Annotated in this window: 47 protein-coding genes, 1 pseudogene and 1 riboswitch (2 of these 49 running past the window's edge); of the genes and pseudogenes, 22 read left to right on the plus strand and 26 right to left on the minus strand. The window is 63.3% G+C overall.

From position 1 onward, the window contains the following. Positions 1-163, minus strand: the start of a protein-coding gene (locus tag E6P07_RS09820) for a hypothetical protein (RefSeq protein WP_153975443.1). Its footprint begins 449 nt before the window's first position; 163 of the gene's 612 nt are visible here — the first part of the coding sequence; its start codon is at positions 161-163; its stop codon lies beyond the left edge, outside the window. A gap of 203 nt (positions 164-366) precedes the next feature. Continuing rightward, positions 367-474, plus strand: a riboswitch (TPP riboswitch). A 179-nt stretch (positions 475-653) separates the two neighbouring features. Between E6P07_RS09820 and thiC the strand changes: the two genes are divergently transcribed. The 3 genes from thiC to dtd are packed head-to-tail and all read left to right on the plus strand — an operon-like array spanning position 654 to position 3,966. Beyond that, the gene (gene thiC, locus E6P07_RS09825; protein WP_153975444.1) at positions 654-2,546 is read left to right on the plus strand and encodes a phosphomethylpyrimidine synthase ThiC; all 1,893 of its coding nucleotides are present in this window, start codon (positions 654-656) and stop codon (positions 2,544-2,546) included. 23 nt (positions 2,547-2,569) lie between these two features. After that, positions 2,570-3,532, plus strand: coding sequence for a prolyl aminopeptidase (gene pip / locus E6P07_RS09830; protein WP_211363099.1), 963 nt, complete (start codon positions 2,570-2,572; stop codon positions 3,530-3,532). Next, complete coding sequence (gene dtd, locus E6P07_RS09835) at positions 3,529-3,966, plus strand: D-aminoacyl-tRNA deacylase (RefSeq protein WP_153975445.1); 438 nt, start codon at positions 3,529-3,531, stop codon at positions 3,964-3,966. Before pip ends, dtd begins: the two co-directional genes overlap by 4 nt. 13 nt (positions 3,967-3,979) lie before the next feature. Here dtd and E6P07_RS09840 read toward each other — a convergent pair whose 3' ends face one another. Together E6P07_RS09840 and thrC are read right to left on the minus strand one after the other, a co-directional pair. Then, positions 3,980-5,581, minus strand: a complete 1,602-nt coding sequence (locus E6P07_RS09840) for an alpha-isopropylmalate synthase regulatory domain-containing protein (RefSeq protein ID WP_153975446.1) — start codon at positions 5,579-5,581, stop codon at positions 3,980-3,982. Beyond that, on the minus strand, positions 5,578-6,975 hold the full coding sequence (thrC, locus tag E6P07_RS09845) for a threonine synthase (protein ID WP_153975447.1): 1,398 nt from the start codon (positions 6,973-6,975) through the stop codon (positions 5,578-5,580). The genes E6P07_RS09840 and thrC overlap by 4 nt, the downstream gene beginning before the upstream one ends. A gap of 275 nt (positions 6,976-7,250) precedes the next feature. Here thrC and E6P07_RS09850 point away from each other — a divergent pair, with 275 nt between their 5' ends. The 3 genes from E6P07_RS09850 (at position 7,251) to E6P07_RS09860 (ending at position 10,888) form a co-directional block, all read left to right on the plus strand. Then, positions 7,251-7,508, plus strand: coding sequence for a DUF4212 domain-containing protein (locus E6P07_RS09850; protein WP_153975448.1), 258 nt, complete (start codon positions 7,251-7,253; stop codon positions 7,506-7,508). Between the two features lie 12 nt (positions 7,509-7,520). Continuing rightward, positions 7,521-9,404 (plus strand): sodium:solute symporter family protein, encoded by a 1,884-nt coding sequence (locus E6P07_RS09855; protein WP_153975449.1) that lies wholly within the window; start codon positions 7,521-7,523, stop codon positions 9,402-9,404. A 455-nt stretch (positions 9,405-9,859) separates the two neighbouring features. Beyond that, entirely contained in the window at positions 9,860-10,888 is a 1,029-nt protein-coding gene (locus tag E6P07_RS09860) for a GGDEF domain-containing protein (RefSeq protein ID WP_153975450.1), read from the plus strand. 78 nt (positions 10,889-10,966) lie between these two features. On the opposite strand, the gene mnmG is transcribed toward E6P07_RS09860, so the two are convergent. After that, a complete protein-coding gene (gene mnmG / locus E6P07_RS09865; RefSeq protein WP_153975451.1) occupies positions 10,967-12,856 on the minus strand; it encodes a tRNA uridine-5-carboxymethylaminomethyl(34) synthesis enzyme MnmG in 1,890 nt (629 codons plus the stop codon). A gap of 640 nt (positions 12,857-13,496) precedes the next feature. On the opposite strand from mnmG, the gene E6P07_RS09870 reads away from it, so the two are divergent. The 3 genes from E6P07_RS09870 (at position 13,497) to E6P07_RS09880 (ending at position 17,585) form a co-directional block, all read left to right on the plus strand. Further along, complete coding sequence (locus E6P07_RS09870; RefSeq protein WP_211363100.1) at positions 13,497-14,441, plus strand: AAA family ATPase; 945 nt, start codon at positions 13,497-13,499, stop codon at positions 14,439-14,441. Between the two features lie 74 nt (positions 14,442-14,515). Beyond that, positions 14,516-15,499, plus strand: a complete 984-nt coding sequence (locus E6P07_RS09875) for a DUF58 domain-containing protein (RefSeq protein ID WP_153975452.1) — start codon at positions 14,516-14,518, stop codon at positions 15,497-15,499. Beyond that, on the plus strand, positions 15,486-17,585 hold the full coding sequence (locus tag E6P07_RS09880) for a transglutaminase TgpA family protein (RefSeq protein ID WP_153975453.1): 2,100 nt from the start codon (positions 15,486-15,488) through the stop codon (positions 17,583-17,585). The genes E6P07_RS09875 and E6P07_RS09880 overlap by 14 nt, the downstream gene beginning before the upstream one ends. 40 nt (positions 17,586-17,625) lie before the next feature. On the opposite strand, the gene E6P07_RS09885 is transcribed toward E6P07_RS09880, so the two are convergent. The 7 genes from E6P07_RS09885 to E6P07_RS09915 form a co-directional block, all read right to left on the minus strand. Next, positions 17,626-18,390 carry a PP-loop family protein gene (locus E6P07_RS09885; protein WP_153975454.1) on the minus strand — a complete coding sequence of 255 codons (765 nt, stop codon included), beginning with the start codon at positions 18,388-18,390 and terminating at the stop codon, positions 17,626-17,628. Further along, positions 18,323-18,976, minus strand: coding sequence for a metallophosphoesterase family protein (locus E6P07_RS09890; protein ID WP_170286798.1), 654 nt, complete (start codon positions 18,974-18,976; stop codon positions 18,323-18,325). The genes E6P07_RS09885 and E6P07_RS09890 overlap by 68 nt, the downstream gene beginning before the upstream one ends. Continuing rightward, positions 18,973-19,980 carry a zinc-dependent alcohol dehydrogenase family protein gene (locus E6P07_RS09895; RefSeq protein ID WP_153975455.1) on the minus strand — a complete coding sequence of 336 codons (1,008 nt, stop codon included), beginning with the start codon at positions 19,978-19,980 and terminating at the stop codon, positions 18,973-18,975. The genes E6P07_RS09890 and E6P07_RS09895 overlap by 4 nt, the downstream gene beginning before the upstream one ends. A 289-nt stretch (positions 19,981-20,269) precedes the next feature. Beyond that, positions 20,270-21,334, minus strand: a complete 1,065-nt coding sequence (hemE, locus tag E6P07_RS09900) for a uroporphyrinogen decarboxylase (RefSeq protein WP_153975456.1) — start codon at positions 21,332-21,334, stop codon at positions 20,270-20,272. Positions 21,335-21,900: 566 nt separating this feature from the next. Beyond that, complete coding sequence (locus tag E6P07_RS09905; protein ID WP_425505130.1) at positions 21,901-22,680, minus strand: ABC transporter ATP-binding protein; 780 nt, start codon at positions 22,678-22,680, stop codon at positions 21,901-21,903. Further along, positions 22,671-23,522 carry an ABC transporter permease gene (locus tag E6P07_RS09910; protein WP_153975458.1) on the minus strand — a complete coding sequence of 284 codons (852 nt, stop codon included), beginning with the start codon at positions 23,520-23,522 and terminating at the stop codon, positions 22,671-22,673. The genes E6P07_RS09905 and E6P07_RS09910 overlap by 10 nt, the downstream gene beginning before the upstream one ends. 104 nt (positions 23,523-23,626) lie before the next feature. Beyond that, the gene (locus tag E6P07_RS09915; protein ID WP_153975459.1) at positions 23,627-24,208 is read right to left on the minus strand and encodes a chorismate--pyruvate lyase family protein; all 582 of its coding nucleotides are present in this window, start codon (positions 24,206-24,208) and stop codon (positions 23,627-23,629) included. A 494-nt stretch (positions 24,209-24,702) separates the two neighbouring features. Here E6P07_RS09915 and E6P07_RS09920 point away from each other — a divergent pair, with 494 nt between their 5' ends. Then, positions 24,703-24,891: an alanine-zipper protein gene (locus E6P07_RS09920; RefSeq protein ID WP_153975460.1), complete on the plus strand. Its 189-nt coding sequence runs from the start codon at positions 24,703-24,705 to the stop codon at positions 24,889-24,891. Here E6P07_RS09920 and E6P07_RS09925 read toward each other — a convergent pair. Then, positions 24,870-25,835 carry a L,D-transpeptidase family protein gene (locus E6P07_RS09925; RefSeq protein WP_153975461.1) on the minus strand — a complete coding sequence of 322 codons (966 nt, stop codon included), beginning with the start codon at positions 25,833-25,835 and terminating at the stop codon, positions 24,870-24,872. The two genes, E6P07_RS09920 and E6P07_RS09925, sit on opposite strands and share 22 nt — an antisense overlap. A gap of 28 nt (positions 25,836-25,863) precedes the next feature. Here E6P07_RS09925 and E6P07_RS09930 point away from each other — a divergent pair, with 28 nt between their 5' ends. After that, complete coding sequence (locus E6P07_RS09930) at positions 25,864-27,912, plus strand: elongation factor G (RefSeq protein WP_153975462.1); 2,049 nt, start codon at positions 25,864-25,866, stop codon at positions 27,910-27,912. Positions 27,913-28,041: 129 nt separating this feature from the next. Here E6P07_RS09930 and ssb read toward each other — a convergent pair whose 3' ends face one another. Together ssb and E6P07_RS09940 are read right to left on the minus strand one after the other, a co-directional pair. Then, positions 28,042-28,536, minus strand: coding sequence for a single-stranded DNA-binding protein (gene ssb / locus E6P07_RS09935; protein ID WP_153975463.1), 495 nt, complete (start codon positions 28,534-28,536; stop codon positions 28,042-28,044). 104 nt (positions 28,537-28,640) lie between these two features. Then, positions 28,641-29,999 (minus strand): MFS transporter, encoded by a 1,359-nt coding sequence (locus tag E6P07_RS09940; protein ID WP_153975464.1) that lies wholly within the window; start codon positions 29,997-29,999, stop codon positions 28,641-28,643. A 348-nt stretch (positions 30,000-30,347) separates the two neighbouring features. Here E6P07_RS09940 and E6P07_RS09945 point away from each other — a divergent pair, with 348 nt between their 5' ends. Continuing rightward, on the plus strand, positions 30,348-33,116 hold the full coding sequence (locus tag E6P07_RS09945; RefSeq protein ID WP_153975465.1) for an ATP-binding protein: 2,769 nt from the start codon (positions 30,348-30,350) through the stop codon (positions 33,114-33,116). On the opposite strand, the gene E6P07_RS13925 is transcribed toward E6P07_RS09945, so the two are convergent. Genes E6P07_RS13925 through E6P07_RS09955 form a run of 3 tightly spaced genes read right to left on the minus strand, consistent with a single transcriptional unit; the run spans position 33,079 to position 35,007 of the window. After that, positions 33,079-33,501: an HD-GYP domain-containing protein gene (locus E6P07_RS13925; RefSeq protein WP_343031252.1), complete on the minus strand. Its 423-nt coding sequence runs from the start codon at positions 33,499-33,501 to the stop codon at positions 33,079-33,081. The two genes, E6P07_RS09945 and E6P07_RS13925, sit on opposite strands and share 38 nt — an antisense overlap. After that, entirely contained in the window at positions 33,384-33,806 is a 423-nt protein-coding gene (locus E6P07_RS13930) for a response regulator (protein ID WP_246172813.1), read from the minus strand. The genes E6P07_RS13925 and E6P07_RS13930 overlap by 118 nt, the downstream gene beginning before the upstream one ends. Positions 33,807-33,819: 13 nt before the next feature. Continuing rightward, positions 33,820-35,007: a PP2C family protein-serine/threonine phosphatase gene (locus tag E6P07_RS09955; RefSeq protein ID WP_153975466.1), complete on the minus strand. Its 1,188-nt coding sequence runs from the start codon at positions 35,005-35,007 to the stop codon at positions 33,820-33,822. Positions 35,008-35,303: 296 nt separating this feature from the next. On the opposite strand from E6P07_RS09955, the gene E6P07_RS09960 reads away from it, so the two are divergent. Continuing rightward, a complete protein-coding gene (locus tag E6P07_RS09960; protein ID WP_211363102.1) occupies positions 35,304-36,734 on the plus strand; it encodes a HAMP domain-containing protein in 1,431 nt (476 codons plus the stop codon). Here E6P07_RS09960 and E6P07_RS09965 read toward each other — a convergent pair. Then, on the minus strand, positions 36,617-37,852 hold the full coding sequence (locus E6P07_RS09965) for an RNA-guided endonuclease InsQ/TnpB family protein (protein ID WP_153975467.1): 1,236 nt from the start codon (positions 37,850-37,852) through the stop codon (positions 36,617-36,619). The two genes, E6P07_RS09960 and E6P07_RS09965, sit on opposite strands and share 118 nt — an antisense overlap. A 162-nt stretch (positions 37,853-38,014) precedes the next feature. Here E6P07_RS09965 and E6P07_RS09970 point away from each other — a divergent pair, with 162 nt between their 5' ends. Both E6P07_RS09970 and E6P07_RS09975 read left to right on the plus strand, forming a co-directional pair. After that, positions 38,015-38,563: a methyl-accepting chemotaxis protein gene (locus E6P07_RS09970; RefSeq protein WP_246172815.1), complete on the plus strand. Its 549-nt coding sequence runs from the start codon at positions 38,015-38,017 to the stop codon at positions 38,561-38,563. Positions 38,564-38,591: 28 nt separating this feature from the next. Further along, a complete protein-coding gene (locus E6P07_RS09975) occupies positions 38,592-39,506 on the plus strand; it encodes a CHAD domain-containing protein (protein ID WP_153975469.1) in 915 nt (304 codons plus the stop codon). 132 nt (positions 39,507-39,638) lie between these two features. Here the strand turns inward: E6P07_RS09975 and E6P07_RS09980 are convergent, their stop codons facing one another. From E6P07_RS09980 to E6P07_RS14220, 3 genes are all read right to left on the minus strand, one after another. Continuing rightward, complete coding sequence (locus E6P07_RS09980; protein ID WP_153975470.1) at positions 39,639-40,367, minus strand: esterase family protein; 729 nt, start codon at positions 40,365-40,367, stop codon at positions 39,639-39,641. Between the two features lie 107 nt (positions 40,368-40,474). Then, complete coding sequence (locus E6P07_RS09985) at positions 40,475-41,428, minus strand: acetylxylan esterase (protein WP_153975471.1); 954 nt, start codon at positions 41,426-41,428, stop codon at positions 40,475-40,477. Between the two features lie 126 nt (positions 41,429-41,554). Continuing rightward, positions 41,555-41,710, minus strand: a complete 156-nt coding sequence (locus E6P07_RS14220) for a zinc ribbon domain-containing protein (RefSeq protein WP_211363103.1) — start codon at positions 41,708-41,710, stop codon at positions 41,555-41,557. Positions 41,711-42,151: 441 nt separating this feature from the next. Here E6P07_RS14220 and E6P07_RS09995 point away from each other — a divergent pair, with 441 nt between their 5' ends. The 5 genes from E6P07_RS09995 (at position 42,152) to E6P07_RS10015 (ending at position 51,301) form a co-directional block, all read left to right on the plus strand. After that, positions 42,152-43,936: a VWA domain-containing protein gene (locus E6P07_RS09995; protein WP_153975472.1), complete on the plus strand. Its 1,785-nt coding sequence runs from the start codon at positions 42,152-42,154 to the stop codon at positions 43,934-43,936. A 24-nt stretch (positions 43,937-43,960) separates the two neighbouring features. After that, a complete protein-coding gene (locus E6P07_RS10000) occupies positions 43,961-45,460 on the plus strand; it encodes a substrate-binding domain-containing protein (protein ID WP_153975473.1) in 1,500 nt (499 codons plus the stop codon). Between the two features lie 40 nt (positions 45,461-45,500). After that, complete coding sequence (locus E6P07_RS10005; RefSeq protein WP_153975474.1) at positions 45,501-46,172, plus strand: hypothetical protein; 672 nt, start codon at positions 45,501-45,503, stop codon at positions 46,170-46,172. Between the two features lie 106 nt (positions 46,173-46,278). Next, complete coding sequence (locus E6P07_RS10010; RefSeq protein WP_153975475.1) at positions 46,279-46,983, plus strand: glycosyltransferase family 2 protein; 705 nt, start codon at positions 46,279-46,281, stop codon at positions 46,981-46,983. A 196-nt stretch (positions 46,984-47,179) separates the two neighbouring features. Further along, a complete protein-coding gene (locus E6P07_RS10015; protein ID WP_153975476.1) occupies positions 47,180-51,301 on the plus strand; it encodes a DNA gyrase subunit B in 4,122 nt (1,373 codons plus the stop codon). A 36-nt stretch (positions 51,302-51,337) separates the two neighbouring features. On the opposite strand, the gene E6P07_RS10020 is transcribed toward E6P07_RS10015, so the two are convergent. From E6P07_RS10020 to glyQ, 4 genes are read right to left on the minus strand one after another with little or no spacing between them, the layout of a single operon-like run. Continuing rightward, positions 51,338-52,045 (minus strand): lysophospholipid acyltransferase family protein, encoded by a 708-nt coding sequence (locus tag E6P07_RS10020; protein WP_153975477.1) that lies wholly within the window; start codon positions 52,043-52,045, stop codon positions 51,338-51,340. Further along, the gene (gene gmhB / locus E6P07_RS10025; protein ID WP_153975478.1) at positions 52,042-52,614 is read right to left on the minus strand and encodes a D-glycero-beta-D-manno-heptose 1,7-bisphosphate 7-phosphatase; all 573 of its coding nucleotides are present in this window, start codon (positions 52,612-52,614) and stop codon (positions 52,042-52,044) included. The genes E6P07_RS10020 and gmhB overlap by 4 nt, the downstream gene beginning before the upstream one ends. Positions 52,615-52,635: 21 nt before the next feature. Further along, entirely contained in the window at positions 52,636-54,711 is a 2,076-nt protein-coding gene (glyS, locus tag E6P07_RS10030) for a glycine--tRNA ligase subunit beta (RefSeq protein ID WP_153975479.1), read from the minus strand. Between the two features lie 20 nt (positions 54,712-54,731). Further along, positions 54,732-55,637, minus strand: coding sequence for a glycine--tRNA ligase subunit alpha (gene glyQ / locus E6P07_RS10035; RefSeq protein ID WP_153975480.1), 906 nt, complete (start codon positions 55,635-55,637; stop codon positions 54,732-54,734). 187 nt (positions 55,638-55,824) lie between these two features. Between glyQ and E6P07_RS10040 the strand changes: the two genes are divergently transcribed. Beyond that, positions 55,825-56,979 carry a cation diffusion facilitator family transporter gene (locus E6P07_RS10040; protein WP_153975481.1) on the plus strand — a complete coding sequence of 385 codons (1,155 nt, stop codon included), beginning with the start codon at positions 55,825-55,827 and terminating at the stop codon, positions 56,977-56,979. 75 nt (positions 56,980-57,054) lie between these two features. On the opposite strand, the pseudogene E6P07_RS10045 reads toward E6P07_RS10040, so the two are convergent. Further along, positions 57,055-57,150: pseudogene (locus E6P07_RS10045) on the minus strand (IS200/IS605 family transposase); the annotation flags it as partial. A gap of 5 nt (positions 57,151-57,155) precedes the next feature. Here E6P07_RS10045 and E6P07_RS10050 point away from each other — a divergent pair. Further along, positions 57,156-57,671 carry the start of an RNA-guided endonuclease InsQ/TnpB family protein gene (locus tag E6P07_RS10050; RefSeq protein ID WP_153975482.1) on the plus strand. It continues 705 nt past the right edge of the window, so the window shows 516 of its 1,221 coding nt (coding positions 1-516); the start codon lies at positions 57,156-57,158; its stop codon lies beyond the right edge, outside the window.

The raw sequence follows: 57,671 nt of genomic DNA on the forward strand, positions 1-57,671 counted from the left end.
CTGTCTCCCGCGCCGACAAGGGCTCGCCCAGGAGTCCAAACCCACACAGCCCCTCGATCAACAGATTGATGTCCGGGACGCGATGGGGATCGGCGGGCGTCAGGATCAACCGTCCCGTATGCAGGCGGGCGTGCTGCCCCTGACTGTCAAGATTTCCAGACATCTGGGCATGGTTGGTGTGCGGTGAATCGGTACGCAAGGATTTCAGTCAATGCGGTCTGCGTGCTCAGCACATAAACGTGGCGACTGGATCCGATGCTGGTCATCAGTACGCTGTCACCTTAGATGGATCGACACCCTGGAAATTGTAGAGAGATTTGGTTCTCTATTGAAATTGCGATCTCCTTTGGTTAGCTTCCCAAACCAAAATGCCGCTGGGGGTGTCCGTGATGTCATCATCCATCATGGGCTGAGAGCAGACCCTTTGAACCTGACCCGGATCATGCCGGCGCAGGAAAGCCGGCGTGAGCTTCGAGCCTGTCGATGCAAGACCACAGGCGCCTCGGCGCCCGGCCGCGCTCCACCCGCCTTCACTGTCGCCTCCAGACCTGAGCCTCCAGGGACGGGTTTGTTCATGGACACCACCGGCGATCCCGATCCAATCCCAGACGCCTGCGCGCGTCGCCCGCGCCGGCCACCGCCGAGGAATTCCGATGAGCGCCATCCCGCACGACTTCATCCGCAAGACCGCCCAGCTCTCCGAGGAGGTGACTCGGCCCTTTCCGAGCTCGCGCAAGATCTATGTCACCGGCTCGCGTCCCGACATCCGGGTGCCGATGCGCGAAGTGATCCTGACACCGACCCAGACCCATCAGGGGCCTGAGGAGAATCCGCCGATCCCGATCTATGACACCTCAGGTCCCTACACCGACCCAGAGGCGAAGATCGACCTGCGTGCCGGTCTGCCGGACATCCGTTCGGGCTGGATCGCCGAGCGCGCAGATACCGAACAGCTCGAGGGGCCGACATCCGCCTTCGGACGCGCGCGCCAGAACGATCCTCGACTCGCCCATCTGCGCTTTGAGCATCTGCGCACCCCGCGCCGCGCCAAGTCTGGTCGCAATGTCACCCAGATGCACTACGCGCGCCTGGGGATCATCACGCCCGAGATGGAATACGTCGCCATCCGCGAAAACCTGCGTCTGGATGAGCTGCGCGCCGACCCACGTTACGCCAAGCTCTTGCGCCAGCATCCGGGCCAGTCATTCGGCGCCGCCCTGCCCGAGACCATCACGCCCGAGTTCGTGCGCGACGAGATCGCCCGCGGTCGTGCCATCATCCCCGCCAACATCAATCACCCCGAGCTGGAGCCCATGATCATCGGGCGCAACTTCCGGGTGAAGATCAACACCAACATCGGCAACTCGGCCCTGAGCTCTTCGATCGCCGAGGAGGTCGAGAAGATGGTGTGGTCGGTGCGTTGGGGCGGCGATACGCTCATGGACCTCTCGACCGGCAAGCACATCCACGAGACCCGCGAATGGATCCTGCGCAACGCGCCCGTGCCGATCGGCACTGTACCCATCTATCAGGCACTGGAGAAGGTCGATGGCCGCCCCGAGGAACTGAGCTGGGAGCTCGTACGCGACACACTCATCGAACAGGCCGAGCAGGGGGTCGATTATTTCACCCTCCATGCCGGCGTCCTGCTGCGCTATCTACCCCTGACCGCCGACCGGCTCACCGGCATCGTCTCGCGCGGCGGCTCGATCCTGGCCAAGTGGTGTCTGGCGCATCATCAAGAGAACTTCCTCTACACCCATTTCGAGGAGATCTGCGAGATCCTCAAGGCCTATGATGTCGCGATCAGCCTCGGGGATGGGCTCCGACCAGGATCACTCGCCGACGCCAACGACGCCGCCCAGTTCGCCGAGCTCAAGACCCTGGGCGAGCTGACCCAGGTCGCCTGGAGGCACGATGTCCAGGTCATGATCGAGGGTCCGGGACATGTGCCGCTGCAGATGATCCGGGAGAACATGACCAAGGAACTGGCCGATTGCTTCGAGGCCCCCTTTTACACCCTGGGCCCGATCGTCACCGACATCGCCCCGGCCTACGACCACATCACCTCGGGTATGGGCGCGGCCAACATCGGCTGGTACGGCACCGCCATGCTCTGCTATGTCACGCCCAAGGAGCATCTGGGTCTGCCCAACAAGGAAGACGTGCGCGCTGGAATCATCACCTACAAGATCGCCGCCCACGCCGCCGACCTGGCCAAGGGACTTCCGGGCGCCCAGATCCGCGACAATGCGCTCTCGAAGGCGCGCTTCGAGTTCCGTTGGGAGGATCAGTTCAATCTCGCGCTCGACCCCGAGCGCGCGCGCGACTATCACGACGCGACCCTGCCCCATCAGTCGCACAAGGTTGCGCACTTCTGTTCGATGTGCGGCCCCCAGTTCTGTTCGATGAAGATCACCCAGGACCTGCGCGACTCTGCGGCCAATCAGCGCGCCGAGGAGGTGCAAGCAGTGGTCGCGGAAGGGATGCGCGAGAAGGCACGTGAGTTCCGGGAAGAAGGAGCGGCGCTCTACAAGGCGGTCTGAACGGCTGAGAGGAGGCTTCGCACATGGAGACCCAGATTAAGGATCTCTATCCCATCGTCGAACCCTTCGCGGTCCACGAGCTGATCGTCGACAACGGTCATCGGCTCTATGTCGAGGAATGTGGGCGCCCGGATGGCATCCCGGCAATTTTTCTGCACGGTGGACCGGGCGCAGGTTGCGAACCGGCCCAGCGCGGGTTTTTCGACCCCGAGCGCTATCGGGCGGTGCTGTTCGATCAGCGCGGCTGTGGACGCTCGACGCCCCACGCCTCGCTCATGGCCAATACCACCTGGGACCTGATCTCAGACATGGAGCTGATCCGTCGGCAACTTAGGATCGAACGCTGGCTGGTGTTCGGCGGCTCCTGGGGCTCAACCCTGGCCTTGGCCTATGCCGAAACCTATCCCGAACGGGTCGCAGCGCTCGTGGTACGCGGGATCTTTCTCTGTCGTCCAGAGGAGATCCGCTGGTTCTATCAAGAGGGGGCGAGCTGGGCGTTTCCCGATTACTGGGAGGCGTTTGTGGCCCCCATCCCGGAGGATGAACGCGGCGATCTGCTCAGCGCCTACCATAGGCGGCTCACCGACGAGGACGCCGCCGTGCGGCTGGAGGCGGCGCGTGCCTGGTCGCTCTGGGAGGGGCGTACCGCCACCCTGCTTGCCAATCCTGAGATCCAGGCCTATTTCGCCGATCCGCATGTGGCCCTGAGTCTGGCGCGCATCGAGAGCCATTATTTCATCAACGGGGCCTTTCTGGCGCCAAACCAGTTGCTGCGCGATGCCCATCGGCTGGCCGACATCCCAGGTGTGATCGTGCAGGGGCGCTATGACCTGATCTGTCCCATGCGTTCGGCCTGGGAGCTGCATCTGGCCTGGCCGCGCGCCGAGTTCCAGATCATTCCGGATGCCGGACACTCGGCCTTCGAGCCCGGGATTCGCCGCGCCCTGGTCGCGGCCACCGACCGCTTTGCGTGTGAATTGGCATGATTGGTCTGCTGCAACGGGTCAGCGCGGCGCGGGTGCTGGTCGCGGGTGAGACGGTCGGCGCCATCGAGCGTGGATTACTGGTGCTGGTGGGTGTGCAGCGTGGCGATGATGAGGCGCGCGCGGCCCGCCTCCTGGAGCGGATACTCGGCTATCGGGTCTTCCCCGATGCGCAGGATCGCATGAACCTCAGTCTGCGCGACATCGACGGCGGGCTCCTGTTGGTGCCTCAGTTCACGCTCGCCGCCGATACCCGGAAGGGCACGCGCGCCAGCTTTACCTCGGCCGCACCGCCTGATGAAGGCAAGCGGCTCTTCGACGACCTGGTTGCAAAGGCATGCGCCGCCCATCCCAGGGTCGCCACGGGGCGCTTCGGGGCCGACATGCAGGTCAGCCTGATCAACGATGGTCCTGTGACCTTTTGGCTCGAAACCTAGGACTGGCACCTGTTTAGCGGCCCTGGCGATCCGAACCCACCTTGATCCAGTGGAGCTGGATATTGAGCATCCGCATCGTCGCGCCAACGGCGGCGAATACCTGATTGGCGTGGACACCCCGGGTCCTCAGGTCACCGCGCTCGGTCTGCCAGGTGATGCTGCATTCGGTGAGCGCATCGGTCCGCCCCCCCTTGGGGATCCGGACCTCATAGTCGATCAGCGGCGGTAGCGTCATCCCCTGACGTTTGAGGATCCGCCCGAGCGCATTGGTAAAGGCATCGAAGCCGCCATTGCCCGTCCCTGTAGCCGTAAAGACCTGATCGCCGAGCCGGAGCTTGATCCCGGCCATGGACTCCAGATCCAGACTCGACGAGATGGTACAAGACAGGAGCTCGGCGTGCGTATAGTCCTTGCTCTCCAGGACCTCGGCGATGATGAACGGCAGATCCTCGGTGGTGATGGTCTTTTTGGAATCACCCAGCTCGACGATGCGCTGCAAGACCCGGCGCTGCTCCTCATCAGACAGCTCGATCTCGAGCCGTTCCAGGTTCTTGGCCAGCGACGCCTTGCCGGAGAGCTTGCCGAGCGCATAGCTGCGCCGCCGCGCGAAGCGCTCTGGCGAGAGCCGGCTGTGGTAGAGGCTGCCTTTCCTGTCGCCATCGGCATGGATACCGGCGGTCTGGGTGAAGACGTCGGCGCCGACGATCGGGGCGTTGTCCGCGATGCGCTTGCCCGAAAAGGACTCGACGAGCTCACTGACGCGCACCAGATGGGTCTCGTCGATCCCGAGCTCGCAGTCGAGCTGATCGCGTAGATTGACTGCGACCTCGGCGAGCGAGGCATTCCCTGCCCGCTCGCCGAGACAATTGACCGTGCAGTGGACCGCCGCAACCCCTGCCTGGACGGCGGCGAGTACATTGGCCGTGGCTAGACCATAGTCGTTGTGCGGATGGAAATCGAATTTAAGTCCTGGGAAACGCCGGACCATGTCCGAGACCGCCGCAAAGACCTGATCCGGCGTCATCACACCCAGGGTATCGGGCAGCATGAAATGCCCGATCCCGGCCTCGGCCAGGCGTGCGACCAGGGTATAGACATAGTCTGGGCTATCGCGATAGCCGTTCGACCAGTCTTCCAGATAGAGGTTGACGCGCAGGCCCTGCGCGTGCGCCCGATCGAGGGTTGCCCGGATGTCGGCGATATGCGCCTCGGGCGTCTTGCCAAGCTGACCACGACAGTGTCGCTCGCTGCCCTTGGCCAGCAGGTTCAGCACCTGGCCTCCGGTGCCCCGGATCCAATCCACGCTTGCCCCGCCATCGGCGAACCCCAGCACCTCGATCCGCTCAACCAGGCCGCGTTCCCCGGCCCAGTCGATGATCTGGGCCACGGCGCTGGCCTCGCCCGAGGACACGCGCGCCGAGGCGACCTCGATCCGATCGACCCGCACCTGTTCGAGCAAGACCTTGGCAAGGTTGAGCTTCTCGGCGGGTGAGAAGGACACCCCCTGGGTCTGTTCCCCGTCGCGGAGTGTGGTGTCCAGGATCAAGACCCGGCGTCTGGAAGATCTCTGCGCCAGATCGGTCGGGTTGGAGGACTTCAGAACCGCATCCGTCATGGCGCAGATACCGTCCCGAGTGTCGCTTCGAGATAGCCCTTCACCGCCGCGGCCCTGGCCTCCAATTCGACGCAGCGCGTCTTTCTCTCCAACAGCCCCTGGAGCGCGGGCGGCAGCGGCGCCTCCTGGCCGATCGCCTGGACCACGGCCGCGCCGAATTTGGCGGGGTGGGCGGTGGCGAGACAGATGGCCTCGGGCAGGTCGCGCGCGGCCCGCACTCCAACCGCCGTGTGGGGACAAAGGATGTAGCCGGTCGCCTCATAGGTGGCACGGATCTGGTCGAGGGTCTCGGGATCGCTCACCGCCGTCGCCTCGAAGTCGGCCTGGGCCTTCTGATGCCGCTCGGCAGACACCCTAAGCCGACCTGTGTGTCTGAAATCCTCAAGCAAGGCACACACCAGCGCCTGATCGCCGTCGTGCAAATAGTAGAGATAGCGCTCGAAATTGGAGGCGATCTGGATGTCCATCGCCGGGCTCAGGGTGTGATAGACCTCCTCGCCCAGGGCATAGACGCCCGTGTGGATGAAGCGGCTCAGGATGTCGTTGCGGTTGGTCGCAATCACCAGGCGCTCGATGGGCAGCCCCATGCGCCGTGCCAGATAGCCGGCGAAGACATCACCGAAGTTGCCGGTCGGGACCGAGAAGCTGACCCGACGCCCGACATCGCCGCCCGAAATCCGGCCCCAGGCATAAAAGTAGTAAAAGGTCTGCGCCAGGATGCGCGCCCAGTTGATCGAGTTGACGGCGCCGAGCCGATAGGCCGACTTGAAGGCCAGATCGTTGAACAGTGTCTTGACGATGGCCTGGGCGTCGTCGAAGGTGCCGCGCACCGCGATGTTGTGGACATTGCTGTCCAGCACCGTGGTCATCTGCCGTTCCTGGATCGGCGAGACGCGGCCCTTGGGGTGCAGGATGAAGATCCGGATGCGCCCCTTGCCGCGCACACCATAGATGGCCGCCGAGCCGGTGTCGCCCGAGGTCGCGCCGAGGATGTTGAGGATCCCTCCCTCGCGTTCGAGCAGATACTCGAATAGATTGCCAAGCCACTGTAAGGCCACGTCTTTGAAGGCCGCCGTCGGACCATGAAAGAGTTCCAGGATGCGCCGCTTGCCCACAGTCACCACTGGGGTGACCTCGGGATGCGAGAAGTTCGCATAGGAGCGTTCGATCAGGGCCTTCAGATCCGCACGCGGGATCTCGTCGCCGATGAAAAGTGTCGACACTTCGAGCGCCAGATCCTGGAAGCGCAAGCCGGCCCAGGCACGCAGCTGCTCGGGATCGAGGACGGGGATCTGGGACGGAACCAGCAGGCCACCGTCGGTCGCCAGTCCCATCATCACGGCTTGTGCGAAACCGATCGGCTCGATTCCACCACGGGTACTGATGTAGTGCATTGTGTTCTCTTCTTAAGGACAAAGGATCTTCATGTAGAGGCCGATTCAGGGCGCGGATCAACCGACTGAAACGTTGACAGCACGCCAAGCGCAACCAGACAATGCCGACAATCCGCTCGATACGGCAGAACGAGCCGGATGCATCATAACCAACGAGGGGGCTTCTGCCATATTTTGCGTGCACTGATCCGTCTCACGACGATCAGGGCGGCGCGCGCCCCGTCACCCCGCCCTTTCACAGTTCATAGTCCAAACCCTGAACGGAGTGACATGACATGACACCCGACAAGCGCGCAGACTATTGGAGAGCGAATCTTCGCTATCTCACCGTCTTACTCATCGTCTGGTTCGTCGTTTCCTATGGCTTTGGCATCCTGCTCGTCGAACCGCTCAACGCCATCCATCTCGGCGGCTACCCGCTTGGTTTCTGGTTCGCCCAGCAGGGGTCGATCTATATCTTCGTTGCGCTGATCTTCATCTATGCCGCGCTGATGAATCGCCTCGACCATCAATTCGACGTCGGCGAAGAGTGAGGAAACGATCCAATGACCGAACTCGAGATCTGGAGTTACTCCATCGTCGGCCTGACCTTCGCCATCTATATCGGTATCGCGATCTGGTCACGCGCCGCCTCTACCAGTGAATTCTATGTCGCCGGCGGCGGCGTGCATCCGGTTGCCAATGGCATGGCGACCGCGGCCGACTGGATGTCGGCGGCCTCCTTTATCTCCATGGCCGGTATGATTGCCTTCGGCGGTTATGGCGGCTCGGTGTTCCTGATGGGCTGGACCGGGGGTTATGTGCTGCTAGCCCTGCTTTTGGCGCCCTATCTGCGCAAGTTCGGCAAGTTTACGGTGCCCGAATTCATCGGCGACCGCTACTATGCCAACGGGGCGCGCGTGGTGGCCGTCATCTGTCTGATCCTGGCCTCAGTCACCTATGTCATCGGTCAGATGACGGGTATCGGTGTGGCCTTTAGCCGCTTCCTCGGCGTCTCCTACGAGATTGGGATCTTTGTGGGCATGGGGATCGTCGCCATCTACGCCATCCTCGGCGGCATGAAGGGCATCACCTATACCCAGATCGCCCAGTACGTCGTTTTGATCTTCGCCTACACCATCCCGGCGATCTTCATCTCGCTGAACCTCACCGGCAATCCCATCCCCCAGCTCGGACTCGGCGGTACCCATGTCGGGAGCGGAATGTCGCTGCTGGACCGCCTCGATCAGGTGGTCACGGACCTCGGCTTCAAGCAATATACCACCCAGGTCATGGGCAGCACCCTCAACATGTTCGTCTATACCCTGTCGCTGATGATCGGCACCGCGGGTCTGCCGCATGTCATCATCCGCTTCTTCACCGTGCCCAGGGTGCGTGACGCGCGCTACTCGGCCGGCTGGGCGTTGGTCTTCATTGCCATCCTTTACACCACGGCCCCGGCGGTCGGTGCCATGGCGCGTCTGAACCTGATGGACACCATCCAGATCGGTCCAGTCGGAGAGGAAACCGGAAATCTGGTCTACGACGAGCGTCCAGACTGGTTCAAGCGCTGGGAGACCACAGGTCTTCTGAAGTTCCAGGATTGGAACCAAGACGGTCGAATCCAGTATTACAGTGATGGCGGGCTTGGTGAGGCCAGGATGAAACTGGCCGACGCCAAGGCCAAGAACGCTGGCGTAGAGACGGCCGAACAGGCCGTTGCAAAGGCGGAAACCGCACACAGCGCTACCAAGTTTGCCAAGTTCGGCTGGCAAGGCAACGAGATGGTCACGGTCAACAATGACATCATGGTGCTCGCCAACCCCGAGATCGCGGGATTGCCGAACTGGGTGATCGCGCTGGTGGTCGCCGGCGGTCTGGCGGCGGCACTCTCCACCGCCGCCGGTCTGCTGCTCGCCATCTCCTCGGCGATCTCGCATGACCTGCTCAAGGGTGTGTTCATGCCGCAGATTACTGAGAAGGACGAGCTCTTGGCCGGACGCCTTTCTATGATTGGTGCCATCCTGCTGGCGGGCTATCTCGGACTCAATCCACCTGGATTCGCGGCAGGCACCGTGGCCATCGCCTTTGGTCTGGCGGCCTCCTCGATCTTCCCAGTGCTGATGCTCGGCATCTTTGCCAAGCGCATGAACAAGCAGGGCGCGATCGCGGGCATGATCGCTGGTATCACAGTGACCCTGCTCTATGTGTTCCAGCACAAGGGGATCCTCTTCATCAAGGGCACCGAGTTCCTGATGCCCGAGCTTGGGATGGGCACCAACTGGTTCTTCGGTATCACACCCGAGGCCTTTGGCGCAGTCGGGGCCTTGGCCAACTTCCTGGTTGCCGGACTGGTGTCGGCGCTCACCGCCCCGCCGCCCGAGCACATCCAGCATCTGGTCGAGGACGTGCGCATCCCACGTGGTGCAGGCGCCGCCGTGGGTCATTAGATCGGCCTCAGCCGCGCTTGACCTTGCAATGAACCCCGCCGAGGCGGGGTTCATTTTGTCGTGGGGCCGCGATTGAAAGCAAAACGTAATCGCCGCCTCCGACCCGATCATTCGCCCCCGGCGCCATCCGGCATGCGATCCATCATGCAACCTGTAGATGGGGTAACGATCATGACCAATGGCTCTTCCCTGACGGCGATGGAACAGATGGTGTTCCTGGGGCTGGTCGGTTGACTGCGCTATTCTCAGTCTTCAAACGCGCGCGGTGACCTCCAGTCGAGCGACGAGACACCGAAAGACCCCGACTAAACCTGCACGGATCCGCCTCTCGATACTTCGCGACACCTGGCGTCGACTCGCCTATCATTGCACCCCGATCTGGAAGCCATCGTCCTCCGTTGCGGGCGGCGATGGCGCTCGGTTTTGCTAACTTCTTCTCGGCGGGTCGAACAGAGATGAGCGTCAAGCAGATGGACTTCAGGGACGACCTGAAAACGGCCTCAGACTATCTGCGCATGGCGGTGCCGCAGATGGTGTGCCGCCGCATCCCGCCGACACCCTACAACTACGCCCTCTGGTATGCCCACGTCCAAAACGCCTGCCCGGAGCTGAGTCGCTCGTTGCTGGTCGAGTTTCCGGAAAACGGCCCCTATGACCCGGAGAAGAGCGAGGCGCTGTTCTTTGAGTATTTCGTCAAGCACTATCTCCCGACCAGCCCACAGGCGCGGGATCTGATCGCCGAGATCGTCGCGACCCTGACGCAGGCGGTCTCACGCAATCTGCGCGGTACCCAGGACTATGGGGCCAGTTTGCGCGAGGCCATGACGGTGTTCGAGGAGCCCGCGGTCGATCCCGAGCGCATCCGCGCCCTGGTCGATCAGTTGCTTACCGAAACACGCGATCTAGAGAGCCTCACTCAGTCCTTCCAGAGCGAGCTGCAATCGGCCAGCGCCCAGGTCGAGCGGCTCAAACGCGAGCTGGAGGAGAGCGAACGACGCGCGCGTCTGGATGCCCTGACCAAGATCCCCAATCGGCGCGGTTTTGACGAGGCACTGGCCCAGTCGCTCTTGGGCGGTGACGACGAGCCGACCTGTCTGATACTGATGGATCTCGATCACTTCAAGCGGCTCAACGACACCTACGGTCACCAAATGGGCGATCGCGTCCTGGAGAGCGTCGGCGGGGTTCTGGCCAAGCTGCAAAGCGATCGGGTGTTTGTCGCCCGTTATGGCGGAGAGGAATTCGCGATCATCGTCCATGACGAACTGGAGGCGGCCCAGGCGCTGGCCGAGCAGATCCGGCGTCAGGTTGCCGCGATCCAGATCAAACGCAAAAGCACCCAGGACACCATCGGTGTGATCACGGTCTCGATTGGGCTGACCCGTTTCCGCCCAGGCGAGACGGCCGAATCCCTGATCGAGCGCGCCGACACGGGGCTCTATCGCGCCAAGGAGGGCGGGCGCGACCGGGTCGTGATCGCTTGACGACAGATTTCACGACATCCGGTTCAGGAACAAGACCGACGCAAGCCCAGATTGAAACCGCGTCGATCGCGGGCCGGATCAATCGATCCCTTTCGATCCAATCTGCCGCTTGAGATGAATCAGCAACAGCGAGATCGCCGCCGGCGTGACGCCCGGAATGCGCGCCGCCTGTCCGAGGGTCGCCGGACGCACCCGTGTGAGCTTCTCACGCACCTCAGCCGAGAGTCCGCGCACCTGCGCATAGTCGAAGCCATCGGGCAGCGGCTTGAGTTCCTGTTCCCGCTGGCGCTCGATCTCGGCGCGCTGGCGCTCGATATAGCCGGCATAGCGGGTCTGGATCTCCAGTTGCTCGGCGACCGTGGGCGCGACCGGCTCGGGCGGCGCACCGATCAGCGCACACAGACCGGCATGGCCGACGCCGGGCCGCGCCAGCAGCTCCAGGGCACGCACCTCGCGGCGCAGCGGCTCGCCCAACACCTGAGTCGCCAGCACCGGGTCGAGTGCCTCGGGTCGCACCCAGGTGTCGCGCAGACGTTGGCGCTCGCGCTCGATCGCCTCGCGCTTGCGCTCAAAGGCGCGCCATTGCGCATCGCCCACCAGACCGAGCCGGCGCCCGGTTTCAGTCAGACGCAGATCGGCATTGTCCTCGCGTAGCAGCAGGCGGTATTCGGCACGGCTGGTGAACATGCGATAGGGCTCATTGGTCCCGCGTGTGATGAGGTCATCGACCATGACCCCGAGATAGGACTCGTCGCGGCGCGGATGCCAGGGTTCGCGGCCCTGGACCTGGAGCGCGGCATTGGCCCCGGCCAATAGCCCCTGGGCGCCGGCCTCCTCGTAGCCGGTGGTGCCATTGATCTGGCCGGCGAGAAACAGCCCCGACAGCGGGCGCGTCTCCAACGAGGGCTTGAGATCGCGCGGATCCAGGAAGTCGTATTCGATCGCATAGCCGGGCCGGGTCAGGTGCGCGCGTTCCAACCCGACGATCGAACGTACCAGCGCCTCCTGGATGTCATAGGGCAGGCTGGTCGAGATCCCATTGGGATAGACCTCACGGGTGCTGAGTCCCTCAGGCTCCAGAAAGATCTGATGTGAAGCTTTATCGGCGAAGCGCACGACCTTGTCCTCGATCGAGGGACAGTAACGCGGTCCGACCCCTTCGATCACCCCGGTGAACAACGGCGAACGCGACAGCCCCGAACGGATGATGTCGTGGGTGCGTTCGTTGGTATGGGTGATGTGACAGCTGACCTGACGCGGATGGTCCTCGGGCCTCCCCATGAAGGAAAACACCGGAACAGGATCGTCGCCCGGCTGCTCGGTGAGTCGGCTGTAGTCGATACTGCGCGCATCGATCCGCGGCGGGGTGCCGGTCTTGAGCCGCTCGATGCGAAACGGCAGCTCACGCAGACGGCGCGCCAGGCCATTGGAGGGCGGATCGCCGGCCCGCCCGCCTTCATAGCTGGATAGACCGATGTGGATGCGACCGCCGAGGAAGGTGCCGACCGTCAGCACCACCGCGCGTGCCCGAAACTCCAGCCCCATCTGGGTGCGCACGCCGACCACACGCTCGCCCTCGATCAGGAGATCCTCGACCGACTGCTGGAAGAGCACAAGCCCCGGCTGGTTCTCCAGCGCCGCGCGCACGGCCGCCTTGTAGAGCTGACGGTCGGCCTGGGCGCGGGTGGCGCGCACCGCTGGGCCCTTGCTGGCGTTGAGGATCCGAAACTGGATCCCGGCGCGATCGGCGGCGCGCGCCATGAGCCCGCCGAGTGCGTCGATCTCGCGCACCAGATGCCCCTTGCCGATGCCGCCGATGGCCGGGTTGCAGCTCATCTGGCCCAGGGTCTCGAGGTTCTGGGTCAGGAGCAGGGTGCGCACACCGCAGCGCGCGGCAGCCAGCGCGGCCTCGGTGCCGGCATGCCCGCCGCCGACCACGATCACATCATAGGTATCGCTTGCACGCATCTTTAATTGAATGAAAGGTAGGTCCGTGAAGACAGGACAAAATCTAGTACAGTACAAAAAAATGGCCTCCCCTGCCTCACCAAGGGCAGCGCGAAGCAGAGGTCCTGTTCGACCTGGGGGTTGTCCATCCAGCAGGGATCCCAACACCCAGAGGAAGCCGGGGCGAAGGCGTCGAGTTTGGCGATGAGATGAAGGCCCACGGCCACGCCAGTTTCTTAAAATATCCGTGCCGTAACTATTCAGCTGCTCCCAAACGGTCAGCCCCGTCGTAGATACAAGGAGCGGCTTCTGTGTGGGAGCGGCGGTTGCCGCGATTCGGGCGGTCAAACCGGCAATAGGTTCTGTCATCGCGCCTGAAGGCGCTCCCACGGTTACGGTACTTACCTTGGTTGGACCGAGAACCTGAATAGTTACTCCGTGCCTTCGTGTTCCTGCTCGCCGGCAAGCTGGACTTCGGAAAACGGGGTCAGCCAATCGGCGTCTATGATGGATCGATGGTGGGAACCGGCTTGGGGCCTGGTCTGATCATGGTCACATCCAATCGCGACGATTGCGCCGGGTCGCCGGATGAGAGGTCGAAAACGGGCGTTGACCTCGACTGTATCTCCAACCTCAATCTCTCGATTTCGACGAGTCGCCGATGAACCTACACCAGACATCCAATCCAGCCCGATCCAACCTTACCGAGTGCATCCTGCGCGATGCCGGTGCCATCATCCTCGGCAAGGATCGCGAGCTGCGCCTGGCGCTGGCCTGTCTGCTCGCGCGCGGTCATCTGCTGGTCGAGGACCTGCCGGGCGTCGGCAAGACGACGCTGGCGCATCTGCTGGCGCGCCTGCTCGGGCTGGAGTATTCGCGCATCCAGTTCACCAGTGATCTCTTGCCGGCCGATGTCATCGGTGTCTCGGTCTATGATCGGGCCTCCGAGAGTTTCCGCTTCCATCCCGGCCCGATCTTCGCGCAATTGATCCTGGCCGACGAGATCAACCGCGCCACACCCAAGGCGCAGAGCGCGCTCCTGGAGGCCATGGAAGAGCGTCAGGTCACGGTCGAGGGCGAGACTCGGCGTCTGCCCGAGCCCTTCTTTGTCATCGCCACCCAGAACCCGCTGTTCCAGGTCGGCACCTTTCCGCTACCCGAGTCGCAGCTCGATCGCTTTCTGATGCGCATCCATCTCGGCTACCCGGCCGCGGAGCAGGAAAAGGCGCTACTCGCCGGCGAGGACAGGCGCGAGATGCTCGCGCGCCAACGACCGGCCCTGACCAATGCCGAACTGATCGACTTGCAGCAGTCCGTGGTCCGTATCCACGCCGCGCCGCCGATCATCGACTATGTGCACGCGATCCTCCAGTTCACGCGCGGCTCGGAGCGTTTCGCCTATGGGCTCTCGCCGCGCGCCGGGCTGGGTCTGCTGCACGCGGCCAAATCCTGGGCCCTGCTCGCCGGGCGCGACTATGTGATCCCCGAGGACGTGCAGGCGGTGCTGCCAGCAGTGGCCGTGCATCGCCTGACCGGCGGCGAGCCGGGCCAGCGGATCGGAGACGACGAGGTGGCGCGTTTCATCCTCACCAATGTGCCTATTTGAATCGGACGCAACGGGACGCCACATCCGTCAAACCGACACCCGAACCGAATCTTGAGCACAACGACACTGACGCCATGTCCCAGGTCTCCGACCGCCTGCGCGAGCGCGCACACCGCTATTTCGACGGCCTGCTGCGCCGGGTGCTGCCTGGACCGGACGGTGTGGCGCGCGTCGGCGGGCGTCAGATCTATATCGTGCCGACCCGCGCCGGGTTCATGTATGGCGCGGTGCTGCTGGTGATGCTGCTCGGGTCGCTCAACTATCAAAACAACCTGGGTCTGCTGCTGACCTTCTTCCTGGCCTCGGTCGGGTTGGTGGCCATGCATCACACCTGGCTCAATCTGCTGGGGTTGGCGGTGCAGGTACGCGGCGGCACGCCGGTGTTCGCTGGGGAGCAGGCGCGCTTCGAGGTCATGGTGCGCGCCGAGGGCGGACGCCCGCGTCATGATATCCGTTTGCGTAAAAACGAAGAGAGGCCGCCGCCGGTCCATGTCGGCGCTGGGGATCAGCTGTTGGTCGTGCTGGCTGTACCGACCGAGAAACGTGGCTGGCAGCGGCTGAGCGATGTGATGATCGAGACACGTTATCCGATGGGGCTGTTTCGCGCCTGGACCCATGTCGCCACCGAGGCCAAGACCCTGGTCTTCCCCAAACCCGCGCCCCAGGCGCCCGAACCTGGCCACGACGCCGGAGACAGCCCCCGTCCCCATCGCACCCGTCACGAAGGCGCCGAGGACTATCTCGGCGCGCGCGGCTACCGTCCGGGCGATTCGATCCGCCATATCGACTGGAAGGCCTATGCGCGCGAACGCGGCCTTGTGGTCAAGCAATACGGTGGCGAGCAGGGTCAAGAGGTCTGGATCGACTGGGCGCGCTTCAACACACCTGATCCAGAGATTCGGCTTGGACTGCTGACGCGGCAGGTGCTCGACGTCAGCGCCGGCTCGACGCGCTTCGGTCTGCGTCTGCCCGGCGCGGTCGAGGGGCTGTCTCAGGGCGCGGTCCATACCGAACGCTGTCTGACCCGACTGGCGCTCTTCGGCCATGCCCAAGACTGACCTCATCCCCGAGACCGAGCGGCCAAAGCGCCATCAGATCCTCTGGACCACACTCCTGGTCGCGGCGGCGTGCGCCCCATTCGTTCGCTCTCTGGACGGCCAGGTCGTAGCCTTCCTGACCCTGATCTTGGCCATCCGACTGGCAGCGCTCCGCTGGCCAGCCACCCTGCCCAACCGTTGGATCCGCGCCCTGATGGCCTTCGCCGGCCTGGGCAACTGTCTGGCGGCCTATCACACGATCTCCGGTCAAGACGGCGGCTCGGCGCTGCTGGCGACCATGCTCGTGCTCAAGCTGCTGGAACTCGACACCAAGCGCGATCTCCGCCTGGTGCTGATCCTGCTTGGCTTCCTGAGTGTGGTGCAGTTCCTGTTTGACGATTCCTTTCTGCTCACGTTCTATGTGGGTCTGATCGCCCTGGGTCTGGTCACGCTGTTGACCGAGCTCAACGGCGGGCTGGGGGCCACGGGTCTGCGTCCGGCGCTGCGGGTCGGCCTCCGACTGGCACTCCAGGCCATCCCGCTCACCCTTATCCTCTTCGTGCTGTTTCCGCGTCTGACCGCCCCACTCTGGAGTCTAGGGGTCGATAGATCCAAGGCGCTGATGGGCATGTCAGAGATTATGGAGCCAGGCAACATCAGCGAGCTGGTGGTCAATGGCGAACCGGCCTTTCGTGTGCGCTTTGCCGGTCAGCGCCCGGAGTCGAATCAGCTCTACTGGCGCGGCCCGGTGCTATGGACGACGGATGGACGTCGCTGGACGCCGGGTGCACCACCCTCCGACGGGCAGGAACCGGCACGCCTGATCGAGACGAGCAACCCGGTCGAGTACGAGGTCGTCATGGAGCCGACTCAGCAACGCTGGCTGTTTGCGCTCGACCTGCCGGTCAGCGCGCCGGATGGTGCCGCGATCAACCCGGATTTCCAACTCCTGTCGAACCAGCCGGTGACGGTACTCAAACGTTATCGGGTGCGCTCGGTCCTGAGCTATCGCACCGCCGAGCCGGACGAGCGCGTGCGCGGTCTGGCGCTTGAGCTGCCCGACAATGTCACGCCCCGGATGCGTGCCCTCGTCGACGGCTGGCGCGCCCAAGCCAACGACGATTGGGCACTGGTCCAGCGGGCCCTGGTTCATTTCAACCGCGAAAACTTCTATTACACCCTGCTGCCGCCCAAACTCGGCGCCAACCCCACCGACGAGTTCCTGTTCGAGACCCGTAGCGGCTTTTGCGAGCACTATGCCAGCAGTTTTGCGCTCCTGATGCGGATCGCCGGCATCCCCTCGCGCATCGTGCTCGGCTATCTCGGCGGCGAGACCAATGCCTTTGGCGGCTATACCCTGGTGCGCCAGTCCGACGCCCATGCCTGGGTCGAGGTACTGATCGCGGGGCGCGGCTGGGTGCGGGTCGATCCGACCGCAGCGGTCGATGCGTCGCGGATCGACAACCGCGTGGCCATCGAGCGGCTGGGGGCTGGGACCTCGGCGCGCTTCGATCTCGGTGAGGCCACTATGCTGGCACGCTGGATGCGCGATCTGCGTCTGCTGGGCGATACCCTGGAGGCGACCTGGCAGAACTGGGTGCTGGACTTCTCGGTCCAGGACCAGCGCCGGCTCATGGACCGGCTCGGGCTGGGCGCCTGGCAGGAATACGGACTGGCCGTGCTGATGGTGCTGGCCGTGTCCTTGACGCTGGGCGGCCTCCTGCTCGTCCTGATGCACGAACGGACCGAGCGCGACCCGCTCGAACGGCTCTATGCGCGTCTGTGCCAGCGGCTGGCCCGTATCGGGCTGCCGCGCCGACCTTCTGAGGGCCCCAGCGACTATGGCCGGCGCATCGCCGCGGCGCGCCCGGATCTGGCCCCGGAGATCGGCGCCTTCCTCGCGCTCTACATCCCAGCGCGCTACGGCGAACGCTCGACGCCCGAGACCCCAAAACGGCTATCGGCCCTCCTGCGTGGCCTCAAGCCCCGGGCTCAGCCGATCCAGAGCGCGCCCAAGGGGATCGAGCAACCGCCAGTGTCCATCGGCCTGGAGTCGATAGACCTCCAGCCTCCGCACCGGCAGATCGATCGGCCACGATCGTCATAACAGGCCGGCTTTGAGGCGGCTTGAGTCACGAGACCCTGCCTCATCGGTTCGACCAACCCGGTTCTGGCAGTTCACCCTCGATCATGATCGGCTTGAGGGCGTGGAGGATACTGGAGAAGAGTGTGGCGTGTTCGGCCTCCTCGCGCGCCAGCAGGGCCTTCATCTGCGCGCGCCGAGTCGGTCGGGTGAAGCAGGCCGGACAGGAATCCGGGATCACCGGCAGTCCAGCGCGCCGGGCAAAATCGGCCATCTGGCGTTCACGGCAGTAGACCAGCGGGCGGATGATACGCACATCGCCCTCTTGGTTGCGATAATGCGCCTTCATGGTGCGCAACTGACCGCCGTGGAACAGCGACATCAGCAGACTCTCGGCCAGGTCGTCGAGGTGTTGGCCCAAGGCCAGAACATTGTAGCCGTGCTCGCGGCAGAGTCGGTACATGATGCCGCGCTTCATGCGCGCGCAATAGGCGCAGAAGGAGTCGCCGTCCATGTGGGTCCTGGCCTGCTCCAGCAGCGGCTGCTGTTCGTAATGCCAGGACACGCCCAAGCGGTCGTAATAGTCCTTCAGCGGCTGCGGATCATAGCCGGGAACCTCCGGATCGACGGTCAGGGCCGCCAGCTCGAAACGCACCGGGGCATAGGTGCGCAGATGGAGCAAGATCTGGAGCAAGGAGAGTGAATCCTTGCCGCCGGAGACGCCAAGGAGGATCCGATCCCCTTCCCCAATCATCCGGAAATCAGCGATGGCCCGCCCGACCTGGCGCAGCAATGACTTGGGTGGTTTGACCGATGGGACGCTGTTCATGGCGCGCAGTGTAGCGCAGTCCGCGTCTTTGACCAGAGAGCGGAAAGCGGTAGCGCTCGATGCGCCACTCGTCGGACTCGGCGATCAGCACCAGACAGGACGGCCCGCCGTGGGTGCGCGAGCGCCCGGCCGCGCCCGGATTGAGTACCCAGGGCTGAACGTCGAGATCCGTCTCCAAGCGATGGCTGTGACCATAGACGATGGCGCGTGCCTCCGGGAAGCGCGCCCGCAACAGGGCATGACGGCGGCGCGCCGGAACCTGATGACCGTGGATCAACACCAGCGAACCGCCGGGCAGCGGCTGTTCCAACCACTCAGGCAGATGCACCAGCAGCCGCCGATCCTCCTCCGGCCATTTGTGCGCCACGTCGTTGTTGCCGAAGACCGCCAACACCCGCCCCAGACGCGGCTGGAGCTGCGAGAGGATGGCGGCATGACCGATGTCTCCGCCGTGCAACGCTAGATCACAACCCTCGACGATCTCGCGCAGGCGCGGATCGAACGCCCCATGGGTGTCCGAGATCAGGGCCACGCGCACGCGCCTCAGGGTCGAGAAGGGATGCAAGCCCACCTCAATTCGGCTCATCGGCTCGGGTCCAGGTCCAAGACCAGCTTACCCATCACAGCGCCTCGTTCGAGCAGACGATGCGACTCAGCGGCCTCGGCCAACGCAAAGGTCCGAAAGACATGCACCCGCAGTTCGCCACGATCGATGAGATCGCCGCAGCGCTGGAGGATCCAGCCCTGATGCAAACGCGCGCGCGGCAGATCGCGCAGCATCGGGGTCAGCATCAGTTCCAGGCTCAGACGCAGATTGCGCAGCCGGGCCTCCTTGAGATTGAGCTCGGGACCGGGATCGAGGAGGGTCACCAGATCACCATAATGGGCCACAGCCGGGATGGTACGCCGGAAGACCTCGGGACCGACGGTATCCAGGGCGATGTCCACGCCCTGCCCCTCGGTCCAATCCATGACCGCCTCGACCAGGTCCTCGTCGCGATAATTGATGCAGAACTCGGCCCCGAGTTCATGCGCAAGCGCCGCCTTCTCGGGACCGCTGACCGTGGTGCAGACACGCGCGCCGGCCAAGCGTGCGAGCTGGATGGCGACATGGCCAACCCCGCCGGCCCCCGCATGGATCAGTACCCGCTGGCCGGCGGCGATCCGCGCCCGATCGTGCAACGCCTCCCAGGCCGTCAGCAACACCAGGGGGGCGGCGGCGGCCTCGACCATGCCGAGTGTGCGCGGCTTGGCCTGGACGAACTGCTGATCGATGACGCGATATTCGGCATAGTTACCGGCTGGGCCACCGAGCCCGCCGTGGCAGAACCAAACCGCGTCGCCGGGCTTGAAGCGCGTCACACCCTCGCCCACGGCCTCGATCACACCGGCCCCATCGCAACCGAGCACGGCTGGCAGACCTGCGGGGAGCATCGGGCCGCGTTGGCGGATCTTGGTATCGATTGGATTGACACCGGCGGCATAGACGCGGACAAGCAGATCGTCCGGCCCGGTCAGTTCAGGCCGCGGACGTTCGACCAACCGCAAAACCTCGGGTCCACCGGTCTGCTGGATCTCGATGACATACATGCCGAAAAATCCTCTAGGGTTGAATCTTGGGTCCTAAAGCTGCTCGGTCGAGACGGCGATAACCTGGATCCTAAGGTGGGGTGCACGCTCACCAGTCCAAGGATTCAGTATGGCGCACACGGCGAAGGTGTACTGGAAAATCTCGTAGATACGCCCGTGACCGCTTTGGGTCGGCGCGCGGCGGACAGGATCCCATAACGGGAGAAGGCGTCGAGTCCGCAGGCCGGTCCCCGACGCTACCCGGAATTGGCAGACCGGCGGCCTGGACCGCCGTCATTGGCTTGGGATATCAGACGTGATAGGCGCGGCTGAGCTCGTGCACGGCAGCGATCATGACCGCCGGACGCTCGGGATCGACGTCCTGGGTGATGCCGTGGCCAAGGTTGAAGACATGGCCCGAGCCCTGACCATAGCTGGCCAGGACGCGCGCCACCTCCTCGCGGATGCGCTCGGGTGAGGCATAGAGGGCGCAGGGATCCAGGTTGCCCTGGAGTGCAACCCGATCCTCGACCATCCGACGCGCCTCGGCCAGATCCGTGGTCCAGTCGACGCCGAGCGCGTCACAACCGGTTTTGGCCATATCGCCCAGCCATTGACCGCCGTTCTTGGTGAACAGGATCACCGGTACCCGGCGGCCCTCGGCCTCGCGGGTCACCCCCTCGACCACGCGCTGCATGTAGGCCAGCGAGAACTCGCGATAGTTGGCCGGCGCCAGGACACCGCCCCAGGTGTCAAAGATCATGGTCGCCTGGGCGCCGCGCGCGATCTGGGCATTGAGATAGAGGGTCACGGCATCGGCGACCTTCTCCAGCAAGCGGTGCAGCAGTGCCGGCTGATCGAACATCATTGCCTTGATCTTGGAGAAGTGCTTGCCGCCACCGCCCTCAACCATGTAGGTTGCCAGGGTCCAGGGGCTGCCGGAGAAGCCGATCAACGGCACCCGACCCTTGAGTGCGCGCCGGATGACGGAGACGGCCTCCATCACGTATTTGAGCTCGCCTTCCGGATCCGGGATCGGCAGTCGATCGACATCGTCAGCCGTGCGCACCGGGCGCTCAAAGTGCGGCCCCTCGCCCTCAGAGAAGTACAGCCCTAGACCCATGGCATCAGGCACGGTCAGGATGTCGGAGAACAGGATGGCGGCATCGAGCAGATAGCGATCAAGCGGCTGGAGCGTGACTTCACAGGCCAACTCCGGATTCTTGCACAGATCCATGAAGCTGCCGGCCTTAGCGCGCGTGGCGCGGTACTCAGGTAGATAGCGTCCGGCCTGGCGCATCATCCAAACCGGCGTGTAATCAACGGGTTCGCGCAGCAGCGCGCGCAGGAAGGTGTCGTTTTGCAACTGGGTCATGGATCAGGCTCGATCTGAGTGTGGTGAAAAACGAGGGTCGAGCTGTCTATTTTACTACGGTAGGGAGACTCGGGGGCGGGGTGTCAGAACGCATGGCGACTGGAGGCTGTCGACCTACCCCGCCCGCAATCCTTTTGGACACGAATTGTTGTAGATAGAGTTGTCTGAACAAGGTGCCAGAAAGGCCGAATGAGTCGGATGACAGCTGGGTGCGGTTGTTCTCTGTCATACCGCCCGACGGCTCGGCCCATAGCGCTCGGATCGCTCCCGAGTCGGGAGCGCCGAGGCTTGGATCTCAGGTCGAATAGCGGGCGTCTTTGTGCAGACGGATGACCATGGGGCGTGGGGGCGGTTTTGGCCGCGATTTGGGGAGACACGGTTGATTCAGCGTTTCCCGAGACCTCCTCGGGTTCAGTATGGACGTGCCGGGCGGCGCTCAGACTCCGCGACGCGCCCCTGGCGAACCGCGCGGGCGAGGAACACAGGATAGCTCCTTCGCGGCACCTGCCCACACGGGATGCAACAGGTAGGCGATGAGTCAGTCTGATGGAACGGCTTGCCGGAGATCACCAGCCGCGCATCGCCCGATAATGCTCCAGCGCCTCGTCGGTCGGGCCGGCGAACACCACCCGACCATGCTCCATCAGGAGCGACTTGGAGCACATGTTGCGCAACAAGTCTTCTGAATGCGAGGAGAGCACGATGATGGAGACCTGCTCGGTGAAGCGTTCCAGACGCTCGCGCGCCTTATTCAGAAAGGCCGCGTCGCCGGCGCCGATGCCCTCGTCGATCAACAGGATATCCGGCACCACTGAGGTCGAGACGGCAAAGGCCAGACGCATCTGCATCCCGGCTGAATAGGTGCGGATCGGTAGGTTGAGAAAGTCGCCCAGTTCGGTGAATTCGGCAATCTCGTCCATCATGGCGCGGATCTTCTTGCGCGGAAGCCCGAGGAAGAGTCCGCGCAGGATGATGTTCTCGTAGCCTGTGCTCTCTTGGTTCATCCCGAGCGCGATGTCGAACAGGGGCACGGTCGTGCCCTGGACCTCGACCCGACCGCTGTTCGGTTCATAGATCCCGCCGAGCACCCGCAATAAGGTCGTCTTACCGGCGCCGTTGTGTCCGATGAGCCCGAGTCGATCGCCGTCCTCGAGCGAGACGTTGATGTCTTGCAACGCTTGCACCACCGAGATGCGCTGCGAGATCGCGTCGGCACGGATCTGACCACCGGTCGCGCTCTGGATCAGACGGTTCTTGAGCGAGCGCGTCGAGGCGCTGTAGACAGGAAAGGAGACCGAGACGTTCTCCAGCTTGATCGAGGCCAAGATACGTTCCCTCAAACCCAATAAGCGATGCGCCAGCGGTAGGCCGAATAGAAGAAGAGTGCCAGCGACCAGCCGACGATCGTGATGGCGATGACCGGGAGCCAGTTGGCGAGTGCAGGCGCTTGGCCGAGCAAGGGGGCGCGCATGATCTCGACCAGATGGTAAAAGGGGTTGAGATGCAGCCAGAGCGCGCGCCCTGGCAGCATCTCGGGCTTCCAGATGACCGGCGTGATGAAGAATAGCACCTGCACCATACTGCCCACGATCAGGGGGACGTCGCGGAAGCGTGCGCTCAGAACACCCAGGAAGAGCGCGATCCAGAACCCATTAAGGAGCAGGACCAAGAGCGCGACCGGCACCCACAGCAGATTCCAGTTGAGATCGACCCCAAACCAGAGCGCTACCATGAAAAAGACCCAGATATTGTGGGCAAAGGCGATCAGGGTCGACCAGAGGACGCGATAGACATAGATGGAGAGGGGGGCATTGAGCTGGCGGATCATGCCCTCGGCGAGGATGAAAGACTGGCAGCCGTCGTTGACGAGGCTCGCGATTAGGTGCCAGATGACGAAGCCGACAGCCAGAAAGGGCATGTAATCGTGCAGATCCTGGCCGAAGATCTGACCATAGAGCAGACCAAGCGCCAGCACCATAATGGCCATCGACAGCGTGATCCAGAACGGTCCCAGCTTGGAGCGCCGATAACGCTGGCGCACGTCCTGGAGTCCGAGCGTCATCCAGAGTTCGCGCCTGTCCCAGCCGGCGCGGATATCGTGCAGGGCACGCTTAATCTGCTCGCGCCTGAGTCCGTGCTGGAGCTGGATCAGCAAGGACGACTCGCCATGTTGGGTGCCTGTCGACATCGAGGCTCGAACTCTAAATCGAAGTGGTTTGGTTCGCGGCGCGTACTATAGCACGCGGGTTTTGCGACAAAGATGGCCTAGTGCAAGAATGCCCTCGGTCAGGATCAGCGATACAGATCCAGCGGGAAATATTCGGTGATCAGGATCACGGGACGATGCTCGATAATGATGCGATAGGTGCGAAAAACCGTGGTTTCACCGGAGGCGGTCCGGTCCAGCCCCACGTCCAGCACCTCGCGATAGCTCTCGAGTCCGCTGTCGCGGATCAGTACACCGATGCCGATCTCGCGATCGATGAGCCGTTGGCGGAAATCCGGCGGGATGAGCTGGGCGCGGATCATTGAGAAGGCCTCGGCGAAACAGCGTCCGCTGTCGGCGCCGCGCAGCTGGGCGTCGCGAATCAGACAGGAATCACCGGGCTCGACCCCGAGCCAGGGTACGGGTTCCAGTGCGTCCTCGAAGCGCTGTTCCAGGGTCTCGACTATGACCGGTTCCCAGAAGTAGGCCTCAAGGATCTTGGTGACCGTGCCGTCCGTGACGAGGAGTGCGCGCAGAAAGGGGGGCAACCGGCTCAGGACGATTCGCTCACCCGTCGCGTCGACGATCTCAGCGGTGCGCGCGAAACCATCACAGCGAAAGGGCGGAGAGCTCGGCGCGGATGTGCCGCGCCCATAGTAACGATGCATCAATATAGGTCCAAAATACAACGGTGTTGGTTTGAGACATCAAGCTGGACGGATACTGGGAGGCTGATGCGTTTCCGTGTGGGCGGATGCGGAAGATCCTCGCACATATCGATTGACATGACGGCTGTATGCAGTGACTCCATCAATCAGAAAAAACTTTTCTTACAATGACTTGAGCGTTAGTTCTGCGCATGCGCGACATGGTGTCCGGCCTGAATGTAGGCCAGGATCGGCCAGGCGTTGTAAAAAATCTGCCGATCAGTATGATTGTGGGCTTGATGTCTCACCCAATTTGCCCCAAGCTTTGCGTTGGACACTGCCACCTGGATGGCACTCCAAGGCTGGGGATGTGGAACCAGAATGAGCACATCAAATCCTACTCGCTCATCACACCGATCCACTCTCATGCGTCGGATGTTTGAGCTTGGCTCGAAGCATTTACGCACCATGTGTTAACATTGGGCCGCAAGGCCCACAACTTTTGGAGAAACATCATGACCAAGATCGTCAAGGTTGCTTCACTCTCTGTTGCCGCTCTGCTGCTGCTTGGCGGCTGCACCACCGACCAGACTGCTCGCGACATGGCCCAGAAGGCCATGGACACCGCCAACAGTGCCCAGGCGTGCTGCAACTCCAACACCGAGCGTCTGGACCGCATGTATCAGAAGATCATGGGCAAGTGATTCGCTTGACCTGATCCTTGTCGGTGTCCCACGATCTGTGGGACACCTGAGTCTTCCGCCACGGCCCGCTCCACGGCCTTCCAGTCGATCACCACCCCTTCGGCGTTCGCCACCGACTCGGGAATCACCGAGCGATAGTGCTGGCGGACACTCTTCTCGCCGGTCTGCACCTCTAGATAGAGATCATCCCCCAGCCAGCCGTATTTGTAGGGCTGGTCGATGATGGCCACGGGCGTCTTGAGGTCGGCCATTCCATAGAGCTCCTCGATCGCCTCCGGATACATCCGGATACAGCCGCCGCTGACCTCCAGTCCCAGGCCCCAAGGTTGATTGGTGCCATGGATCAGATAATCCGGATTGCTTAGACGCATGGCATAGTGCCCGAGTGGGTTGTCCGGCCCTGACGGTACAGTGGGCGGCAGGATGTGGCCACGCGCGGCATGGTTGGCGCGCACCATCGGACCAGGCGTCCAGGTCGGATCCTTGCGTTTCTCGATGACTTCGAAGTTGCCTAGCGGCGTGGCCATGGCCTCCTTGCCCACACTGATGGCATAGATACGCACCTCGTTGGGTTTATTGGGTGGATAGTAATAGAGCCGTTTCTCGGCTCGATTGACCACGATGCCCTGGCGCGGCACGTTCGGCAGCACATAGGAGGCCGGCACCAGCACCTGGGTTCCCTCGCCCGGTAGCCAGGTATCGACCTTGGGGTTGGCCTGGCGCATGTCGTCATAGCCGAGGTTGTTCTGGCGGGCAATGTCCAAGAGTGTATCCTTGGCGCGTGCCGTGAAATAAAAGGTCGTGCCCACGACCGAATCGTTTGGGTTCTCCAGACGGAAGGTCTCGGCCCAGGCGCCCGGGTGGACGCCCCAGCCAAGCAGTGAGGCGCAGAGCGCCGGCACCAGCCAGGTTGCAGGGCGACCGCCAAGTTCAAGACCGCTCATAAATCTCTCTAGCTCCTGTTGTAAAGCGATGAAAAAAACCTCCCGATCGTCGCACGTTCGCAATATCGGGGTTGCCGCTCATGTAGACGCGGGCAAGACGACGCTTACCGAGCGCATCCTCTTCTACACCGGCACCTCGCACAAGATCGGCGAGGTCCACGATGGCGCGGCCCACATGGACTATCTGGTCGAGGAACAGCGTCACGGTATCACCATCACCGCCGCCGTCACCCAGGCCCAGTGGCGCGAGCATCTGATCCAGCTCATCGACACCCCTGGACACGTCGACTTCTCGATCGAGGTCGAACGCACCATGCGCGTGCTCGATGGCTGTGTCATCGTGCTCGATGGTGTCCGGGGCGTCGAGCCCCAGACCGAGACGGTGTGGCGTCAGCGCGCGCGCTTCAAGCTGCCGGCGCTGCTATTCGTCAACAAGATGGATCGTCCGGGCGCGGATTTTGAACGTTGTTTGGCGTCCGTCAAGCAGCGCCTCCATGTCGAGCCGGTGCCGATCACGGTTCCGGTGCCCGAAGTCGGCGGCGTGCTGCATTTGATCGACCGAACCCTGATTCGTTTCATCGGCGAACAGGGCGAGCAGGTCGTCGTTGAACCCTGTCCACCCGAGCTTTGGGAGCGTCATCGCGCGCTGCATGAGGCGCTGGCACTGGCTGCCGCCGAGGTCGAGGAGTCGCTGGCCGATCTGGTGCTCTCCGGCAGTGAGCCCTTGCCCGAGCAACTGCGGGCCGCCATCCGCACCGCCACCCTGGCCGGGACGCTCTTTCCCTGCTACGGCGGCAGCGCATTGCGCAACCTTGGTGTGCAGCCGCTGCTCGATGGCATCATCGACTTCTTGCCGTCCCCGCTCGACCGACCGGCGGCGCTTGCCGAGCGGCCCGACGGGACACACGAGGAGGTGGCCATGACACCAGACGGACCGCTCGCCGCGCTCGCCTTCAAGGTACAGCTTTGGGACGGGCGGCGCCATGTCTTTGTTCGTCTCTATCGCGGACGCCTCGCGCCGGGTGATGCGATCGAGTTCCTGACCGCCGACGGGCAGATCCGGCACGAACGGGTCGCGCGTCTGTTCGAGGTCGACGCCGGCAAGAAGACCAAACGCGATCTGGCCGAGGCCGGTGACATCGTGCTTTTGGCCGGACTGCGTTTTGCAACCACGGGCGATACACTCTGTACCCCGGGCCAGGTGCTGAGCCTGGAACGCATCCAGGCCCAGGATCCGGTGCTGGGTCTGGCCATCGAACCTGCGGCCGGCACCGAAGAGGACAGGCTCGTCGAGGTCCTGGACAAGGTCCGGCAGGAAGACCCAACACTGCGGGTTGAGGAGGATCCCGAGACCGGCCAGCGTCTGCTCCGAGGTATGGGCGAGCTGCACTTACAGATCGTCATGGAGCGCCTGGAGCGCGAATTCGGTGTTGGTGTCCGCGCTGGACGTCCGTCTGTGGCCACGCGCGAGACCATTACCCAACCGTCGGTGGCCGAGGCACTGTTCGCCCCGCTGCCCACACCGGATGCGCGCCAGCCCGATCCGATGGCACGCGCCGTCGTCAGCGTCCGACCACGCGCGCGGGGGCGCGGCAATCTCGTGGAACTTCAACCGCGTTTGCTCCCTGAGGGTGCTCGATTCGAAGAGACGCACCTCCAGGCGATCCGCGAGTCGATCGCTATCGCCCTGGCCAGCGGGCCGCTCCAGGGCGCTCAGGTGTTGGATGTGGCGGTCAGTGTCGATGAGATTGAGCTCTTTGGCGCCGGATCGACGCCGGCGACCACGGCAGCGGCCGTCGGTAAGGCACTGCGCAAGGCGCTGGAGAACGCGCACCCTGGGCTCATGACCCCCATCATGCGTCTGGAAGTGGTCGTCCCGGAACCGAACCTGGGTGCCGTGCTCGGCGATCTCCAGGCACGGCACGCCTTGATTCAAGCGACCGAGATCCAGGATGACCAGGCCACCATTCGCGCCGAGGCCGCATTAGAGCCGCTGCTCGGTTATGCCAACACCTTGCGCAGTCTGACTCAGGGACGCGGGCAGTTCAGTCTGGAGTTCGAACGCTTCGACCTCTAGGGAAACGCTGATTTATTCCATTCCTAGCAAAACTTTCTCGCGTAACCCATTGATTTTTTAGGAGCGGCTTCAGCCGCGATTGAGAGACACGCGATTTATTCGGCGTTTCCTTAGGCGGCGGTCCTCGGTCTAGAACGGGATGTCGTCGTCGAAATCGGCCCCGTCGCCGAAGCCGCCGCTGTCCGGATGGCTCGGACGGGCCGCATCCGGTGTCGTTGGGCGGCTGCGTGCAGGCGGTGGTGTATCTTCCAGGGGCACCGAGGAGGCGCTGCCCTGCCGGCTGTCGAGCATCTGCATGGTTCCGCCCATGTCGACCACGACCTCGGTCGTGTAGCGGTCCTGGCCATCCTGGGTCTGCCACTTGCGGGTTCTGAGCTTACCCTCGACGTAGATCTTGGAACCCTTGCGCAGATACTGCTTGACGATCTCGGCCGTCTTGCCGAAGAAGACCACGTTGTGCCACTCGGTCCGCTCCTGCAGCTCGCCCGTGGCGCGATCCTTCCAGGTTTCGCTGGTCGCCAGGCGCACATTCGCCACCGCGTCACCGCTCGGCGTGTAGCGCACCTCCGGATCGGCGCCGAGATTGCCGATCAGGATGACTTTGTTGACACCTCGTGTTGCCATCTCTCTCCTCCCACCGGTCGCCCGCAGACGCCGGTCATCGCTCTCTGTGCAAGGAACCGAGCCCAGCCGATCGCGCTCGGGACGCGCTGAAAATCAGCGCTTCTCTAGACGTTGACGGCAGAAAACCGCTGCAATCTCGTCCAATCGGTGTGACGACTGTCCACCTTGAGGTAGGCCACGCCCTCATCGACGGCGATCACGGCCTCCTTCACGCCCGGGACCTCCAGCAGTTGCTGTTCCAGACTGGAGACATCGAACCCGGCGCCCGAGGTATCGAGCGCGATCACATGCCGGCTTAGGTCCTCTGGGATCGGTAGGGTCCAGACCAGCCGCAGCCACAGCAGGGACGTCAGCCCCCCGACCAGATAGACCGCCTCGACCCCGAAGTGCGCATGCGCCAGTCCGCCGAGCAGTCCACCGAGAAAGGCGCCGATGAACTGGGCGCTGGAGAAAACGCCCATGGCCGTGCCCTTGGTCCCGGCCGGCGCCGCCTTGGAGACCAGCGCCGGTAGTACGGCCTCCAGCAGATTGAAGATGGTAAAGACCACAGCCAGCAGCACCCCGATCAGCCACAGCGACCGGTTGAACAGATAGAAGCCCAGCGTCGAGAGCCCGAGCACCGCCACCGAGCCGATCAGCACCGAGCGCACCTGGTCGCGCCGCTCGGCGAGCACGATGAAGGGCACCATCGCCGGGATGGCTACCAACACCGCTGGCAGATAGAGCACCCAGTGCTTGGTCACGGGTAGACCGGCCTCGCGCAGCGATAGCGGCAACACCACGAACAGACTGACCATGGTCAGATGCAGCATGAAGATTGCCAGATCCAACCGAACCAGGGTCGGATCGCGCATCACGCCGGCGAGCTGGTCCAGCACCGGCTGGGCATCGCGATGCACCCCCGAGTGTTGGGGGTCCGGGACCACGAAGGTCAACAATAGCATCCCGGCAAGCGCGAGCAAGGCCGTGAGCCAGAATAGCCCCGGGACCCCGATCAGCCCCGTCAGCGGTGGCCCGACCACCAGGGCGGCGGCGAAAGACAGGGCGACACTGATCCCGATCACTGCCATGCCCTTGGTGCGCACCGTCTCGCGGGTGAGATCGGCGGTCAGGGCGATGATGGCTGCTGCGATCGCCCCGCTGCCCTGGAGCGCGCGCCCGAGGATGATCCAGTAGATACTATCGGCCAGGGCCGCAACCAGGCTGCCGATCAGAAACAACGTCAGCCCACCATAGATCACCGGCTTGCGTCCGATGCGGTCGGACAACAGACCGAGCGGGATCTGGAACAGCGCCTGAGTCAGGCCATAGGCGCCGATCGCAAGACCGACCAGTAAGGGTGTGGCGCCGGGCAGGTCATGGGCATAGAGCGCCAGCACCGGCAGCACCATGAACAGCCCGAGCATCCGCGTCGAGAAGATGGCGGCGAGTCCGGCGGCGGCGCGGCGTTCCGAGGCCAACATGGGTAGGTTCGGGAGCTGAGGGTGTTTCGGTCGATTCACGGGCCGGCCTATGTCTGTCAGGAATAGCAGGATCAAATCATAAGGTGATTTCAGGGACAGTTGCACCTGTTCGCGCTGGGGCGCGACCGACAAGGGCGCTCGCCGCGGGGCCCCACTTTGAATGCCCGTCGTGCGGTTATCGTCTGGCCGCCGACCTCAGGGCTGCCAAGACGATCGCGGCACGGTATGCCTGTGCCGAGAGGGTCGTTGTCAATCGGCCTAGGGTGGTGGGTGATCATGACCCTTCGCTCAACCACAAGCCCCTGACTTTAGTCGAGGGGAATTGACCCTGAACGAGGAGATCGATCCATGAGCTCGGATCCAGCGCACGATGACAGCAAGCGTAGCGAGAGCCGCTACCGCGCCCTGTTTGAGAACATGATCAGCGCGGCCATGGTGTTGTCGCCCCATCCCCAGGGCTTTCGTATCGAGGAGGCCAACCCACAGTGCCGCGAGCTGGCCATCATCGACCTCGACGGACGTTCGGACGTCTGGTTGCACGAGGTGATCGACACGCATGAATCGCCCGAGCTACACGCCGCCGTGAAGGAGGTCGCCGCGGGCAAGGGCGGTATCCATCTCGCCGAGTTCCCCCTGGTCCGCGCCGGCCATACCCAGTGGCTGGACTGCCATGTCTTCCCCCTGGTCGGCAACGAGATCATGCTGATGATCCGCGACGTCACCGATCAGAAGGTCGCGCGCGACCTGCGTCAGGCCAAGGAGGCCGCCGAACAGGCGAGCGAGCTCAAGAGTGCCTTTCTGGCCAGCATGAGCCACGAGATCCGCACCCCGCTCAATGGCGTGCTGAGCATGATCGAGCTGCTGCGCGGATCAAGGCTCAACGATCGCCAGCGCCATTGGGTCGAGGCCATCCGCGGCTCGGGTCAGCTCCTGTTGTCGATCATCAACGACATCCTCGATTTCTCGCGCATCGAGGCCGGGCGTCTCCAGCTCGAGCACATCCCGTTCTCGCTCGGCGAGGTCATCGCCAGCCTGGTGAGCGCCACCGGTCAGCGTGCCTATGCCAAGCATCTGGAGCTGGTGCTCATCCAGGATCCAGAACTGCCCGATCGGCTGATCGGCGACCCCTGGCGACTCCAGCAGATCCTGGTCAATCTGGTCGGGAACGCCATCAAGTTCACCGAGCGCGGCAGCATCGAGGTCCGCATCGGCCATCGCGAACGTCCCGATGGGCAGCTCGATCTCTGTGTCTCGGTCCAAGACAGCGGCTGTGGGATCGCGCCCGAGCAATTGGGCCGCTTGTTCCAGCCCTTCGAGCAGTTGCGTGCCAGTGGCTGGCGTTTTACCGAGGGGACGGGTCTGGGGCTGGCCATCTGCAAGCGACTGGTCGATGCCATGGGGGGCGAGATCGGGGTCGAGAGTGAGCTCGGACGGGGGAGCCGGTTCTATTTCGAGATCCCGGTCGGTTGCGCCGATACCCAGTCGCAGGCCCCCTGGTTGTTGCCCAGGGAGTGGCGCTGTCCGACCCTGGTGTGGATCGAGCACGACCTGGTGCGGGCGACGGCGACCCATCTGCTCTCGCTGCTGGGGTTCGAGGCCGAGCAGACCGCCGAGGCCGATACGGCCTTTGCCTGGGCGCGACACCTGGATGCCCAGACCGAGACCTGTCTGGTGGTGCTCGATGATGCCTGGCTCGCCCACCTTGGTCCTCAGCTCGTAAGCGAGCTGGGACGGCGATCGGGGGAGGTGAACGATCACCCCAGACGCGTCCTGGTGCTCTATGTGATCAACCTGTTTGCCCGCGATCAGGGGGAATTGGATCGGCTCGAGACCATGGCGGATACGGCCTATGTCATCAAGCCGGTCCATCTCTCGGCCCTGTTCAATGCACTCCAGGGGCTGTTTGGCGCCGTGGATCGTCCGCCCCAGAGGCTCACCCGCAAGTCCGATGACCCCTCCTGGGAGGTCTTGATCCAGCCTCTGGGGGCACGCGAGCGCCTGTCCGGCGCGCGACTGCTGCTGGCCGAGGACAACCTCGTCAACCAGCAGGTCGCCGTCGAGGCCCTGGCCTTGGTCGGGATCGAGACCCGGGTCGTGACCAACGGGCTCGAGGCGATCCAGGCGCTTAAAGAAGAATCGTTCGACGGGGTCCTCATGGATCTCCAGATGCCGATCATGGATGGCCTGGAGGCGACCAGGCTCATCCGCCAACACCATCCCCCGGATCGGCTGCCGATCATCGCCATGTCTGCCGCCGTACTGCTCAAGGATCGCCAGCGCAGCCTCGAGGTGGGGATGAATGCGCACATCGCCAAACCGATCAATCTGCGCACCCTGCTCGAGACCCTCCTACACTGGGTCCGGCCCGCCCAGCCGCGCCCCTACCGCTCGCACCTACCGGCCCTGGCGGAGGAGTGGGCGGCAGAGGGTCTATCCTCTAGCGAGGCGGATCTGGATTGGAGCCAGGTCGAGCTGCCCGGGATCAAGGTGCGCAAGGGGCTCAACCGTCTCGGCGGCAACGGCCTGCTCTATCTGAGGTTGCTCAAGACCTTCGTCGGCCTCCACCAGCAGGGATGGGAGTCGATGCGAGCGGCCGATGCCGAGATGGCGACGCTGCGTCTCCAGGCCCATACCCTCAAGGGTGTGGCCAAGACGCTGGGGGCGGATCTATTGCACGACCTAGCCGAGCGCGTCGAACAGGCCGCCGAGCTGGAAGAACGCGCTCAGATCGAGTCGGCATTGCCCCCATTGCTCGATGAGCTCCAGAGGGTGCTCACGGGCGTGAAGGCCTTTTTGGAGAGCCTGCCGTTGGCCGATAAAACGGACGACGCACCCGCTCCGGACCGCCCCAACCCCAAACAGGCGCACCAATACCGGGCGCTGATCGCCGACTTGCTGGAACAGGGGGATACGCGCCTGCGCGATGTCTGTGCCGCCAACCGATCTTCGCTGCGCGAGTGGTTTGGGGGCGATGAGTCGGGTTATGCGCACTTCATGACCTTGATCGAGCAGTATCGTTTCGAGGAGGCGCGGCGGATCTTTCATGAGCGGGCAAACCCGCCCGAGACATCGGACGCGGTCAAACCGGAGACGGACGATCGGCGAATTTCAGCTTGATCTCCAGGATTTTGGGCTGGATGGCGAGAAAGCGATCGAGCAGTTGGGGATCGAAATGGCATCCCCGCTGCTCGCGCATCCAATCGAGTGCCTGATCCACCGGCCAGGCTTGTTTGTAAGGACGCTGTGAGGTCAGGGCATCGAAGATGTCCGCGATCGCGACGATCCGACCAGCGAGCGGGATGGATTCACCGGCCAGGCCCTGGGGATAGCCGCTGCCGTTCCAGCGCTCGTGATGGGTCAGGGCGACGGTGCGCGCCAGATCCATCAGCGCGCTCGCGTGTCGTCCGCCAAGGATCGCGGCCCCGATCTCGGGATGCCGGCGGACGAGCTCGAATTCATCGTCGTTGAGCGGTCCCGGTTTGAGCAGGATCCGATCCAGGATGCCGATCTTGCCGACATCAGTAAGATCACCGGCACCTGTTGGGTCGCAGGGTGCTCACGTAACAGCCGGCAGACCGCATAACCATCCAGACCCGGCAACATGAGGTCGAGCAGGATCAGATCGGGTCTGGGCTCGCGCCTGGCCAATTCAAGACCGCGCTCGCCATCCTGGGCGATGAGGACGCGAAACTCACCACGCAGGGCGCTATCGATGATCGATAGGGCCAGTGGGTCGTCGTCGATCGCCAGCAGGGTCCGCAGTTCGGCGCTGCGCCAAGGCGGGTGTATCTCTATGGACTGTTTCATTGAGATGGCTCCTCTACAGGGTCAGCTCCAGGATGAGCACATCGTCGTCGATCGAGTTCTGGCCCCGATGATGGCACACCTCTTCCAGCAAATCTTCGAGCGGACCCTGTCGCTCCATCAGGGCGATGTAGGCCTTCACCAGGCGCTCTACGCCGAAGGGCTGTCCGTTTGGATCGGTCGCCTCCAGTAGGCCGTCGCTGGTCAGCAGCAGCCGCGCCCCGGTTTCGACCTCCAGGGTCTGGAGGCTATCGTGCGACCTGGCGTCGGGCGCGATCCCAAGTGCGAGCGAACGCGATGCCAGTATCTCGATGTCGCCCGCAGGCGACACCAGCAACGCCTCGGGCATGCTTGCATTCGCCAGATGCAGAAAGCGCCGGTCCGCCGTGACTTCCACGATGTGCGCCGCCATGAAGCGCCCGGTCGGTAGCTGGTCATGCAGCTGCCGGTCGAGCGTCGCAATCAGGGTAGCGAGCGGGACATTGTCGGCGCATTGCTGGTATAAGATCTGCCTGACCAGGGGTCCGGCCATGGCCGCCGTCAGGCCGTGACCGGTGAAATCGCCGACCAGCACCCATTGACGGCCATCGGGGGTCCAGGCCGCCAGACAGAGGTCGCCGCTCGTGCGCTCGACCGGACGCATCAGATAGCGCAACCCTCGCCCATCGAAGGCATGATCGCGGCGCAGACGCAGCAGGATGTCCTCGATCAGGGCGCGTTCCTCGGACAGTTCTTCGACCCGCTGTTGGAGCTCGACGCGGATGCGCGCCAATTCCAGGTGGGTGGCGAGCCGGGCGCGCAGCAGGTCTGGGATGATCGGCTTGGACAGATAGTCGACGGCGCCAAGCGCCAACCCCTCGACCTCATGCTGGTGTTGGTCCAGGGCCGTCAAAAAGATCAGCGGAATCCGGCACCATTCGGGATGGGTCTTGATGCGCCGGCAGGTCGCAAAGCCATCCGGATCAGGCATCAGGACATCGAGTAGGATCAGATCGATGTTGGGCACCTGTTCCAGGATCTCGAGCGCGCGTGGACCGCTGTTGGCAACATATACCGAGTAATCGGCACGCAGGGCGGTGTCGATCTGGAGCAAGACGTCCGGGCTGTCGTCGACGGCCAGGACCCTGGCGGATGATGAGGCCGGCGAGCGGGAGCGAAAGGGCGATCGAAGAGCAATCGGGTCAGGTGCGAATGAAATATCCATGGGTACGACCCTTTTGACTATCGAGGATAATGGCACTCGAGATCAGGTAAATCAGATCCATTGTCTAAGATCTCGAAGATATACAGGATCCTTTCAGAGGGTTGCGTGACGATCCTAAGTCAGTTTCATGACACCCACCTCGGATCGCTCCTCCCCCGCTCGTCATCAGCCGGTCATAGGGATATGAAAAAATAAGGTGTCAGAGTAGATCGGAGCCGATCCGATTGTGATCGTCCTTCATCCGTCTCGATTGCCCATTTCGCTCCACCGGAGTGAGCCGCCGCACTCCCTATGACATGACGATCCGCAAAAGCGTTACCCTTGCCGCGATCCTCGTCACCCTGATGGTTGCCACGGCCCTGATCCTGGTTGCCCAGGCCAGCCATCTTCGGCTCGAGCAACGCCTCACCCAAGAGGCCGCCTCAGGCCGGGCCCTGGCCTGGAACCAAAGCCTAGAACGCCTAATCGAGCACATGCACACAGGCATGGTCGATTTCGAGCGCGACTTCGCGCTGCGCCAGGCGCTCAAAGAGGGCGATGCCCAGGCCGTGCGTCAGGCCGTCGAGGCCCTTCTCAACCTCGTAAGCGAGCAGGGGTATTTCGATCGGCTCGCCGTGTTCGACCTCAAGAACGAGCGGCTGTACAGCCGTGATGAGTCCGGCGTCTCCAGGGATGCGCAGGTCCTGGTCGAGGCCCTGGGCACCGACGATCAACCCAAGCACGGCCTTGGGCGAAGCGCCCAGGGTGAACCCGTCGCCCTACTGGCATTTCGGATGCAGGTGCGCAAAGACCCCGTCGGTGCGGTCGTGTTCCAGAAATCACTAAGCCCGGTCCTAGAACGCCTCAAGGCCATCCAGGGGGCCGAGATCTATCTGGTCGGCGCCGACGGGACGCTGTTTGCCGGCACGCGCCCGGAGCTACTGGCGCGCTTGGACCTCGCCTGGCCCGCCTTGGGCCAGATCGATCGCCAGAGCCGGCATAGCGATGGGGCCATCTATACGGCCCTGTTCCTGCCGCTCCTTGACGTCGCCGGACAGCCCATCGCGCATCTCGTCACCCTGGCCGATGAGACCCAGGCAGCGCTCGAACAGCGTCGCTTCGAGCGCCTCGCCTACGCGGGGGTGGCCCTGTTGCTGATCCTGGCCACCTTGGGCCTGTTCTATTACATGCGCCATGCCCTAAGCCCTTTGGGCGCAGCGATCGTCACCCTGTCTGCACTGGCCGAGGGCGACCTGAACGTCTCCTTCGACACCGCGCGCCAAGACGAGGTCGGTCAATTGATGCGCGCCCTACAGGGCATGGCTGAGCGCCTGCGCGACATCATCGGGCATCTACATGTTGCGAGCAGTGATCTCTATGCCTCGGCCAGCGACATGGTACGTCTGGCCGAGGACAGCAAGATCCGATTCGATCGCCAAAAGGCCGAGACCGCAACTGTCGATAACGCGGTCATGTACCTGGCCAATACTGCCCAGCAGGTCGCCGCCAACACCAGCCGCGCCGTCGAGGTGACCACCGATGCCCATCAGCGCATCGAACACAGCCGCCGCATCCTCGATCGAACCACTCAGATCATTGCAACCGTTCCATCAGACTTACTCATTCCTGCTCACACAGGAATGAAGCTGACTTCCTGCTTCGCAGAGGCCGGTTTCGTCTTGAGCGTGCGCCCAAGACCAGAGCCCGCCTCTCCACAGGCCGTCACCGAGCAATCAGCGTGTCGCTGAAAGGGCTGGCAGCCGCCAACCGAACTCTCGGCCACCTTTTTCAGATTGATCGCCGCGTTCGCATCGCGATCGTGGATACTTCCGCAATCCGGACACGTCCACTCACGCACCGACAGCGGCAAATCGTCGAGCTTGTGCCCACACGCCGAGCACGTCTTGCTGCTCGCAAAGAAGCGATCGGCCACCACCACGACGCCGCCGCGCATCGCCGCCTTGTATTCCAACTGCCGACGGAACTCGAAGAATCCCATGTCGGCGATGGATCGCGCCAGATGGCGGTTCTTCATCATGCCGCGCACGTTCAGGTTCTCGATGCAGATGGTATGAAACCGGCGCGTGAGGTTGGTGGTGAGCTTGTGCAGCGCATCCGAGCGGATGTTGGCGATCCTGGCGTGCAGCTTTGCCAGTCTGGCCCTAGCCTTCTTGCGGTTGGCCGAGCCTTTTTGCTTGCGACTCAGGCTGCGCGAGAGCCTGCGCAATCGGTCCAGCAGCGCCTTGTGGGGTTTTGGACCTGGGATGGTCTCTCCCGTCGAGAGCGTTGCGAGTGCTGACACGCCCAGATCGACGCCTGCCGCGCCTTGGTTTTCGGCCTTGGGCAGGTGCGAGGTGTCGGGCGTGTCCACGGTGATGCTGACGAACCAGCGGTCGGCCACACGGGAGACGGTGGCCGACATGAGCTTGCCAGCAAAACGCAACGACTCGCGCATGCGTACCCAGCCCAGATGGGGGATGCGAATGCGGCAGCCGTCGATGTCGAACTGGTCGTTGGTGAGCGTGAAGCGGTCGTGCACGCCCTTCTTGCGAAACTGCGGATAGCGGGCACGACCGGCGAAGAAGTTCTGGAACGCCTGACCTAACTGGATGATAGCCATCTGCGGCGCATTCTTCGTGACTTCGAGCATCCAAGGGAACTGCTCGCGCTTGATGGCGTTCAACTGGCGGCGCAATGACTGCTGCGAAGGCTTGGGCAGGCTAGGGTCGGCTTTCCATGCCTCGTACTGGCGCTTCCACTCGGCCAGCGCCCAGTTGTAGGCAGAGCGGGCTGTGCCAGCGGCGCGAGCGAAATACGTCGCCTGCACGTTGTTCGGATCGAGCGCGATGCGGTGGGCAATCAGCACTGTGCGGCCTCCACAGAGGACACACCCCCAAGAACTCGGCGGCCTCTTGGATGCTGACCATCTTGCGGACATGTAGATATTACAACATTCTCGCAAAAAAGTTAAACTATTAACGAAGCTGGTCGGGCCCTCGCTCAAGAGATCGATCAGGCGGCTGAGGCCGTGCTGGGTCTGGCTGAGCAGAGCCAATCCATGGGCAAGGTGCTTGGGGTGATCCGCGAGATCGCCGATCAGACCAATCTGCTGGCCCTAAACGCCTCGATCGAGGCCGCCCGTGCCGGCGAGCAGGGGCGCGGTTTTGCCGTGGTCGCCGACGAGGTGCGTCAGCTCGCCCAGCGTACCCAGCGCTCGATCGCCGAGATCGAGGCCCTGATCGAGGCGCTCAGAAAGAGCTCCCGCTCCGCGGTCGAGGTGATCCAGACCAATCGCGACCGCGCCCAGCAAAGCGTCGATCACTATGGCCAGGCGGTCCAAAACCTAGATGCCTTTGCCGAGGCGGTGGTGGCCCTGACCACTACGACCCATCAGATCGCCGCCGCCGCCGAGGAGCAGAGCCGCATGGCCGAGGAGATCGCCGTGGCCATCGATCAGATCGCGGCCCTGGCCCAGGATCATGCCCAGGCGGCTGAATTGGGATTCGGACAGGGAGAACGCCTCAGCGACCTCTCCCGGGCCCTCCGCGAACAGGTGGCCTACTTCCGGCTAAACTGAATCCAGTGTTGGAATCGCGAGAGACCCCATGCAACAGCGTAAGACCAAGACTTGGGTCCCCCTGCATGCGGGGCTGACGGTGAGCGAGGCACTGGCCGAGATCCTGTGCCACGATTTCCAGGTCATGCTGTCCTGGGAGGATCAGGCGCGTACCTGGGACAACACCGAGGGCGTGCATCAGATGCGGGTCAGCTCGCGACGGATGCGCGCCGCCCTGTCGGCCTTCCGTACCGCGGTGCCCAAGACCGTCAGCCAACCCTGGAGCGATGAACTGCGCTGGATCGCCAACCAGCTCGGTCCGGCGCGGGATCTGGATGTCTTCATCGACGAGGGTCTGGCGTCCGTCCGCCACCGGCTGCCACTGAGCGGCGGCGAGCGGTTGGAGGCGCTCGCGAGGCAACGGCGGGCACTGGCCTATGAGTCGGTACGTGCGATGCTCGACAGCGAACGCTACTTGGCCTTCAAGCTGGACTTTCCAGACTGGTTCGGACAGGCGGCCTGGACCCGGGCCGAGCTATCGCCGCGGGAGCGTCACAGGCTCGCGCGCTCGATCGCGCACTATGCGCGCAAGCGCTTGGATCGGCTCATGCACCATGTGTTGGAGGCAGGACTGGGCGTGGATCGCGACGATCCGAGGCAGATGCATCTATTGCGCATCGAATGCAAGAAACTGCGGTATGCCGCCGAGTTCTTCGCCCCCATCGTCCCGGGGCTCGACGACTTCATCGATCGCCTGAAAGGGCTCCAGGACCTCTTGGGCGCACTCAACGACGTGGCGGTCACATCCGAGCTACTTGCCGATCTGCTCGCAGAGGAATCCGACCGCGAGGTCATCCGCTATGCGGGTGCCCTGATCGGCTGGCGTACTCATCAGGCTTACGATCTCCTGAAGGACTTCGAGGAGCGGTGGCGCGAGTTTCGGCGCAGCGAGCGGCCATGGTGACACCCTGGCCGGCGCGCCTTGAGGAAACGCTGATTGATTCCATTCGTGGCCAAATCCTCTCCTGCAACTTATCGATTTCGTAGGAGCGGCTTCAGCCGCGATTGAGAGGCACGCGATCTATTCAGCGTTTCCCTAAAGATAGAGCGGCGCCATCCGCCGCCAGTGATAGCCCTGATGGGCGCGACCATCCCATTCGTGCAACGCATGCCAGATCCCCTTGTCCCACAGAATCCGGCTTAGATAGCGATTGTTGTCGAGGAAGGGATCCTCCCGTCCGATCACCAGGACGATATCCATCCGACGGAGCGCCGCCAGCCGATTCGGGCAGCCAAGGCCCGGCAGATAATGCACGGGCGTGTGGAAATAGATGAGATCGTCGCGATAGCCATCGAAGAGATCGCGGAAGTGCTCGACGTTGAGCGTCAGGTCATAGCGGCCCGAGAATGCGGCGACCTTGTGAAAGAGATGCGGATGACGGAAGGCGATGTTGACGGCGTGATAGGCGCCCAGGCTGCACCCGTGGGCGATGGTGCAGGGGTGCGGGTTCTTCAGCGCCATCAACGGCAGCACCTCGTTTAGGACGTACTCCTCGAAGGCCTGATGGCGCCGGATGCGATCGGCGGGATGACACCAGAAACAATAGAGCGACTCCCAATCGATGCTATCGACGCAGTAGAGCTGGAGCTGGCCGGCCTCGATCTTGTGGCGCACCGATTCTACCAGGCGCAGATCCTCGTATTCATAGAAGCGCCCATCCCGGGTCGGAAAGACCAGCACCTTGGCCCCGGCATGGCCGAAGATCAGCAGTTCCATGTCCCGACCCAGCCGATGGCTATACCAACGGTGATACTCGCGATTCATGACCGCCCCTCTGAGGCATCCTGAGTGATAGCGCGGCGGGGAATGCTAGCGAACCATGGTTGCGATCGGGTGACCGCCCGTCCGGCTGGATGAGGTCAGATCCCGGCTCACAGGGGGGCGAAGAAGGCCCAGAGTTGGCTCAGCAGCTCAGTCGCCTGGGCCCGCCGGCGCGGATAATCGCAATGTCCGGCCTCCAGGATGAACAGACGTCTGTCGCCCGGGATCGCGTTGTAAACGGCGAACTGACCGGGCGGTGGCACCACAGGGTCGAAGCGCGCGGCGGCCACATGGACCGGTTGCCGGATGTGACGGGCGGCGAGCGCGGCATCGAGATAGTGAAGCGCCTCGGGTAGGCGTCCGTAAGCACGGGCGAACTCGCGCACCGCCTCGCCACTGCCGATACAGGGCAGCTCGAGTCGCAGTGGCTGGTGACCGAAGGTCGGCACATTGAGATGACCGCGCCCGAGGCGCGCGTCCCAGGCCAGGGCGATGGCGCCCAGTCCACCGCCAAGGCTGATCCCGGCATAGCCGAGGTGTCCAGCAAGTTCCGGGATCAGTTCGAGCAGGGCCGTGACTCCGGTCCAGAGGTCCTCGACGCAGCCAGCGAGGACATAGCGGTTCGGGTCCTGGATGTCGTGCAGGACATGCCACCTCGGATCCTCCGAGATGGGTGGGTGGCGGCTTAAGCCCAGACCGCGAAAGCAGGGGATGAGATAGGCGGCATCCGGGCGCGGCAGATCCAGCGGTGGCCGTTCGATCCCGCCGTAGCCGTGTCCCAGGATCAGCCCGATGCGCTGCGGCTGGTGCCTTGGGGTCAGGAGCCAGCCCCGGATCTGGACGCCATCGGTGGAGTCGTATTCAAGGTCGTAGACGCAAAAACCAGGATGGGCCAGTGCTGAAACACGCAGCCGTGGAGCGGGTTCGATGGCCAGGGCGCGGTCTAAGCGTGCGCGCCAAAAATCGGCAAAGTCCGGTGGCGCGGGCGGTGCTGCCACCGCGAGCAGGGACTCCAGGTCATAGCCATAGGTGGGGTCGAAGGGATAAGGATGGTGAAGGGACATGAGGATAGCCGTTCCATCAGACTTACTCATTCCTGCTCACACAGGAACAAAGCTGACTTCCTGCTTCGCAGAGGCCGGTTTCGTCTTGAGCGTGCCCAAGGCCAGAGCCCACCTCTCCACAGGCTGTCACCGAGCAATCAGCTTGTCGCTGAAAGGGCTGGCAGCCGCCAACCGAACTCTCGGCCACTTTTTCAGATTGATCGCCGCGTTCGCATCGCGATCGTGGATACTTCCGCAATCCGGACACGTCCACTCACGCACCGACAGCGTCTGAGGACACACCCCCAAGAACTCGGCGGCCTCTTGAATGCATGACCATCTTGCGTGACATGCAGATATTACAACATTCTCGCAAAAAAGTTCAACTATTAACGAAACTGGTCGAGCCCTCTCGCGGAGTGACTGGGTTCAGTTCAGGGCGGGGATTCGACCAGGTGGCGATCGTCGCGCGCTGGCCTTAGGGAGGCGCGAATTTATTCATTCGTGGCAACACCTTCTCACTTAACCCATTGATTTTGTGAGAGCGGCTTCAGCCGCGATTGAGAGGCACGCGATTGATTCAGCGCTTCCTTAAGCCGATTAGGCCCGGGATGGATGATGGCGCCATGACGCCCGCGGAGGCGTCATGAATCTGCCCTGGAACCATCTTTTTTTCTCTGAGATACTCGAAACCCATAATTCCATCCCATTTCAGCCGGATCGCTCACCTGAGCCGGAGGCATCATGAGCAGAGGCATTCTAGACTCGACCCGCGTGCGTCTCATCGCCACACTCAGCATCCCGATGCTATCCCTGGCTGGGCTGGAGGCCGCGGCCCAGACGCCCTGTACGCCAGGGCCAGACAGCGTCCTGGTCCGTTTTACCTATGGTTCGGAGAAGGAGGACTGGATCCGGGAAGTCACTGCGACCTTTAACCAGCGTGGCGAACGCACTGCCTCGGGCAAGCGGATCTGTGTCGAGGCCATCGCCAAGGGCTCGGGTGAAAGCATCAACGAGATCAAACAGGGCCGGGCCGGACCCGCCGAGGTCCATGCCACCAGCCCAGCCTCCGATCTCTATGTCAATCTGATCAACCACGAGACCCAGGAGGAGCAGGGATCCGAGCTGCTCAAGGTCGAGGGCTTCCTGGTGTCGTCCCCGGTCGTGATCGCCGCCTGGGAGCCTGTGGTCGACCAGCTCGGTCCGCGCGACCAGATCGGCTGGGCCGAGCTCTTCAAACGGGCCAGCGAAGGCCGTCTCCGCTATGGTCAGACCAATCCCGAGACCTCAAACAGCGGGCTCTCGGCCCTGGTCGCCCAGTTCTATGCCGGCGCCGAGGTCGAGTCCGGTCGTCCGGTGCCGCGTCTGTCCAAGGCCAAGGTCGATGACCCCAGGGTCCGTGACTTCGTGGCCAAGATCCATCAGAACGTCATCCACTATGGCCGCTCGACCGGCTTCTATGCCGAGAAGATGCGCGACGGCGGTCCCAGATACGCGGATGCGGTGGTCATCTACGAGAGCGACGTCATCCAGGCCAATCATTACATCCGCACCAAAGGACTGGGTCACCCCAGGCTTTTAGCCATCTACCCCCGCGAGGGCACCTTCGTCGCCAACCATCCCTTCGCCACTGTCGCGCGCGACTGGGTCGATGCCGACGAAGAGGACGGCGCCAAGCGCTACTTTGCCTATCTGATGTCGCCCGAGACCCAGGCCAAGGCCCTGCCCTATGGCTTCCGGCCCAGCGTGCCGCTCGACGTCGATCCCAAGGTCTATGGGTTGGTCTGGAATCCGGACAATGGGGTCCAGCCCTTCGACAGCGTGCATCACTTCCTGGCTACACCGAGTGGAGATGTGGTCAAGGCGATCCGCGATGCCTTCCGGGCGATCAAGAACAGATCGCACGTGGTGCTGGTACTCGACCGCTCCGGCAGCATGGAGGCCCGGCTCTACGACGCCGAGCGCGGGGCGCAGCGCACGCGCATGGAGATGGCGGTCGAGAGCGCCAATCTGCTTGCCGCCTCGCTCCAGGACCAAGACCGGCTGTCGCTCCTGCTCTATGACTACCGGGTCGAGTATTCCGACCTGACGCCCAAGGGCCATCCCATCCAGATGGACGCCACGGGCAAGACGCGCCTGGCCGAGACCCTCGCCAGGGTACGTCCAGCGGGTGGCACCGCGATGCGCACAGCGATCGAGACCGCCTGGAAGGATCTCTGCGCTTCCATCAAGTCCGATCCGGCGGACACCTCGATCCGGCTGATCGTGGTCCTGACCGATGGGATCGACAATGCCTCCAAGGTCTCCGAGTCCGATCTCATCGCGCGCATCGGTTTCGCACGCAAGGATGGACGAGGTGGCTATCTCGGCGATCCGGCCTGCAAGATCCCGGTATTTGGGGTCGCCTTCGGCAATGAGGCCGACGACGCCTCGCTTAAGACCGTCACCGAGGCGTCCGGCGGCGAGACGCGCCGCGGCGATTCGGGTGACATCCGCGAGATCTTCAAACGCTTCAGTGAGCTCCTGTGACGCGTCGGACGTGGAGATGAAGACATGATGCAGACGAGACAGACACGAACCCCAAGGGGTGACCGCCTATTCCGCTGGTCGAGGCCGTCGATATCGCTGCTGCTCGGCGGTCTCCTGCTCCTGGGAGCGGTGGCCCCGTTGCCGGCGGCTGAGAAGCTGTTCGACTTCGGCACGCTCAACGTCGATCTCTCCAGGGTCCAGACCAAGCCGGGTGAGCCAGCGGTCGCCCCCAAGGAGTCACCGACCCAGCAACTCCCGAGCACACCCGAGAGCCCAGCCCCGGCGGTACTTCCGCGCGATGCCGAGACCAAAATCGAGCAGACGATCCGCTCGCAGGCAGTCAAGGTGGCGCCAGTCGAGGTCCGGACCGAGCAGAGGGCCCGCCAGACAGTGGTCTTTCCGGTCCCCGAGGACCGACCGGTGATCGAGGTCAAGATCGCGGCTGGCTCCGAGAAGAAGGACTGGCTGGAGGAGGCGGCGCGCCGCTTCATGGCCGATCCCACGCTCGGTCGGCTGGAGGGCAAGCCGATCCGGCTGGTGATCGACAAGATCGGTTCGACCCAGTCGGCGAGCCTTTTGATCGCGGGCAAGACGATGCACAACGGGCGCAACGAATATCAGGTCTGGGCGCCGGCCTCTAGCATCTTCCGCAGCCTGGTCGAAGAGGCCTTCACCGGCGACAGGCTGTTTGAGACCGACGATTCATTGGTACGCAGCCCCATGGTCTTCGTCACCTGGGAGCCGGTCCAGCAGGCCATCGATCGGATCATCCAGAAATCGATGAGCTTTGATACCCTCACCGAGATCTTCTCGCGCGAACTCAACAATGAGGTCATCGACCCCAATGGCCGCAGTTTTCAGTTTGGCTTCACCCGTCCGCAGACCTCCAACAGCGGCGCCGTGGCCCTCATCACCATGGCCTATGAGTTCTTTGCCAAGGATCGCGCGCGCTACAGGATCCGGCTGGAGGATCTAAAGGATCCCCAGTTTCAGGCCTATCTGGCCTTCATCAAATACATGTCCGACCAGACCAAGGACAGCACCGGCAAGCTCGCCGAGCCCCTGATGCAGGCCGGCTATGGCGGCCAGCCGCTCTCTTCGGTCTATGTCTATGAGAACCTGGCCGTGAAGCTGGCCTTCATCCGCAAGGTCAATGACCCCAATGGGGTGCGCCCCATCTTTCGCTACCCCAAATACAACCTGATCTCGGATCATCCCTATTACACCCTACGCCACGGCAACTCGCGCGAGCAGGTTGAAGCCGCACGGCGTTTCAAGGATTATCTCCTGACGCGCGAGATCCAGCTCCTGGCATTGCAGAAAGAGGGGTTCCGCCCGGTGAGCACCGAGATCTCCAATCAGGAGATGAACGAGGTACTGGGCGACTTCGTGGCCGAAAACGGTCTGATTCCAGACCTGATCAAGGCCTCCCAAGTCCTTATCCCGGCCCAGAGCGGCGAGGTCATCCTGGCCCTGATCCGGACTTACGAGGCGCTGGGTGATCCTGTAGGATCCAATCTCTAACCCGGTTGCGACCGCGACCGATCCGACGAGGAGACCTGTCATGTGGCACTCATCCCTGTCCCGTAGCGCCCTGTTGGGCGCTCTGATCGCCCTGCTTGCAAGCGCCCCGGCGGCTCGGGCGGCGAGCTTCGGTGATTATCTGAAACAGCTTGGGGCCTTTTCGTTCGGCGGTAGCGAATTCGACCCCAAAGACATGCAGGGCAATCAGAAGGACTGGGCCGACCGCGAGCGTTGGGTCAAGGAGGCGCTGGACAAGGCCTATCAGGCCCTGGAGCGCGCGGACCGGGAGATCAGCCTCTACGACTTCCAGAATTACTACAGCGTGCTCTCCATTCGCTGGACGCCCGAGTATCTGTCAGATCCGGCGAACATCGGCAATCTCAATGCCTATGCCACCTTCACCGAGTACCTCTCGCGCTATCTGAAGGTCAAACAGGAGCTGATCGCCAAGATCGCCGAACTGAATCGGCATCAGGCCGTGCTCCAGCAGGTCGACCCGCGTCAGCTCACCGGGCCGTTTCAGCTCAACACCGGGGCTCAGGTGCAATCCTATACGCAGCAGGCTGCCGGCTCGATCGATACCAAGGCCCATCAGGCCGCGCTCGCGACCGCGGCGGGGGCGGTAGAGAAATACACGGCCGAGCTCCAGCGTGCCATCGACTATGGGGTCGAACTCGAGGGCTATTTCAAGCAGGCCGCTGGCATCCAATAGCTGGGGTGGCCTCCTCGCAATACGCCCTGGGCCGGCCTGATCCATCATCCATGCCGCCTCGAACGAGGCCATCACTGTCCGGGCGATCCGGCGGAGGAAGATACCGGTGAAGCTATCGGACATCACGCTCGTACTGGCCACACGCGACGAGGCCCATAACATCAGGGCCTTCTTGGCCTCCATCCCGCGCGAGCTCTCATTGGTGGTCGTGGACGCCAGTCGAGACGAGACACCGGATCTGATCGAACGGCTCAGACCCGACCGGACCCTGGTTCTGCGTGAGCCCGGCAATGTCACCGAGGCTCGCCAGCGCGGATTCGAGGTCGCGCGCTCGGACTGGCTGCTCTTTTCGGACGCCGATGTGGTCTTTGCGCCCGACTATTTCGAACGTCTGACCGCCCTCGACGAGCCGGCGGTCTACTATGGCCCCAAGCTGTCCCGCGACCGTTTCCGTGCCTACTACCGCCGCTTTGCCTGGGGACAGGCGCTGTGTCAGGCCTGCGGGATCCCCGCCGCCTCGGGTTCCAATCTGCTGATCCCGCGTCAGGCGCTCTGCGCCGTGGGCGGATTCGACCTGCGCCTCAACTGCAACGAGGACTCCGAGGTGGTCTGGCGCATTCGGCGTGCCGGATTTGCGACCCGCTATCGTCCCGACCTCATCGTCTATGCCACCGATCATCGCCGCATCGAGCGCCGCCGGCTGCGCAAGACCCTGCATTCGATCGTCCGGTGTCTGTTGCTCTATAGCAACTTGATGCCCGAGGACTGGAGGCGCCTGGATTGGGGTTATTGGCGAGATCGCCATTCCTGATGTGATCTGAAAAGACTGTCCACAAACCAAGCCGATGCTTTAAACGCGGTGTCGAGTCGCGCCGTCCCGTCCCGTATAATGGAGCAGCCGGCACGCCCCTGGCGTTGCCGTTGTTGGTGTCTCGCGCGACCCCGCCTCATCTTCCGCTCACCACGAGATATCCGGCTTCTCCTCAGATCACGAACGGCTCAGATTCATGACCTACGACTCCACGAACATCAAGGTTCTCCGCGGATTGGATGCGGTGCGCAAGCGCCCGGGTATGTATATCGGGGATACGGACGATGGCACGGGTCTTCATCACCTGGTCTTCGAGGTCGTGGACAACTCGATCGACGAGGCGCTCGCCGGCTATTGCACCAAGATCACGGTCATCCTGCACACGGATGGATCGGTCTCGGTGATCGATAACGGGCGTGGGATCCCGGTCGATATCCATGCCGAGGAGCAGCGCTCGGCCGCCGAGGTCATCCTCACGGTGCTCCATGCCGGCGGCAAGTTTGACGACAGCTCCTACAAGGTCTCGGGCGGTCTGCACGGTGTGGGGGTGTCCGTGGTCAACGCGCTCTCGGAGCGTCTGTATCTGCGCATCCGGCGCGGTGGACACATCCACGAACAGGAATACCGTCTCGGCGAACCCCTGTATCCCTTGCGCGTCGTTGGCGACACTGAGGAGACAGGGACCGAGATCCGTTTCCTCCCCTCGGGTGAGATCTTCTCCAACCGCGAGTTTCACTACGACATCTTGGCCAAGCGACTGCGCGAGCTGTCTTTCTTGAATCCGGGTGTATGCATCACCCTGAGCGACGAGCAGAGCGGGCGGCAGGATGTCTTCGAGTATGAGGGTGGCATCCGCGCCTTCGTCGAGTCACTGAATCAAAACAAGGAGCCGCTCCACCCAACCGTCATCTATTTCAGCGCCGAACGCCAGAACATCGGCATCGAGCTGGCGATCCAGTGGAACAGCGGCTATCAGGAGACCATCTTTTGCTACACCAATACCATCCCGCAACGTGACGGCGGCACCCATCTGGCCGGTCTGCGCGCGGCGCTCACGCGCACGCTCAACGGTTATATCGAGCGCGAAGGCTTGGATAAGAATCAGAAGATCCGCCCGATCGGAGACGATGCGCGCGAGGGGTTGACGGCGGTACTCTCGGTCAAGGTGCCAGACCCCAAGTTCTCGTCTCAGACCAAGGACAAGCTGGTCTCCTCCGAGGTCAAGGCCGTGGTCGAGTCGCTGGTGGTCGAGCATCTAGGGACATTCCTCGAGGAGCATCCCACCGAGGCCAAGGCGATCGCCGGCAAGATACTCGAGGCCGCGCGGGCGCGGGAGGCGGCGCGCAAGGCGCGCGAGATGACCCGGCGCAAGGGCGTACTCGACATCGCCGGGCTTCCAGGCAAGCTCGCCGACTGTCAAGAAAGGGATCCGGCCAAGTCCGAGCTCTATCTGGTCGAGGGCGACTCGGCTGGCGGCTCGGCCAAGCAGGGTCGCGATCGCACCTTTCAGGCGATCCTGCCACTCAAGGGCAAGATCCTGAACGTCGAGAAGGCCCGGTTCGACAAGATGTTGTCCTCGGCCGAGGTCGGTACCCTGATCACCGCGCTCGGCTGCGGTATCGGGCGCGAGGAATACAACCCGGACAATCTGCGTTATCACCGCGTGATCATTATGAGCGTCGATGCCGAGGAGCACGTCTTCGTGCGCGATCCGGGCGGGCACGTGCGCATGACCCGTATCGGCGACTTCATCGACGCGGCCCTACCTGAAGAAGCGTCTGGCGACGACTATTGCAAACGCGCCGATGCCGACTTGGGCGAGGTGCTGTGCTTCGGCATGAAGGATCGGCTGACCCGCTTCCGCCCCATCAAGGCCGTGATCCGTCATCCGCTCCACGAGCCGCTCTATGAGGTCAAATCGGCCTATGGTCGCTCGGTGCGGGTGACGGCCAGCCACAGTGTCTTTGTCTACGCTGATCAGCAGATCAAGCTCAAGCGCGGCGATGAGCTGCGCGAAGGCGATCGAATCGTTGCGCCCCGTTCGCTATCGTTCCCGGTGACGGCGCCTGAGCGTCTCGATGTCTTGAGTGCACTGCATGCCATCCCTGAAGCCGCTGCACAGATTTGGGTGCGCGGTGCGGCGGTCGAGGATTTTCACAAGGCGCGTGTGCTGGCCCAGTACGCTGACGACGCCGAACTCATCTCACCGCGTGTCGAACTGCCGATCGCCGTTGGCGCTGAAGTTGCCGCCTTGCGTCGGGCCAGCGGTCAGACCGTGCGTTCGCTTTGCAAACAAATCGGCATCCGTCAGCCCGTGACCATCCACGCCTGGGAAAGCGGTCGCTCCAGACCGCGACTGGATCGCTGGGTCGCCTATCTGGAGGCCGTCGGTGCGGATGTGGACCGGATCATGGATCAGGTCAAGGTCGTTCCGGGCCGTCTGGAACAGACCTGGGCGACGCCGTATCGTGGTGCGCCGGCCAATCAGGTGCGTCCCTATGTCAGACTGAGTGATCTCGATGGCAAAGCCGTGAGCGGCTTCGGTACGCGGACTGATCTAGAACTGACACCTAAGCCCTACGCCGATCGAGGCATGGCACGTTTCATCAAGGTGAACGCCGATCTGCTCTGGCTGCTCGGGTTCTATCTGGCCGAGGGATCCTGCTCTGAACGTGGCGGCATCCGTTTCGCCATCGGTGCGCGTAATCAGGCAATCCTGCCTGAACTGCGCCGTGTGCTGGAGCAGACTTTCGGCCTGCAAGCCCAGGTCTACACTAATCAGGATCGCGTCACCGAATTGCGTCTGACCAACCGGGTCGCGGTGCTGGCTTGGCGCCATCTGTTCGGTTTCACCAATACCAACGCCATCGATAAAGCTATTCCGGATCTGGTGTTCAGCGTCGACGAGCCGCTGCGTTTGGCCTTTATACGCGGCTACCTTCAGGGCAACGGCACGCTTGCCGCCGGTCGGTTGGGCTTTGCGACCTCCTCGCGCGATCTGGCGAGTGGGTTGTCCTACCTGTTGTCGTCCTTCGGCGTCGTGGCGTCGCTGTCGCATTACGAGCCGGATGGCGTGGTCCGCGAGATCCGTGGTCAACCCTGTGTTACACGCCATCCGCGCTGGAGTTTGACGGTCAGCGCGCGCGAGGATCTGGCGCGTTTGCGCGCTGTCTGGGCTGATCTACCGGGCGCCGAGGCGCTGGATGAGCGCCTGCAGAGTACCGCGCCTTCGGTCAACCGTCGCTTCGAGACACTCGACGGCGACCTGATCGCATTGCCGATCGAGTCCATTACCCCGGTGGAGGCCAGTAACGGCCAGGTCTACGATTTCTCGGTCGAGGACGACGAGAACTTCATCGCCGGTCTGGGTGGACTCTGCTGCCACAATACGGACGCAGACGTAGACGGAGCGCATATCCGCACCCTGCTCCTGACCTTCTTCTACCGCCAGATGCCCGAGCTCATCGAACGCGGGCACGTCTACATCGCCCAGCCGCCGCTCTACAAGCTCAAGAAGGGCAAGCAGGAGGATTATCTACTCGACGAGGCGGCGCTCACGGCGGCGATGCTGCAAGCGGCGCTCGAAGAGGCCGAGTTCCATGTCAACGCCGATGCGCCGCCGCTGGCGAGCACGGCCTTCGAGGCCCTGGCCAAGGAGTATCAGGTTGCCGTGAGTATCGTGCGCCGCTTGGCATCGCGTTATGACGCGAGCTTCCTGGATGAGCTGGTCCACATGCCGCCGGTCGATGCCGCGATCCTGTCCGAGGACGAACGCCTGGCCGAATGGTGTCGGATCATGGAAGCCCGGTTGAATGCCGCCGAATCCGTCTCACGGCGCTATGTCCTGCGCCTCAGTGCACCGACTGAAGGCAGCCAGTCGCGCAGACTGGAATTGATCCGGCTCATCCATGGTATCCCCGAGACGCGCCACATCCCGCTCGATTTCTTCCACACCGCCGATTATGCCCGTCTGCGTGAATTCGGCCTCAAGCTCGACGGCCTGGTCCAGCCGGGTGCCTTCGTGCGCCGCGGCGAGCGGACCAAGACGATCCGTGATCTCGGTGAGGGCATCCGCTGGTTGCTGGCCGAGGCCCAACGCGGTTATAGCCTGCAAAGGTATAAGGGGTTGGGCGAGATGAACCCGGAACAGCTGTGGGAGACCACCATGAATCCGGAGACACGGCGTCTGCTAAGGGTCACCATTGAGGACGCGGTCGCCGCCGACCAGATCTTCACCACCCTCATGGGCGACCAGGTCGAGCCGCGGCGCGAGTTCATCGAACGCAATGCGCTGAATGTGGGTAATCTCGATATTTGATTCCCAAGGTCGGAAACTGTCTCAGCGAGCTCGGCACTAGAGTCCCGTGATGGTCTGCTCGATCCAGTGCTCGACCTCGGCATTGATCTCGGTGGCCTTGCGACCCTGGGTCTGGATGGTCGGTCCGATCACCAGCTCGATGGTTCCGGGGCGCTTGATCAGACTCCGGCGTCCCCAGAAGAGGCCAGCATTATGCGCGATCGGGACCACGGGTCGCCCCGTGCGCTCGGCGAGCAGGGCGCCGCCGATGTTGTAACTGCCCTGGGTTCCGGGGGCGACCCGCGTGCCCTCGGGGAAGATGATCACCCAGTATCCATGCTCCAGCAGCGCGCTCCCCTCGCGGATGAGGCGTGTGATCTCACGGCGCCCAGCGGCTCGATCGATCGCGATGTGACTCAGCCGCTTGAGTGCCTGGCCGAAGATGGGGATGCGGATCAGCTCCTGCTTGAGTACCCAGGATTGTTCCAGCGGCAGCAAGGCTCGAAGCGCGAGGATCTCCCAGGCGGACTGGTGTTTGCAGAGCACGATGGCGTTTTCCGTGGGCAGATGCTCCAGACCGCGCACACGATGGTCCAGGCCGCAGAGTCGCTTCAACACCCTGAGATTGAATCTGGCCCAGGAGCGGGCGAAACGCGCGCCAGTCGTGTCCGGTGTGCATCCACCCAACACCAGGATCAGCACCGAATAGATCAGACTCGATCCGATCAGGATCGATTGAAACAGCAGCGAACGCAGCAAGATCATAGCAGGTCCGGATTTTCAATGAGCGCGCTGGCGGCGGCGTTGAGGTCGGGATAGATCAGGATGTCGCACAGTGCCGCGTCCTGGCCCTGTTCATGCAGGCATTCCAGGGTGTGCTCACCCTTACCGGTACGTACCAGCCAGGGCCGGGCACCGGCGGCGCGCGCGGCCTGGATGTCGCCGAGCGAATCACCGATGAAGGGTACCGCACTCAGGTCGACATCAAAGCGCGCAGCGATCTCCAGAAGCAGACCCGGACGCGGCTTGCGACAGTTGCAGCCGTCATTTGGCCCATGCGGACAGAAGGCGATCATCTCGATGCGCCCGCCCTCGGACTCAACGCGATCGCGCAATCGCCGATGGATGGCATTGAGCGTTTCAAGTCCGAACAGTCCGCGCGCCAATCCGGATTGATTGGTAGCGACCGCGATCCGAAAGCCCGCATGTGACAGACGGGCAATGGCCTCCAGACTACCGGGAATCGGTACCCACTCATCCGGCGACTTGATGTAATCGTCGGAGTCCTGGTTGATGACGCCGTCGCGATCGAGGATGAGGAGTTGAGCCGTCATGTTAAGACTGAACCCTGAACTTCACTGGAGCCGCGCGATGTCGGCCACGCGCAGGAACAAGGCCGACAACGATCGCAGCAATTGGAGCCGGTTGCGCCGTATGGCCGGGTCTTCGGCCATCACCATGACCGCGTCGAAAAAGGCGTCCACCTCCTCGCGCAGTTCGGCCAGTGTCTCAAGGATGGCGACATAATCGCGCGCCTCGGCCAGCGGCTCGACCCGGGTTTCCAGCTCGGCGATCCGTTCGGCCAGCCGTTGTTCGGGGACCTCGACCAGCAACGCCGGGTTAGGGCCGGCCTCGGCCAGATCCGACGGATCGGCCTTGAGCAAGATGTTGCGGATGCGCTTGTTGGCAGTCGCTAGGGCCTCGGCGGCGGGCAGACGGCGAAACTGAGTCACGGCTGCGATACGCCGGTCTAGGTCCCAGGGGTTGGTCACGCCCGTGTGGATGACAGACTCGACCGTATCGACCGCCACTACGCGCTCGCTGTAATAGCCGCGCAGGCGCTCCAGCGTGTAGCTCAGGACCGCCTCGACCGTGTCCCCGGCCAGGAGTCCATCCGGGAAGCCGGCGGCAGCGCGTTCGAGCAGGTCGCGCAGATCCAGGTCCAAGGGGGTCTCGATCAGGATCCGCAACACGGCGATCGCGGCCCGGCGCAGGGCATAGGGGTCCTTGGTACCGCTCGGACGCAGCCCGATACCGAAGATGCCGACCAGGGTGTCGAGACGGTCGGCGAGCGCCAGTGCCCGGCCGCAGGGACTGGTCGGCAGGGTGTCGCCGGCGAAGCGCGGGCGGTATTGCTCCTCGATCGCCGCGCTGACACAGGGGTCCTCGCCCGAGCGCTCGGCATAGTAACGCCCCATGATGCCCTGGAGCCTGGGGAACTCGAATACCATCGCCGTCATCAGGTCGCATTTGGACAGCGCGGCGGCGCGCTCGACCAGCGCCGGATCGACACCAAGTCTCGGGGCCAGATCTCGGCCCAAGCGAGCGACCCGCGCGCACTTGGCCGCCTGGGTACCGAGCCTGTCCTGGAACACCACGGTCTCCAATCGGGGTGCGAAGGACGCTAGCGGCTGCTTGAGATCCTGCGACCAGAAGAAGGCGGCATCCGAGAAGCGTGGGCGGATGACGCGCTCGTTGCCGGCGCGGACCTGATCCGGGTTGCGGCTTTCGATATTGGCCACGACGATGAAGTGCGCCTGAAGCCTCCCCTGCTCATCCTCGACCGGGAAATATTTCTGATGGCTCTGCATGGTCTCGATCAGCACCTCGGGCGGGATCTCCAGGAAGCGCGCATCGAACCGGCACAGCAGGGCCTGGGGCCACTCGACCAGGGCCGTGACCTCATCGAGCAGCGCCGGGTCGATCCGCGCCCGCAGTCCGTTGGCGGCGGCCAGACTCGTGACCTGCGCGCGGATACGCTCGCGCCGACGCTCGAAGGACGGCTCGACCCGGCCCTGTTCGCGCAGGGTCATGGCATAGTCGCACGCCCGGCCGATGGCGATGGGGGCAGGGTGATGGAAGCGGTGGCCGCGGGTACGGGTCTCGGCAGGCAGACCCATGACGGTGCCAGCGACGGGTTCGCTGCCGAGCAGCAGACAGACCCAGTGCACTGGGCGCACGAACTCCTCGCTGCGATCGCTCCAGCGCATCCGCTTGGGGATCGGAAGACCAGCGAGCGCGGCCTCGGTCATCTCAGGCACCAGCTCGGCTGTCTCGCGACCAGGGATGAGGCGGCGATGGACCATCCAGCCTCCCTTATCGGTCTCCTCGCGCCCGAGCCCCTCGACCTCAACCCCACAGGAACGCGCAAAGCCGAGCAGCGCCGGGGTCGGACGGCCCTCGGCGTCGAAGGCGGCCTGGACCGCCGGACCTCGGCGTACGCTCTCCTGATCGGGCTGGCGGGTCTGGATGCCCCGGATCAACAGGGCCAGACGGCGCGGCGTGGCAAAGGGTTCGATCGATTCGAAGCCGATCCCGTTGGTCTTGAGCTGGTCGCGCAGGCCCTCGGTGAAGGCGTGCGACAGGATGGGCAGGGCGAGCGGCGGGAGCTCCTCGGTCCCGATCTCGATGAGCAGATCAGTCGTCGACATCTCCAAAGATCCTCTCCCACTCAAGCGTGCAGCATGGGGAAGCCGAGCGCCTCCCGTTTGTCGTAATAGGCCTGGGCAACCGCGCGCGCCAAGGTGCGCACCCGCAGGATGAAGCGCTGACGCTCGGTGACCGAGATCGCCCCGCGTGCGTCGAGCAGGTTAAAGGTGTGCGAGGCCTTGAGCACCTGCTCATAGGCCGGAAGCGGCAGAGCGCGCGCAATCAGCTCCGCGCTCAGGCGCTCATGGGTGTCGAACTGCGCAAAGAGTGTGGCGGTATCGGCCAGCTCGAAGTTGTAGGCCGACTGCTCGACCTCGTTTTGATGATAGATATCGCCATAGGTGACCACACCGCCCGGTGAGCAGCTCCAGACCAGGTCATAGACGCTCTCGACCTCCTGGAGATACATGGCGATGCGCTCCAGCCCGTAGGTGATCTCGCCGGTCACAGGCCGGCAGTCGAGTCCGCCGACCTGCTGAAAATACGTAAACTGGGTGACCTCCATCCCATTGAGCCAGACCTCCCAGCCCAGACCCCAGGCCCCGAGCGTGGGCGATTCCCAGTTGTCCTCGACGAAACGGATGTCATGCACCAGGGGGTCGATTCCTAGACGGCGCAGTGAGTTCAGGTACAGCTCCTGGATGTCGAGCGGTGAGGGCTTGAGCACCACCTGGAACTGATAGTAGTGCTGGAGCCGGTTAGGGTTCTCGCCATAGCGTCCGTCGGTCGGACGGCGCGAGGGCTGGACATAGGCACTGCGCCAGGGCTCGGGTCCGATCGATCGCAGAAAGGTGGCCGGATGGAAGGTGCCCGCGCCCACCTCCATGTCAAAGGGCTGGACGACGACACACCCGAGATCGGACCAGTAGCGCTCGAGCGCAAAGATGAGACCCTGGAAGGTCGAGAGATCCTCGGATTCGCGACTCAAAGATAGACTCCTGTGAGACCAGTTCTACAAAGTCGCACAGTATAGGCGGTCGCTGGCCGATATGCCCGACGCGATCGGCACGCGCGGTCGCGTCCGTCCGCCGAGGGCGCCTGTAGGGACATTGGACACCGGGGGCATATACTTGCGCCTCCGAAGCCAACCGTCATCGATCAGGATGTCTAGTCTCATGAACATCCCCTCAGCTGCCATGCTCGAACGCCGTCAAGCGATCTCGCGCACCTCGATCGTCGGCGCCGTTCTCAATCTCATCCTGTCGGCGGTCAAGATCCTTGTCGGGATCCTGGGCCACTCACAGGCCCTGGTGGCCGATGGCATCCATTCGCTCTCGGACCTGCTCTCGGACCTATTGGTCTATGTCGCCGGGCATCATGCCAGTCAGCAGCCAGACCAGGATCACCCCTACGGCCATGCCCGTTATGAGACCGTCGCGACCTTGGCCCTGGGGATTTTGCTGTTGCTGGTCGCCGTCGGCATCGGCTGGGATGCAATCCAAAGACTGTTCAAGCCGGAGTCTCTGTTACAACCCGGCGCCCTGGCGCTCGGTGCCACCCTGCTCTCGATCGGCCTCAAGGAGTGGCTCTACTGGTGGACGCTCGGCCATGCGAGGCGGGTCAACTCGGATCTGTTGCGCGCCAATGCCTGGCATCATCGCAGTGACGCCATCTCATCGATCGTGGTCCTGATCGGCATCATCGGGACCATGGCCGGTTTGACCTATCTGGATGCCATCGCCGCCATCATCGTTGCGCTGATGATCGCCCACATTGCCTGGGGGTTGGGCTGGGGCGCGGTCCACGAGCTGGTGGACACGGGTCTGGAATCCGAGCGCATCGAGACCGTGGCGCAGACCATCTGCTCGGTCGGCGGCGTGCGCGATATCCACATGTTGCGAACGCGCCGGCTCGGTGGCCAGGTCTCGGCGGACGTCCATGTACTGGTCGATCCGGATATCAGCGTCTCCGAGGGGCACATGATCAGCGTCCTGGTCGAGCAGCGCCTCAAGCGCGAGATCTCGGACATAGTCGATGTGACCGTCCATATCGATCCCGAGGACGATGCAGACAATCGGGATGTCACACCCCTCCCACTGCGCGCCGAGGCCCTGGCACGACTTGCCTCATGTTGGTCAGGGATCCCGGCCGCCAATGAGCGCGAGCGTGTCCTGTTGCATTATCTCGGCGGACGCATCGAGGTCGAGGTCTTCTTTCCGCTCCTAGCCTGTCGGCGTGCTGGGGCTGACCCCGAGCGACTGGGCGCTGAATTGACGGCAGCGCTCAAAGAAGACCCGGCGTTTGGCAGGGTCCGCGTATATTTCGGATGACCCGGTGCGCGACAAGCCCCGCCGTTCAGGGCGGGGAAAGAGCGCGGACGGCGGAGCCGTCCTTGCCTTTCGGTTTCAGTGTGGTGTCTGCTGCTGTTCGATGTACTGGCGCACGATGGCGATCGGCGCACCGCCGCAGGATGAGGCGAAGTAAGATGGCGACCCTAATATTGCCTATGCAACGACTTCAAGCCTTCAAGTATGAATTGATGCCCAACGGCCAACAGGCGCGGCAGATGCGCCGATTCGCGGGCGCGAGCCGGTTCGTGTTCAACAAGGCCTTGGCGTTGCAGAAGGAGCGCTACGAGCGTGGCGAGAAGAAGTTCGGCTATGCGGGTTTGTGCAAGCTGCTCACCGAGTGGCGAAATAGCGCAGAGACGGCTTGGCTGGCCGATGCACCGATTCACCCGCTGCAACAGGCGCTCAAGGATTTGGAGCGGGCCTACAGCAACTTCTTCGCCAGGCGGGCCGACTTTCCTCGCTTCAAGAAGAAAGGCCGGCGCGACAGCTTCCGCTACCCCGATCCGAAACAGATCAAGCTCGATCAGGGCAATGGCCGTATCTTTCTGCCCAAGCTGGGCTGGCTGCGCTATCGCAATAGCCGGGAGGTGCTGGGCACGGTGAAAAATGTCACCGTGAGCCAGTCCTGTGGTAAGTGGTTCGTTTCCATTCAGACCGAGCGCGAGGTCGAG

Origin of the sequence: Thermochromatium tepidum ATCC 43061, from assembly GCF_009664085.1 — a bacterium.
Lineage (GTDB): Bacteria > Pseudomonadota > Gammaproteobacteria > Chromatiales > Chromatiaceae > Thermochromatium > Thermochromatium tepidum.

Coding starts and splice junctions, on each gene's coding strand:
- thiC (WP_153975444.1), top strand. CDS start 654: ATGAGCGCCATCCCGCACGACTTCATCCGCAAGACCGCCCAGCTCTCC.
- pip (WP_211363099.1), top strand. CDS start 2,570: ATGGAGACCCAGATTAAGGATCTCTATCCCATCGTCGAACCCTTCGCG.
- dtd (WP_153975445.1), top strand. CDS start 3,529: ATGATTGGTCTGCTGCAACGGGTCAGCGCGGCGCGGGTGCTGGTCGCG.
- E6P07_RS09840 (WP_153975446.1), bottom strand. CDS start 5,581: ATGACGGATGCGGTTCTGAAGTCCTCCAACCCGACCGATCTGGCGCAG.
- thrC (WP_153975447.1), bottom strand. CDS start 6,975: ATGCACTACATCAGTACCCGTGGTGGAATCGAGCCGATCGGTTTCGCA.
- E6P07_RS09850 (WP_153975448.1), top strand. CDS start 7,251: ATGACACCCGACAAGCGCGCAGACTATTGGAGAGCGAATCTTCGCTAT.
- E6P07_RS09855 (WP_153975449.1), top strand. CDS start 7,521: ATGACCGAACTCGAGATCTGGAGTTACTCCATCGTCGGCCTGACCTTC.
- E6P07_RS09860 (WP_153975450.1), top strand. CDS start 9,860: ATGAGCGTCAAGCAGATGGACTTCAGGGACGACCTGAAAACGGCCTCA.
- mnmG (WP_153975451.1), bottom strand. CDS start 12,856: ATGCGTGCAAGCGATACCTATGATGTGATCGTGGTCGGCGGCGGGCAT.
- E6P07_RS09870 (WP_211363100.1), top strand. CDS start 13,497: ATGAACCTACACCAGACATCCAATCCAGCCCGATCCAACCTTACCGAG.
- E6P07_RS09875 (WP_153975452.1), top strand. CDS start 14,516: ATGTCCCAGGTCTCCGACCGCCTGCGCGAGCGCGCACACCGCTATTTC.
- E6P07_RS09880 (WP_153975453.1), top strand. CDS start 15,486: ATGCCCAAGACTGACCTCATCCCCGAGACCGAGCGGCCAAAGCGCCAT.
- E6P07_RS09885 (WP_153975454.1), bottom strand. CDS start 18,390: ATGAACAGCGTCCCATCGGTCAAACCACCCAAGTCATTGCTGCGCCAG.
- E6P07_RS09890 (WP_170286798.1), bottom strand. CDS start 18,976: ATGAGCCGAATTGAGGTGGGCTTGCATCCCTTCTCGACCCTGAGGCGC.
- E6P07_RS09895 (WP_153975455.1), bottom strand. CDS start 19,980: ATGTATGTCATCGAGATCCAGCAGACCGGTGGACCCGAGGTTTTGCGG.
- hemE (WP_153975456.1), bottom strand. CDS start 21,334: ATGACCCAGTTGCAAAACGACACCTTCCTGCGCGCGCTGCTGCGCGAA.
- E6P07_RS09910 (WP_153975458.1), bottom strand. CDS start 23,522: ATGTCGACAGGCACCCAACATGGCGAGTCGTCCTTGCTGATCCAGCTC.
- E6P07_RS09915 (WP_153975459.1), bottom strand. CDS start 24,208: ATGCATCGTTACTATGGGCGCGGCACATCCGCGCCGAGCTCTCCGCCC.
- E6P07_RS09920 (WP_153975460.1), top strand. CDS start 24,703: ATGACCAAGATCGTCAAGGTTGCTTCACTCTCTGTTGCCGCTCTGCTG.
- E6P07_RS09925 (WP_153975461.1), bottom strand. CDS start 25,835: ATGAGCGGTCTTGAACTTGGCGGTCGCCCTGCAACCTGGCTGGTGCCG.
- E6P07_RS09930 (WP_153975462.1), top strand. CDS start 25,864: ATGAAAAAAACCTCCCGATCGTCGCACGTTCGCAATATCGGGGTTGCC.
- ssb (WP_153975463.1), bottom strand. CDS start 28,536: ATGGCAACACGAGGTGTCAACAAAGTCATCCTGATCGGCAATCTCGGC.
- E6P07_RS09940 (WP_153975464.1), bottom strand. CDS start 29,999: ATGTTGGCCTCGGAACGCCGCGCCGCCGCCGGACTCGCCGCCATCTTC.
- E6P07_RS09945 (WP_153975465.1), top strand. CDS start 30,348: ATGAGCTCGGATCCAGCGCACGATGACAGCAAGCGTAGCGAGAGCCGC.
- E6P07_RS13930 (WP_246172813.1), bottom strand. CDS start 33,806: ATGAAACAGTCCATAGAGATACACCCGCCTTGGCGCAGCGCCGAACTG.
- E6P07_RS09955 (WP_153975466.1), bottom strand. CDS start 35,007: ATGGATATTTCATTCGCACCTGACCCGATTGCTCTTCGATCGCCCTTT.
- E6P07_RS09960 (WP_211363102.1), top strand. CDS start 35,304: ATGACGATCCGCAAAAGCGTTACCCTTGCCGCGATCCTCGTCACCCTG.
- E6P07_RS09975 (WP_153975469.1), top strand. CDS start 38,592: ATGCAACAGCGTAAGACCAAGACTTGGGTCCCCCTGCATGCGGGGCTG.
- E6P07_RS09980 (WP_153975470.1), bottom strand. CDS start 40,367: ATGAATCGCGAGTATCACCGTTGGTATAGCCATCGGCTGGGTCGGGAC.
- E6P07_RS09985 (WP_153975471.1), bottom strand. CDS start 41,428: ATGTCCCTTCACCATCCTTATCCCTTCGACCCCACCTATGGCTATGAC.
- E6P07_RS09995 (WP_153975472.1), top strand. CDS start 42,152: ATGAGCAGAGGCATTCTAGACTCGACCCGCGTGCGTCTCATCGCCACA.
- E6P07_RS10000 (WP_153975473.1), top strand. CDS start 43,961: ATGATGCAGACGAGACAGACACGAACCCCAAGGGGTGACCGCCTATTC.
- E6P07_RS10005 (WP_153975474.1), top strand. CDS start 45,501: ATGTGGCACTCATCCCTGTCCCGTAGCGCCCTGTTGGGCGCTCTGATC.
- E6P07_RS10015 (WP_153975476.1), top strand. CDS start 47,180: ATGACCTACGACTCCACGAACATCAAGGTTCTCCGCGGATTGGATGCG.
- E6P07_RS10020 (WP_153975477.1), bottom strand. CDS start 52,045: ATGATCTTGCTGCGTTCGCTGCTGTTTCAATCGATCCTGATCGGATCG.
- gmhB (WP_153975478.1), bottom strand. CDS start 52,614: ATGACGGCTCAACTCCTCATCCTCGATCGCGACGGCGTCATCAACCAG.
- glyS (WP_153975479.1), bottom strand. CDS start 54,711: ATGTCGACGACTGATCTGCTCATCGAGATCGGGACCGAGGAGCTCCCG.
- E6P07_RS10040 (WP_153975481.1), top strand. CDS start 55,825: ATGAACATCCCCTCAGCTGCCATGCTCGAACGCCGTCAAGCGATCTCG.